Origin of the sequence: Brevibacillus dissolubilis, assembly GCF_006170445.1 — a bacterium.
GTDB lineage: Bacteria > Bacillota > Bacilli > Brevibacillales > Brevibacillaceae > Brevibacillus_B > Brevibacillus_B dissolubilis.
On record NZ_VCNA01000014.1, the window covers coordinates 1 to 57,359 of the forward strand.

Genomic DNA, 57,359 nt, shown 5'->3' on the forward strand with positions numbered 1-57,359 from the left:
ACGCCGCCAGCGTTCGTCCTGAGCCAGGATCAAACTCTCCAATAAAGTTGAAGTTGATCTAGGTCAAAAACTTGTTGCTTGGCTGAATTATCATTTGCTTTCGCTGTTCAGTTTTCAAAGAACATTCGTTCTCATCGCTTCAAGCGACTTTTACATACTATCATACCACCTTATTTAAATGCAAGTGGTATTTTTTGTTTTACTCACTTCAGCTTGTGTCCCGAAGCGACATTTAGAAATATAGCATAGTGGACTTAATAAAGTCAATATCAATTTTCGCTTTTTCTTTAAGAAATCATGTATCCTTTTTCACTGGTCAGTTCGCCCTTTAGTTCAATGTGGACCTCTTGAATGAGGGAGCGCTTCGCCATTTTGTCTAGAAGAAGAACTACATCAATAGAACTGTTGGCTATCTCAGAGTGGTTGAGCAATTCATTGAGAGTCCAGGGACGATGTTGGGACAACAAGATATCATAAAGATATTGAGTGCAGGGCTTCATCTTCGACATGATATGAAATTCCAGAGGCAACAGTAACAACTCCACCCGCTTCGCCAAAGGTTCAGGACTTGAGACAAGTTCTTCATACAATTTATAAGCAGAAGGCTCGAGTTGTTTGACCCGCTTCCAGATCGCCGGCTCCGGAGGCTCGTTGGCTTCAATGAGGACAAGCTGTGCCCAGGTATGCAAGGCTTTTTGGATAGAATGATACGCTTCCAGAGTAAGTTCCTGGTGCAGGTATGCTTTTGCGTCCATATAGCTTTTAAGCAGTTGGGAGTAGGTTTCGCATATTTTACGCTTTTGATGATGCTGTGAGAGACGAAGGAAGCGTTCCTTCATCTTTTTCATATAATCCTGTGGATCATGCATAATGTCTGCCTGGGTAAGCCAGGACACGACAGGAACGCTTGAACCTTGGACAACCCATTGCTCCAGCTGCCATTGGCTCAAACGGTACTCCACAATGTGCAGGCCCAAATAATAAAGTGCTCTTGTCTCCTGCTTGGGTTCGGGGCGGTTCATAATGATAATAGATAAAAGAGGAGCACCATGGAAAAACGGGCTGCACTTGTCTGGATTGTGAATCAAAAGGGCTGATAATACGTCGTTTTGGTTGACAATCTGTTGGTGATACTGGTGCAGACGCGGGTTCATAGGTACACCTCCTGCGACTTGAGATGAAAAACACACTTAGAAAATATGGATTCTACAAGCGTTAAAAGGTTTCCTGCTTTTACTAGCTGTTTGCGGAGTGTTTTGCTGAGAAGACACATCATTTTGGACGTGCTTATGCTATACTGAATCGGTAGGAGGAATGATGAAATGAAAAAGACCGAACACTTGAGCAAGATCAAACGCATGCGCACTTGGGCGAACTGGAACATGGTAATCGGTATCCTCCTGATGTACGCGGGATATGGCTTCTACAGCGGGTTCCTCGGTTCTTTGTTTGAAAAGTCCGTGTTGTTCATGACGATTATGCTGCTCATTGGTTTCGTTTTGATGATGGTCAGCACAGTGCTGTTCATGGTGTCGGGGATGGTCTCGACAACCTCTGCGCAAGTAGAATGTCCAAAATGTAAAAAGGTAACAAAAATGCTAGGGAAAGAGGACGCTTGTATGTTCTGCGGCCAACCCCTTCAGCTTGAAGAAGAATCCCGCCCGGATAGAGGCATTGAAAAAACCACCTGATGAGCTAATCAGGTGGTTTTTTCATGGTGATAATTACGTTTACCTGGCTTGAAGGCCTTGTTGGATGGTGTTCCAGATGTCTGGTGTCTCGAAGCCCCGGCGCCATGAGGCTACACCGGCGAGATTATATTTGCGGACAAGCTCGATCCGTTTGGCCATAGAGGTCTGGTCCTCGATCCAGATTTTATAGGTGGCTTTATCGGCAGGATCTGTGTAGCTGACGTAATACTGGCCTGATTTGGCATCGAGCGCAGGTTTGAGATTTCGTTCTTTGATCCATTTCTGGGCGCCACTCATGTAGAGGGCTTTGGATGTGACTTTGATGCTGCCATCCGGCTGTTTTACCTCTTTCCAGAGGCGGGTGTAAAACGGTACGCCGAGCAGCAGCTTGTTACGAGGTACTTCTTGGAGGATGTTTTGCAGGCTCTCCTCCACCCATGGGAGTGAGGCTACCGAACCCGCAACAGGGCTGGTTCCCCAGTGCTCGTCATAGGTCATGACTGCCATGTAGTCGACCACCTGTGCAAGTACTTTGCGGTCATAAAAGCGGGACCAGCGATCACTCGTCGATATCGGGGTCACATCCATGGATACCGTCAAATTCTGTTCATGCAGGTACGGTGTCAGCTCACGGACAAGCTGAACCAATCTGGCTTTATCCTCGATGTAGACATTTTCAAAATCGAGATTGATGCCATCCAATTCGTACATCGTCGCGTAGTGGATTACCTGTACGATAAATTTTTCACGCATATGAAAATCACTCAACAGAGCTTTAGTGAAATCCGGGTTAAAGCCATTGGAGACAAGGCCCCAGACTTGATAGCCGCGTTGGTGTGCCCATTTGACATAGGATGAGTCAGCTTTGTTGCCAAGTGTAGCTTTGTCATCAGTCAACTCAAACCATGTAGGGGATACAACATTGAGTCCTGGCATGGCGGGGATCTCCGCAAGCTTGGGATTGCGGCCTGTGACATGCTCCCAAGTCAGGTTGATCTTTTGCCCGAGCGGCTTCCATGGAACAGCGGCTGATTGTTTGGGTTCTTGTGCAGGCAAGTCGGTTTTGCGGATCTCAGACAGAGTCACGATGCTTTTGGGCATGAAGCCGATAATCCCGTCAGCTGTCTGGACGCGATACCAGCCCCCCTCCTCCCCGATGATATCGACGGGTGCATTCGGGTTAAGGTCTGCAACGATCGGATCTCTGCCAGACGGACCTTTGCGGACAGGCTGGGTGATCGGCTCCTGCTCATCCACAGATTCGATCTTCCCCTGCTGGATGGAGTAGCCTGCTTTCTCGATAACGGTCACACCGCTATTTTCGATATGCTTCAATTGGACGGCGTATAGCTTGGACAGTGGTTCGTATGGGACATAAGGGATTCCATCGATTTGCTGAACGGGAACGTGCAGGTCGATTGGCTTTTTATTTAAAAAGGCGACCAGCTTGTCGCTCTCCATCCGCAGCACTTTGTCCTTCGTAGTAACGATTACGGACTTGGTCGGTTCGTCCCAAAAGATAGCCGGATCGATTTGTTTCTGTACAAACGGCAGCGGCAACAGCACTTGTCCTTCTTGGATGGCAAATGCCTCTTCCTGTACCTGTCCCTGAAAGACAATCACGTTCTTCCGGCCGTCAAAAGGTGGAACATGGGCATTGGATTGCAGGTAAAGATACAGCCAGGCACCTGCACCAAAAATAACGGCAAACACAATCAAAAATACAAACAGCGCGAATTTTCGCTGTAATCTTGGTTTACGTTTCGGACGTGGAGTGATTTCCAATGGTGCGGTCATGATTTCCTCCTCCGTTGGGAATGGCAGTCATTTTCAGACTTCTTACGATGATAAAAGAAGACCAGGTATTCCACAACCTAAGACGCGAAATTCCCAGAAAGGTTACACCATTTCCAACAAAACCACACAAAAAAACCTACCTGAGACCAGATAGGCTGTCGATTAGTGTGATTTTGTCTGTTGGCAATCAGGGCAGACTCCGTATACTTCCATACGGTGTCCAGTGACTTGAAAACCGGCCATTTCTTTGGCAGCCATCTCGACTTCTCCCAAATACGGGAAATGGAAGTCGTGGATGGAACCGCACTCATTACAGATCGCGTGATAATGCTCCTCTTCCACATTGGCATCAAAACGGCTGGAGGCATCACCATAGGTCAACTCGCGGACAAGACCTGCATCTTTAAACACGCGTAGGTTATTATAAACCGTGGCCACGCTCATATTGGGAAACTTTCCTTCCAACGCTTTGTATATTTCGTCAGCCGTCGGATGGCTCATACTTTCCAGCAGATACGCTAAAATAGCATGACGTTGTGGAGTCATACGAACACCTTGCTCTTTGAGGATTTCGACTGCTTTTTCCACCTGTTGTGTCATCGTCATGCACCTCACATTCTAGTTTAAGTCTTAGTTTATAACGTACTCTTAATAAGAATTGTTATAAATAAGTGTACGTCCACGATAGGTAAACTGTCAATATCATTTATATACTATTTTACCCTTGTTTTACTTATTTGTTTTACTTGCTTTTGGTTTCGCTTTCTTTTGCAGTTTGAGGTTCTTTTTACGTTCAGGACAGGATTCCTGCAGCGGACATGCTTCACACTGTGGACTTTGCGCTTTGCAGTGGTAACGTCCGAAAAAGATCATCTGATGATGGGTCTTCGTCCAGTCTTTTTTCGGGACCTTGCGCATCAGGGTCTGCTCTACCTCTAGCGGTGTCATGTCAGGATCGCAGAAACCGAGGCGCTTGGAGACGCGCTCTACGTGTGTATCAACAGCCAGTGCCGGGACACCAAACCAGGTGGAGACGACCACATTGGCTGTTTTGCGTCCGACGCCTGGGAGTTTGACCAGCTCTTCATGCTTATCTGGGATCTCACCATTGTACTCATCGAGGAGAAGATGGCATAGCTCACGGATGTGCTTGGCTTTGTTTTTATACAGACCGATCTGCTTGATGTCTTCCTGCAGTTCTTCTAAGGTAACCGCCAGATAGTCCTCTGGCGTCTTGTACTTTTGGAAAAGCCGCTCGGTCACTTGGTTTACCTTTTTATCGGTGCATTGGGCAGACAACAGAACCGCGATCGTTAATTCAAAAGCATTGGAGTGGTTCAATTCACAATGGGCGTCTGGGAACATCTCTTCAAGTGTGGACAAAAAACGTTTCATGGATAGTTTGCTCATAGGTAACTCCTATTTATCAATCGGATTGTAGTACATTCATTATAGCGCATCCTGCACGGTACGGCAGACAGTGAAGTGGCAAATGGTTTTGTACCTATTGTACAATTAGAAAATGATACCAAATAGATCGGGAGGGATGATTTTTATGAAAGTATTCCTTACAGGTGTGACGGGGTTTGTAGGTCACGGGATGCTTCCCGAGCTGGTCAGCCGCGGGCATGAGGTCGTCTGTATCGTCCGCCCTGGCTCGGAACAGAAGATGAAGCCAGACCCCGCTTGGCAGGGACGCGTGCGGCTGGTACCGGGTGACTTGTTCGATCCCGCCTCATTGCTGGCTGTGATGAATGGTTGTGATGCAGTGGTGCATCTGGTCGGGATCATCCGGGAGCAGCCTGGTCGAGGCATTACCTTCAACCGCATCCATGTGGAAGGAACAAGGAATGTTATCGAGGCCGCCAAACAGGTCCATGTGAAAAAATTTGTTCTGATGAGCGCACTCGGCTCCCGTCCGAATGCCACCAGTCTATATCACCAGACCAAATACGAGGCAGAGCAGCTGCTGATCGCAAGCGGTCTCCCCCACACGATCTTCCGCCCTTCTGTGATCTATGGACCGGGTGATGAGTTCGTAAATATGTTAGCAGATTTGGTTCGTCTCCCGCTAACGCCAGTTATTGGTGATGGCCTGTACCGCTTACAGCCGGTTTCCCGCCAGATCGTGGCAGAGGTTTTTGCGGATGCGGTGCACCCTGATATGACGAATGGACAGGTGTTTGAGGTGGGTGGTCCGGTTGCCCTCACGTATAATGATATTCTCGCTGCCATCGGTCGTGTACTGGGAAAAGCGAAGGTAAGACGGTTTCATGTGCCAATCACGTTGATGAAGCCCGTAGTGGAGCTGATGCAGGGCTTTTCATTTTTCCCGATCACGAAGACACAGCTGATCATGCTGCAGGAGGGTAATGCCTGTGCCGATACAGAGAGCTTGTATCGTAGCTATCCTATCAAAAGGATTCCGTTTGAAGATGGGATTGCCGCTTATCTGAAATAATTTAACGATGATATTAATATAGGCCAACACCATGACAAGAGAAAAATGCCCGCGAAACGAACGGACAACAGTCGTTTGTAACGGGCATTTTTTTCTTTTTATACGATGAAAAATCACCTATTCATGCAAATTCGGTTCTGTCTCCCCTAGCTTCTGATTCGCATAACGTGCCGCGACAAACAGGAAATCAGACAGACGATTCAGGTACTTTACCACCACTTCATTGACCTGCTCCTGCTCTGCAACCTGTACCGTCAGTCTCTCCGCACGTCTGACAACCGTACGTGCGACATGAAGAGCTGCTGCGGCTGGATGACCACCTGGAAGAATGAAGTTGGTCAACTGTGGCAGTGCTTCATCCAACTGGTCAATCTTTTGTTCAAGATACTCTACATCAGCCTCTTGGATCGGCCACCCGACTTGTTTGTCTGGAGGTGTCGCCAGTTCAGCACCGATATGGAACAGCTTGGTCTGTACAATGTGGAACATTTCACGAAACTCGTTCCACTCATCTTCTTTTGGCAGAAACGAAAGGCCCAGTCCGATGTTGGAATTAGCTTCATCACATGTGCCATAAGCTTCGACACGCCCTGCGTATTTCGGTACACGCAAGCCATAGACCAGTGAGGTTTGGCCTTTGTCGCCAGATTTCGTGTAAATCTTCATCGTATCCTCTCCCATTCGCTCAACTTATTTCCCCGGAAATCGACAGCATTATATGGCTTCTGCCACGATAATCAGTTCCGTGCTTTTCATGTCAAATGGTGCTTTTTCAAACGAACCGTAGCGGTGCACGATTTTAAAGCCGTTGAGACGCAAAAGATGATGCAGTTCGGCTGGGAAAATGTAGCGCAAAGTGAAGCGGCCGATCAGCTTTTCGATGACATTGCCATCTGGGCTGATTCGCTCGTAAGTACGCGTCACTTCGGAAAGCTGTTGGAAATGATCATATCGAGTGTAATCCCACATCGCCACCTGCTCACCGGAATCAAGTGGATACATCCCACGAAGTGACATTTTTTCGCTCTCTTCATATAGATGCGTGATGCTTGGCACAAATACGTTCATGACAAATTTCCCGCCTGGAGCCAGATGCTCACGGACGCATCGGAGAGCCTTCATCTGCTCTTGGATATGGAGCAAATGTAAGAAAGAGCGGAACGGGATTGTGATCAGCGCGAACTTTTTGCCAAGGTTAAAATTACGCATGTCACCCTGCAAAAGCGTAAGCTGGTCTTCTCCCAATCCAAGTTCTTCTGCTTTTTGCTGCGCCCGTGCCAGCATATCGGTAGACAGGTCAATCCCTGTCACTTTTACTCCTGCCTGGGCAATCGGGAAAGTAACACGGCCTGTTCCACATGCGAGGTCAAGCACTTCGCCACCAGCTTCTTTGGCCAGTTCGACATAAAATGGAACGTCACCTGCCACCCCTCGATTTGTAATATCATAATAATCCGCCCAACGGTACATGCTGTTCATAGGAGCCTCCTACACCACCAGTTCAGGCGACAAGATATACGCCAAGACAAGTTTACCTGTATTTTCTAATGCTTCTTGGTGGGTGCGCTCATGGGAATGGGAAGCATCTACACCAGGACCAATCAGACCATGTACGACATCATAGCCGGCACGCAATGCAGCACTTGCGTCAGAGCCGTAGAACGGATAGATATCGACTTGATAATAGATGTCATTCGCTTCAGCGAGATTGACCAGATGCTTGCGCAGACCATAATGATATGGCCCGGTAGAGTCTTTGGCGCAGATCGACACGCAGTATTCATCCGTAGTCTGACCGGTACCGATCGCTCCCATGTCAACAGCGAGATACTCGACCGTCCCCTCTGGAATGCTGGAGTTGCCGCCATATCCGATCTCTTCGTTGTTGCTGATCAAAATATGTGTGGTGTATGGAAGCTGGGTATTGGTCTCCTTCAAGTGTTTCAGTGCACCGAACAGGATTGCAACACTGGCTTTGTCATCCAAATGGCGCGATTTGACAAAACCGCTGTCGGTTACAGTAACACGCGGGTCAAAGGAAACAAAATCACCTACAGAGATGCCCAATGCTTTGACATCATCCGCATTTTTTACTTTCGCGTCGATACGCACCTCCATGTTTTCTGCTGTACGCTCTTGCTTGGTTCCCTCGCTGCTGTATACGTGGACAGAGGCTTTGGTGGAGACGATGGTTCCTGTATAGGCTTGACCATTCATTGTTTCGATCCGGCAATATTCACCTTCTACAGCATGTCCGGTGAAACCACCGATAAAAGTAAGCTTCAGACGACCATTGCTTTTAATCTCTTTTACCATTGCACCGAGCGTATCTACGTGCGCGGTAAGCAGGCGCTGCTTCTCATCATTCGTTCCGCGTACGGTAGCAAGAACCGCCCCTTTATTGGTACGTACGAACGGCACATCCAAGCGAGTAAGCTCCTGCTCTACCCACTCCATTACTTTCGTGGTGTTACCGGATGGACTTGGTATATTGGCAAGTGTGGAAAACGTCTCAACGATATAATTCAATGACAAATTCATGTGAATACCTCCTCGTATGGTTTAGACCAGATTTTCTTTGATGAACTGGAGCACTTCCTGCACATGACCCTTCACTTTGACTTTTGGCCAAGCATGAGCAATCTTACCTTCTTGATCAATGATGAAGGTGGAACGCTCGATCCCCATGTATTCACGCCCGTACATCTTTTTGAGCACCCAGACTCCGTAGCTCTCGGCCACCGCATGGTCTACGTCTGCCAAAAGGGTAAACGGCAGTTCATACTTGGCTACAAACTTATCGTGTTTTTTCACGTCGTCTGGACTTACGCCAAGCACAACCGTATTTTGCTTCGCAAACTCTGGATGGTAATCGCGGAAATCACAAGCCTCTGTCGTGCAGCCCGGAGTCATGTCTTTCGGATAAAAATAGAGCACGACATTTTTACCGCGAAGCTCATGCAATGAAACCTTTTGTCCATTGCTTGCGTCCAATGTAAAGTCAGGAGCTAATTGTCCGACTGCTGTCATATGTATCCCCATCCTTTTTCTGCTGTCACTTATGGAGATATTGTAACAAAATATCCTAGGATAAATAAAGAAAACTGAGAATCTGACCTGTTTCCGTTGCACTTTTTGTTAATATAATTTAAAATGTAATAATTGGTAATCAATCGTTTGTTTTTACGAGCGTACAACTGGACGGTGAATCTTCCTTATGAAAGAATTTTTTGAAATTACTGACATGGAGGCGCTGAAATCCTTTGCAGTGCCGGAACGTGTCAAAATCCTCGAGCTGTTTGAGGATCTGGAGCCCCGCACAGCCAAACAAATCGCAACCGAGTTAGGTGAAAATGCTGCCCGCCTGCACTATCATGTAAAAGAATTGGTTCGTGTCGGTCTTCTGGAGCAAGTAGATACCCGTGTGAAGGGGTCTATCGTCGAAAAGTATTATCAGCCCGTAGCCAAAGTCATCAGCGCCAATCTCCGAGTCGTGATTGAAAATAATGCCCATCAATTAAGTGAAATCATGTTCTCTCCTCTGCATGCCACTGAAAAGGACCTGGTGCGCACACTAAACCGCCTGGTCGAATCAGATGTAGACGTGCGTCAGGATTATAATGATACCTTTTATTACAACATGGGCGAACTGAATCTGACCAAAGAAGAGCGCAATCAGCTGGTCGGAGAGTTAAATGCCCTGTACAGTAAGTACAAGGACTTGAAACCGACGGAAGGACGCCGGAAATTCAAGTACTTCACTCTCCTGTTCCCAACCGCACCGCCAGAAGCGACAGATGAGGACGATGAAGCATTTGAGGATATCGATTAAATAAGTCTCTGTATGTCAAAGGAGATGGATTGCGTATTACAGCCGTAGTTGGTCTTTTTCAACTGATCTTCATTCTGATTATGGTAGCTGCCTTGTACACCATGTACAGTCTGGTCAGCTATGTCAATTGGAAACGCAGGCACGACATCGAACAATCCACCAAACTGGACAAGCTGATTGCTCTGTTGGAAGAGCAGAAGCGTCCATAGCAAAAGGAGCAGCACCCATTGATCCGGGTACTGCTCCTTTTCTATTGCCTGCGATTGATCTATACGTGCACGCGAAGACGCGGTGCCATTTTCACAAAGACGGGGTACGCTACGAGCGAGGCAGCCACACCCTTGACGATATTAAACGGCAGGATCGCCACAATGATCAGGGACCACAGGCTCTCGAAGCCAAATGATTGGATCATCTGGTCAAGCGGCATGTTATACACCGTCGCATACGCAGGCATCAGGAAGTAATAGTTGGCTACTGACATGATCACCGTCATCAGCACGGTTCCCAAGACCAGACCTGTAAACAACCCTTTTCCACCTTTGATCCAACGGTGAATGGACACCGTTACAAAAACGAAGCTGGCACCTGCGATGAAGTTAGCCAGTTCACCGATCATCAGACCTTCGGCGCCTTTTAATAAAAAGTGCAAGGTGTTTTTGATAAATTCAATTAAAATGCCTGCTGCCGGACCAAACACAAGTCCGCCGATCAGTGACGGTACCGTACTGAAATCAAGCTTCAAAAAGTACGGAAAGAGCGGCAACTGAATTTCGAGATATTGGAGCAAAAATGCGACTGCCGCCAAAAGCGGGATTGTGACCAGTTTTCTGGTGCTGTTGATTTGTGTTGCCTGGAGTTGAGTTTGTTGCATGTTTACCATCCTCTCTTGTGTTGATTCCTTCTGTGAGGTATGGCAACAGCTTCGTGACACCGCTTGGCCCATGCTCCTGTTCGTCTGCTTGGTTCCATATACACATCCCTAAAAAGAAAAGCCCCCGAAGACATGATTCATCTTCAGGGGCACTTACCAGACGTGTCTACAGTCAAACCGTACAGGCAAACAGAGCCTGTTTTTTGAGTAAATCCAAAACAGTCCCCTGCTGCCTACGCAGATTGGCACAGGCAAACAAGCACGTGTACGAACGTACTGTCGTCATCCTTCTCCCATCCAGACTGTACTGTCGGCTCTGGATTCTCACCAGATCCTGCACTCTGCCCGCACATAATCCAATGCGGACGAGAGGCTCGTGGGCTGACACGCTCTGTATTGATGAATCATCAATGGCGTGATCACCACCGGTCGGGAATTTCACCCTGCCCCGAAGGAATGTATAAAGTTGTTATACCCAGCTATTATACGACTGATTATGATCCTGCGCCACTATATTTTTTCAAGCCCAGATTCCATACCACCAGACCGATCAGGAAGAACACAATTCCCATCACAGGGGTCAGCATGGTATAGGTGTACCACTCCGCTTTTCTCAGAAAAAACGCTGATGGATACAGACCGACGAACGCGAACGGAAGAATCCAGGTCAGGATAAAGCGGATGATGTTGTTGTAGACATCGACCGGGTATTGCCCATAGTTCTGGATGTTCCAGATCATCGGTGCAATCCCTGTACGGGAGTCGGAGAAAAAGCTGACGGCCGCAATCGCCGTGTAGACCCCTGCATAGATCATCACACTGCTGATGATCAGAAGCACAAACACAAACGGGTCATACCACGCAATCGACAGCTTCAGTTGAAATGCCGCATAGATCATGATGATAAAGCCAGTAATCGCACTAAAAATACGGTCAGGCGCGATCGATTCCAGACAGACCTGTGCCAGCGGGTTGACCGGACGGGTCAGGATGCGGTCCATCTCACCACGGATAATATAGCGCTCATTAAAATCCCAAAAGCCAAAAAAGACGGAGAACAACGCATACGGAATCATGAAATACCCGTAGATGAAGACGATTTCCCACAACGTCCATTCCTTCAGCTTATCGACATGCTGAAAGACGATCCCGATGAAGGCAAGCCTCATCAATTCAAATACCAGATTGGAGACGAGTTCACTGAAAAAGTTAGCTCGATAGCTCAGTTTGGTTTTGAAGTATTGGCTGAGATAGTCACTAAATAACCGGATTACCTGTCCCATACCGCTTACCCCCCTTGCACCACGAGATTATGCCGCGCTTTGCGCCACAACCACGTAATCGGCAGAAATAGGACAACAATCCAGACCAGTTGAATCAGGATGACCTGCAGGGCTTTATCTGCTTGGATTACCCCGGCAAAGATCATACTTGGATAGTAGTTGATCGCCTGAAACGGTAGATACCCAAGCACCGACTGTGCCCAGCCTGGGAAAAAGCTGATCGGGACAATGACACCGGCCAAGAGGTCAACGATCATGCGTTTGGCAAAGATCAGTCCTTCATTGCGCATAAAGAAAAACGTCAACACACCTGTCAGCAGGTTGATCTGCGTATTGATCACAAATCCGCACAGCAAGCTGATCAAGTATAGCCCCCACGCGCTGAATGTAGATGGGAACGGGAAGTCGATGAATAGCCGGATCAGGATGAGACCTGGAATCGCGAAAAACGCGAAGCGGAAAATCCCCTCGCCCAGCGCCTGTGCTGCTTTTACGCTGAGATAGTTATAGGGACGCAGCATCTCAACGGCTACCTTGCCCTCGCGTACCTCCATCCCGATCTCATTATCGATGTTGTTAAAATAAAAGGCCCGAGACATCCAGGCGATCGCCACATATGATGTCATCTGAGTGAGCGTCATACCCGCCAGTGTTGTGTTGTCCGCATAGATGGAGCCCCAGAGAAAATAATAAGCCCCGATATTAATCGCATAAATGATGATGCCGCTGTAATAGTTCACCCGGTAGGCCAGCATCGTAAGAAAGCGAATCCGGATCAGCTCCGCATACAGTTTAAGCATGACTCACGACCTCACTTGGCGTGGAATAGATGTTGCGGACGATCTCCTCTGTACTGGTCTCCTGAACCTTCACATCGCTCACTTCAAAAGCAGACATGATCGTGGACAATACATATGGCAGCATCTCATGCTTGAACTTCAGCTTCACCGTAATCTCATTGTCTTGTGTGATCTCACAGGGCAGATCCCCCAGCACCTGACGTACGTCATCTGTCGTCGTACGTTTTTTGAGATGGAACGTCACCTCTGTATCACTGCCCCAGCGTTCCTTCAGCTCAGCCAACAGTCCGTCAAAAATCAGCTGGCCTTTATCCATCACGATCACCCGCTTACACAATGCCTCAATATCGGATACATCGTGCGTCGTGAGCAAAACGGTTGTATGTTCGGTCTCGTTGAGATTGCGTAAGAATTCACGAATCTTTTGCTTAACCAGAACATCGAGTCCGACTGTCGGCTCATCGAGGAAGAGCAGCTTCGGCTTATGGATCAGCGAAGCTGCGATCTCACATCGCATCCGCTGTCCAAGACTTAGCTTGCGGACAGGCTGGTTGAGAAACGATTGCATATCGAGCTCCTCGATCAGACGATCCAGCCACTTGACTCCCTCTGTCTCGTCTACCTGATAGACACGCCGCAGAAGACGGAATGACTCCATCGGCGAGAGATCCCACCACAGCTGTGAGCGCTGGCCGAATACGACGCCAATCGAATTGACGTATTTCTCCCGCTCCTTGTACGGTACCAGCCCATTGATCCGGATCTCGCCCGCTGTTGGGTTGAGAATGCCGGTCAGCATCTTGATCGTGGTGGATTTGCCCGCCCCATTTTCCCCAATCAGCGCAAACATCTCGCCTTCCTCAACCGAAAACGTCAGGCCGTCTACCGCCTTCACCGTTTTGTAGTTACGATTGAACAGATCGCGAAATGCTCCCGACAGTCCGGACCGCGCTTGATGGATCTGGAATACCTTTTGTAAATCTTGAACCTGTATCATCATGGCACGTCCTTTTTCCTGTAGTTTTTCCATCTGTAAGTGTATATGAGCGAACTTGTTTGTGCAAAAGGGAAATGTGTTGGACTACCTGCCTGTTTTTATGTGGTATCATATGAGATGGAATTTTGGCAAAAGAAATGAGGTTTGAGTCATGAATCGTGAAACATCCAATCAATTGCACGAACAAGCGTTAGACGTGATCGTCGGAGGTGTCAACAGCCCTTCCCGTTCGTTTAAAGCAGTCGGAGGCGGCGCTCCTGTCGTGATGGAACGCGCAAAAGGCGCCTATTTCTGGGACGTCGACGGCAACCGCTATATTGACTATCTCGCTGCGTACGGTCCGATTATCACCGGGCACGCTCATCCGCATATCACCAAAGCCATCACCGAAGCTGCGGCAAACGGCACGCTCTACGGCACGCCGACACCATGGGAGATCACCTTTGCCCGCATGATCCGCGAAGCGATTCCTTCTATGGAGCGCATCCGCTTCAACAACTCCGGGACCGAGGCGGTGATGACCTGCATCCGTGTCGCACGTGCCTACACCAACCGTACCAAAATCATCAAATTCGCTGGTTGCTACCATGGTCACTCTGACCTCGTACTGGTGGCGGCAGGCTCCGGTCCATCTACACTGGGTATCCCAGACAGTGCAGGTATCCCACAAAGCATCGCCAACGAAGTCATCACCGTACCATTCAACGATGTGCAAGCTTACGCAGATGCCCTGCAAAAATGGGGGCATGAGATCGCAGGCGTACTCGTCGAGCCGATCGTCGGCAACTTCGGTATCGTGATGCCACAGCCTGGTTTCTTAGAAGAGGTCAACCGTCTGACACATGAAGCCGGTGCACTTGTGATCTATGACGAAGTAATCACCGCTTTCCGTTTCTGCTATGGCGGTGCGCAGAATCTGCTCGGCATCGAGCCTGACCTGACTGCACTGGGCAAAATCATCGGCGGCGGTCTGCCAATCGGCGCATACGGCGGCAAACGCGAAATCATGGAACAGGTCGCTCCACTCGGTCCAGCCTACCAAGCCGGTACCATGGCGGGGAACCCGGCCTCCATCCGTTCAGGTATCGCCTGCCTGGAGGTTCTGAAGCAACCAGGTGTCTATGATGAAATGGACCGTCTCGGAGCAATCCTTGAAAATGGAATCCGTGAAGCTGCTGCCAAGCACGGCATCACATATCAGCTCAACCGCGTAAAAGGTGCGCTCGCCCTCTACTTCACCGACGAGCCTGTGACCGACTATGACGGTGCCCAAAAAGCAGATGGAGAACAGTTCGCCCACTTCTTCCGTCTCATGCTTGATGAGGGGATCTGCCTCGCCCCATCCAAATATGAGGCATGGTTTATTACCACCGAGCACACCGAACAGGACATTCAGGAAACCATCGCAGCAGTTGAGCGTAGTTTTTCCAAAATGGGCGCCTGACATATTCCCCAATAACTGCTTGTGACTTCAAAATCATATGCGTGGCATACTACCGAGGAACCCGTGATGTATGACTCATGGGGAATTTGGCAGGCAGGAGGAATGAAAAATGTCGAAAGGTGAAAAATCGTTCCCACAAGCTCCCGAAAAAACCATTACCGATCCCAAAATGAGTGCAAAACCATTGGAAGTACTGGGGTTTCAAAATCCGCGCAAAACAGAGCATCATAAAACACAGAGACACGACCGTTAACAAAATTAACAAACCAAAATCAGCCAGTCTTCCCATGAGGAAAGCTGGCTTTTTTATGACTTATTTTGTCCTTTCTTGTCGATTGAAAATGCATATACAGAGCGATTTATCTTTGATAGAATAGTAAATATAAAATTACGTAAAAATTACTAACGAGTTACTAACACCTAACTTTGTAACTTTTTGTAGAATCGCGCAGTTCCAGCTGCACTATATGCTTTCCCTCTTTCTTTCTTCCTAAAACATACAAAAAAACAACACGAAAGTAACATCATTATTCTGCCGATAATATGTTATGATAATAGTTGAATTAAGCATTCAATGGGCTTTTCAACTAAGTCGAGTTTTTTTGTCGGGAATCGACATAACCCGTATCTCGGTTCCTTCAGGAAGTTGGTCGGAGCACTTATCAAATTTCATTATTCTATTTGGAGGAAGCCTATGAAAAGTATCGTGTCGAAAAGTATCATATTCCTTTCTTGTGCCACCTTGTTACTGTCAGCGGTGCTCATCATCACGAGTTACTACCGGGAACGTGATATTTATTTCCAACAATTAACGACCTCTGTACCGGAACTTGTACAGAATCAGCTTAATCAACAAAAGGAAGAAATCGAGAGCACAATCGAGAAGGTTGAGGCAAATCCAGAAGCATATAAAACCGATCAAGTCGTTATGGATATGCAAAACAATCTGGAAGTCATCCTCAACAACCCGTTCTTTGCCAACAGCTACCTCCTCGACCCAACTCCAGTTCAAAAAGACGGTAAAAACATCGTAATCGTTAAGCTCACCAACAAGGCACTCACAGAAGCCGGTGCAACACCTGGTTTTGAATATGAAGTATCGCCAGAATTCTTTGAAGGTTTTCAAACAGCAAGTGCCAATGGCGAACTCAATATCAGTGCAACCTATGTAGACGTATACGGTAAATGGATGTCTGTCTTTGCCCCAATTAAAAATTCATCCGGTGAAATCATCTGTATCCTCGGTTTTGACCTCGACGTAGCAAAGATCGAAGGCGACCTGAACAAACTCTTGGTTCAAAACATTTTGATCGGTCTTGTCATCAGCTTGATCCTTGTAGCAATCATGATCGTGATGATCAGAAGAATGCTTCGTCCAATCCAAACCCTGTCTAAACTCACACTTCAAGCTGCACAAGGTAACTTGGGCGTGGACATTGAGGTTAAGAGCTCAGACGAAATCGGTATCCTTAGCAAAAACTTCAACATCATGCTTCAACAGCTGAAACAACTGCTCGAACAGCTTCGCCTCACCGGTGGTCAAGTACAGACTTCTACCCAAACTCTGTCTGTAGACACCGATGAAACCACCAATGCAAGCCGTCAAATCACCACTGCGATCCACGAGATGGCAAGCGGTATCGAAAAACAGCTCGAAGGTACAGAAGAAAGCGCACGCGCCATGGAAGAAATGGCAATCGGAATCACCCGCATCGCTGAGACAGCTTCCGTCGTTGCTAACTCTTCCCACGAGTCCGTAAAAGAAGCGAACCAAGGTAATGAACTGATTCAAAAAGCTGTACATCAAATGTCTGCCATCAAGAAATCCGTCGGCGATTCCGCTGTCGTCATCCAACAGCTCGGTGACCGCTCCAAAGAAATCGGTCAAATCGTCGAGGTTATCACTAACATCGCTTCCCAAACCAACCTGCTTGCCCTCAACGCCGCGATTGAAGCAGCGCGTGCAGGTGAACATGGCCGCGGCTTCGCAGTCGTAGCAGACGAAGTACGCAAGCTGGCTGAGCAGTCTGAGAACTCCGCTCACCAAATCGCTAACCTGATCGAACTGATTCAAGACAATACCCAACAGGCTGTAGATGTGATGGGCAAAGGCCTCAATGAAGTACAGACCGGTACAACCGTTGTAAACGAGGTAGGCGAGGCATTTGGCCGTATCGTAAGAGCAGCACAAGATACTTCCTCTCAAATCGAAGAAGTACTCGCAATCTCCGAAGAAATGTCTGCTGGTACTGAGCAAGTCGCTGCATCCGTGGAGACCATGGCACAAATCGCTAAACAATCCTCCATCAGCGCACAAAACGTAGTATCCGCATCCAACAAGCAAGCTAACTCCATCCAGAACATCTCCGTACAGGTATCCTCCCTCGCGGAAATGTCAGAAGAACTCAACTCTCTCATTAAGAAGTTTACGCTTTAATGCACAAGCGCTGAGAATCGTATGATAGCCCCTGTGCTATCTAGCTCATACCCCAATCAAAAGCCGCTGTTAGTCTGTTAAGACCGACAGCGGCTTTTCTTATTGCCTAGTAGGCAGCATCGCTTCCCCCTCCCCACCCCGCCCTGCAGCACCCAACCCACCACTAAAAAGGAGACTCCCCCTTGATTAAGGGAAGTCTCCTTTTTGATGTTAATCATTCATTTATACGACCGCTTTAGAGAAGGATTGGTTCTCCTCATACAGCGACTGAACTTTCTCTTCCAGATAAGCGATAAAGAAGTCCACGTGTTCCTTTTGGGTGTAAGGTGAGACAGAGAAGAACTTACAGGAGTAGATTGGCAGCATGTCAGCTGAATCCGCGACGTTGACTTTACATACCTTTTTCGTATCGCCGAAGAACACTTCTTCACGGTGTGCACCGAGCAACTCGAAGATTTGGTTGTTCCAGACGTTGTTGCGTTCTACGTGAGCGCTGGTCGCTTTTCCGTTGAGCTCTGTGTCCCATTCTGCTTTGTTTGGATAGAAGCGGAAAGTGGAGACAGGACCCGGATTGAGGTTGTTGGTAATCGCTACATAAGGGAGGCGCTCCATGATCTTTTTACGGAAGGCCAGGTTGATTCGTACATAGTTGGCAAGCAGGCGCTGATAGCCTTCCATACCGAATGCTTCGAGGGAAGCGACGATCGCAATGGAGCTTGCTGCACGGGAGCACTCCAGTGTATAGCTGGTGTGGTAGCTTCCGTAACCACGGTTCCCCATGTATGGTGTATCAGACTCATCGAGGTCAACCAGGCTGAAGTCCTTACCGTTCTTGAGCAGGAACAGGCTGGTCGCATACGGACATTGACCTAGCTTATGGAAGTCAAAGCACACACTGTCTGCAAGAGAAATATGTTGTAAGCGTTCACGAATGGTGTGAAGCGCATTCAATACTTCAGGTTCAAATTCAAGCGGATTGGTTACAAAATCATAGTGGTTAAACATCGCGTAGAAACCGCCAAGAGCTGAGTCAGCATGCACGTGGATCGGTTTGAGATTGTATGTCTTGGAAATATATTGTGTGACCATTTTGACCAGTTTTACGTTATCAATACCAAAGGAGTCAGTCGTACCGGTAGTAGCCACGACGTAGACTGGAATACCACCTTTTTCGACTACCTCCCGCATCTTTTTGAGCAGGTCGTCTGTATCCATGGAATGGTCTTTTTTCGTTTTGACAACGACCAAATGGTTGCTTCCGATCCCTGTCGCTTCACAGGACTTCAGCAGGCTGTAGTGAGCACCTTCAGAGGCAAAACAGTAGAGGTTGTTTGGAATGCCTTCTTCCTTGGCCTTTGGGAACTGCTTGGCAATCGCAAGACGAAGACCGGTAAAAACAGCACCCTGTCCACCCCATGTAGTATAGCCCCAGCTGATTTCCGGATTGTAGCCGACAACTTTGGACATAGCAGCAATCGCACGCACTTCTGCTTCTGCCGCACCAGGTGAATAGATATCCCAGATACCATTGGCGTTGAGCAGGGAGGTCGTCAGGGAACCGAGAATGCCAGGGATACTGGCAAGTGGAATCACGTTCGTCAGATAGTTCTTAGTTTGGTAGGGATGGCTTTGTGCCAGATCAGAGAGGGTAGAAATCACAGCTTCCAGTCCCTTCCCCTGTTGCGGAATCGCTTCTGCATCAATGATATGTTTATAGAAGTTATGGTCTCGTTCTGATCCTGTGCCCAAAACCGAACGATTGACATCCTTCATATCATCGATGTTCGAAAGAAGCTTCGAGATTAATGATAGAATCTCTTCTCTCCGCTCAGGAGAACCATCCTGACTGGGAAATAGATTTTGAATCTCTTGGAAACTCATTTGAAATACCCCTCTCTTTGATTATATAAATTCGCCAATGGTGTGCAGGTCTATGAGAAAAATAAATTGTTTATCATGACTGTTTTTGCAAGCCGGAGATAGGTTGTTCACACGTAGTACTGTCGAACTAAGCAGAATGATTGCGGGCTTGATAGAAGTGTATGAATGTAGGAATTTAATGTTGCCGGAAAGAACCGAATTGATGAATTAGCTCAGTGATAAAAGGCACATACATTCAAAATTCGACAAAATTGTGTAAAACCCTTTTCCTCCCCTCCCAAAAAATACCTAAAAAACGAGAAAAGGTCACCTAGGACAATGTTCCTACGCAAGATTCGACAAATCGTTCTAAATTCTTACAAATTCCTGTTACTTTTGGTTATATAATTATCTACTTTCATTGTCAAGTAAAATTATTCCTGTAATATATATAATTATCAATAAGTTGTGTATAGATATAAATTTGTTAAAACTATTACCGCCACATGTTATTAATACCATTTTCAGCCCTAATTGAAACCACGTCATCTCATATTTTTCGACAAAAAAAATTTCTTGAATAAAAACGCTTACATTTGTATAATTACCCGTTGGTCCGATTGTTTTATCCAAATATTCATGTTATTCTAATGATACTTTATGTAAAGTGGAAAAGGGTTACCTTGTCCATTGTATTTTGCAAAGGAGGTGGAGGGTCAGTTTACGCTGGCCGGATCATGCTGAAGAGAGACCATAAAAAAGACATCATCGAAACATTCCAAGGGTATCAACAAATCGAACATGACAGCTGTGGAATTATTTGTGTTATTGAGAAATCGGGGAAACCTTCACGAAAGAATCTGAGTGAAACGATCCGCTCCCTTGTGCAAATGGAACACCGTTCTGGCTTTATTGACGGTGAAGGCGATGGATGTGGTATTTTGACTGATATTCCACGTTCTCTATGGACTGAATATTTCGAACAGTCTAATATCCCTACACAATTTGCTTATGACCCAAGACTGTCCGTAGCCCATATATTTGTTCCGCGTAAAGGACACGATGAGTTGGCAGTGAAAGCAACCATCCGTGAACTGGTGAAAAAGCATGGCTTGACCATTCTGCTGGAGCGTACTGATGAAGTCAATTCGGCAGTACTGGGCAAAAACGGTCGTCAGGATGAGCCGAGCTTTTGGCAGCTTGCTCTCTCCCCTGCAGATGACGCTTCTTTTGAAGCTGGCGCAAAATATGCGGCACAGCTTTTTGAGTTGCATGTTGAGATTGAAGAAACCTGCAACGTTCATGTTGCATCCTTAAGCCCACATACGGTGGCGTACAAGGTAATGGGTGCCGCTAATATATTGCCTCATTACTTTAATGATTTATCGCATAAAAATTTTAACGCATCAGTGACGATTGGTCATAACCGTTATTCTACAAATACACTCTCTAACTTTTTCCGTGTGCAGCCATTCTCTCTGCTTGGTCACAACGGTGAGATCAATACCATCAGCAAGCTCGAAGCTGAAGCTTCTATGCTGGACGTACCACTGGTTGACGGGGGCAGCGACTCTCAAAACCTCAACCGTACCATCGAGACCTTCATCCATCGTTATGGCTTGAGTCTGATGGAAGCTATGGAAGTGGTATTCCCGCCGATTCACAATGAAATTAAGCAGCTTTCTCCTGATATGCAGGACCTTTACACCCACTTGCGACAGACATGGGGGCATTTTGCCCAGGGTCCAGCCGGTATCGTTTCCCGTCATGGCAATGAGTGTGTATTCAGTGTCGATTCGCTTGGTCTGCGTCCTCTGTGGATGGTGGAGAGCGACACCAGCTACTACTTCTCTTCTGAGCAAGGCGTGATTCCTGTAACCGAGATGGCCGGTGAACCGAAGCCACTCGCACCAGGTGAAAAGGTAGGCGTTCTTCTGCATGCAGACAAAGATGTTGAGGTGATCTGGCATTACCAGCTGCAAGCGAAGGTTCTGGAGCGTTTCCGTGAGAAGATTGCCTTTGCCGATGCACGTAAACACCTGCACTTCGATTATCCGCAGAATCTCTCCATTGCCGAGCCTGACGTACCTTCCCCAACCTCTGGTGTGTACAGTGCGTTTGGCTGGGATCGTGAACAGATCCAGCTGATCGAGCAGATGGCATCCAATGGTGTCGAGCCGATCCGTTCTCTTGGCTATGACGGGCCACTTGCAACCCTGTCCAAAGAGCGACAAAACCTGGCTGATTTCATCAAAGAAAGCGTAGCGGTCGTAACCAACCCGGCGATTGACCGTGAGCGTGAGATGGAGCATTTCTCCACCCGTGTCGTGCTCGGTGCCCGTCCTGTGTTGAATGGTAAAGAAGAAGCTGCTGTGCGCCTAGAGCTTCCAACTCCGTTGCTGTTCGAAGGGCAATCCCTGCAAGAAGCGGCGAAGGAACTCGGTACTCTGTCTTTGGAACAGGTGATTTTGAGCTTTAACAATCATCCGAACAGCATCGTGATTCTGTCCACTCATTTTAACGAGGCTGAGGGGCTTGCCAACGGTCTGGAACGTCTCGCCCAAGAGGCAATTAAGGCTGTAGAGAATGGCGCCTCCCTGCTGCTTCTAGATGACTCTGAGACACACCGCGATGGAAAGCTGTGGATTGACCCGCTGCTGGCTGTCTCCAAGGTGGATCAGGTGCTGAAGGCTACGGTGACAGAAGGCAAAGGCAACCTGCGCCGTCAGACCAGCTTGATCCTGCGCTCCGGTGCGCTCCGTTCCCTGCATGATCTGGCTTTGGCTGTAGGCAGCGGTGCTGATGCGATCTCTGCTTATGTGATGTTTGCCACTGCTTTTGCCAAATACGGTACAAAAGGCGCGGTACATCTCTCCACAGCGCTGAGCAAGGGTCTTGAGAAAATCACCTCCACCATCGGGATTCATGAGCTGCGCGGCTATGGCCGTCTGTTCTCCTCTATCGGTCTGGGTAAAGATGTCGCTGATGTGCTTGGTGTCATCAACTTCTGCGGTTCCGATCAAGCTGGCTTCTCCTTTGCCAACCTTGAGGCAGACAGCAAAAAACGCAGCGCGGATTACTCCGATGAAAAAGCTCGCGAAGCGAAGACCTTCCACATCTTCCCACGTCTGTGGAAAGCAATTGGACAGATCGCTGCCGCTGAGATTCCATATGAGGATTATGCTGCAAAGCTTGAGGAAAACGAAAAGAAAGATCCAATCTCCATCCGTCATTTAGCCGATCTTGCTTTTGACAAGGCTGCCGGTGAAGTGGAGCCATCCCAAGTGGACATCGCTGTAGGTGATCACAGCCTGCCGTTCCTGATCTCCTCCATGTCATTTGGTTCTCAGAACGAAACAGCGTTCCGCGCTTATGCTGAAGCGGCTGATCAGCTGAACATGATCAGCTTCAACGGTGAGGGCGGCGAGATTAAAGATATGCTCGGCAAATATCCGCGTACCCGTGGTCAACAGATCGCATCCGGCCGCTTCGGGGTCAACGTCGAGCTGGCCAACTCCACCAACCTGCTGGAGCTTAAAATCGGGCAAGGGGCAAAACCGGGTGAAGGTGGTCACCTCCCAGGTTCCAAGGTAACAGCCAAAATCGCGGCAGCACGTAATGCGACCATCGGCTCTGACCTGATCTCCCCTTCTAACAACCATGATATTTATTCCATCGAAGATTTGGCCCAGGTTATTACCGAGATGAAAACAGCCAACAGCCAGGCAAAAGTCTGCGTCAAAGTACCGATCGTACCTAATATCGGAACGATTGCTGTCGGGATTGCCAAAGCAGGTGCGGACTTCATCACCCTCTCCGGCTTCGACGGCGGTACTGGTGCGGCTCGCGTGCATGCCCTGCAACACGTTGGTCTGCCTGCTGAGATCGGGGTCAAAGCAGCCCACAATGCCCTCTTGGAAGCAGGTCTGCGTGACAAAGTGGAACTCTGGGCAGATGGCGGCGTAAAATCCGCTCTCGATGTCGTCAAATTGATGCTCCTCGGTGCCAACCGGATCGGCTTCGCTACGCTCGCAATGATCGCAGTCGGTTGTACCACATGTCGTGGTTGTCACTTGGATACGTGTCACGTCGGGATTGCTACCCAGATCGACAATATGGAAGAAGCTCATGAAAAAGGACTTCGCCGCTTCGTACCGCGTGAATTCGATCTTGCGGTATCTGGTCTGAAAAACCTGTTCACTGCTTTTGGTGAAGAAGTCCGCCGTCTCACTGCCGCACTTGGCTTTACCCGTACACAAGAACTGGTGGGACGCTCTGATCTGCTGGTGCAGGCTCGTTGCCTCGAACAGATGGATCTGACTTCCCTGCTCGCGGTTCACCCGCTGCATACCGTTTCCGCTGTGGCTCCTGCCGCTGCCTCCCATGCAGATCAGGCAGCAGATACTCGTGTACTCGTCGCAGCAGCCGGTGGCACAGCTGTGGCTCAACCGGAAGATACCCGCTACTTCAGCGCTGACCGTCCGATCCAAGAAGACTTCTCCCGCATTCTGTCCGACGAACGTGTCCTGGGTAGCCGTTATGCTGGAGCACGCGTCAAAAACTATCTTGACGGCAGCTACACACAGCTCCCAGAAGTAACCCTTGCTTTTAACGAAGGCAGTGTGCCGGGTAACGGCCTTGCCGCTTACAACGCACAAGGGATCAATATCCGTGTGCAAGGCGGAGCACAAGACGGCGTAGGGAAAACCAGCTTCGGCGGTCGTCTTGCTGTACTCAAAACCAAGGGTACAAAAGGCGCCTTCCTCAACGGTTCTGTCGGGAAAAGCTTCTGCTATGGTGCCCAAAAAGGTCTGTTCATCGTCCAAGGCAATGCGGATTCCCGTGCCTGCATCCGTCTCTCTGGTGCTGACGTGGTATTCGGCGGTGAAATCAGCCAACCGATCCAGGATGAGCTGGGCGGAATCGGCTCTCGTGCCAACATCAAAGGCTTTGCCTTCGAATACATGACCAACGGCCGCGCAGTCGTCCTCGGTGACCCAGGTCCATGGATGTGCGCAGGCATGACCGGCGGCGTCGTCTACGTCCGCCTGCAGCCAGAGCTTGGCTTCGACAAAAAAGCTCTGGAGCGCCGTATCGCAAAAGGTGCAAAAGTCTCCCTGTACCAACCAGATCAGAAAGGCATCTCCGACATCAAAGAACTGCTCACCGCCTACAAAGAAGAACTGCTGGCTACCGAACAATACGAAACAGCCGGCCGCATTCAGGCGCTGATCGACGATCCTTCTGCTCACTTTATCCAAATCTCCCCAACCAAAGAGCAGGCAGATCCATCCGTATCTACAGAGTAATCGGATCGTACCGCTCGGGAGTTATATAGGTTAAAAAGGCACTGCGTAACGGGGTTTTATGACCATGCCCAGACGCAGTGCCTTTTTCTTTTTTGTCTTTCCCTATCTCCTTCCCCCTGTTAGCCTTATTAAAATTCTCACGGTTGGCAGAGGGAGTGGTATCTGTTTGTAAGGAGACCGGCCCCTCTAACGAGGGGGAAAGGCGACTGGAAAACAGATACCACTCCCTCTCACCACCAAATATTAATAAGGCTAACACCCCCACCCCCTCCATAAAATAAAACAAAACAGTTTCCCCATCGTATCCGAACAGGTCACACCTTTTAACAGAAACGGAGTGATCATCACATGTTTTTTACTCCATGGACGATTTTGATCCTATTGGCTGTCGGCTTGTCATTTTGGGCACAGATGCGTGTCAAAGGGACATTTTCCCGCTACTCGGATGTAGGCACGTCATCAGGGCTGACAGGGGCTGAGGCGGCTCGCCAACTGCTCGATGCGAACGGTCTGTCCCATATCCCTGTAGAGCACATACGAGGCACGTTGACCGACCACTATGACCCGCTTGCCAAAGCTGTACGCCTGTCTGACCCCGTCTATTTCGGCAACTCCATCGCTTCCCTCTCTGTTGCTTGTCATGAGGTGGGTCACGCTATCCAGCACAAGGTTTCCTATCCAATGCTGGTCGCCCGTCATTATCTGTTCCCGGTCGTGAATTTCTCTTCGGGGTTGGCCCCGTTCCTGATCTTAGGTGGTTTTTTCTTCAAGGCTACAGGTCTTTTCCTCTTGGGGATAATTGCCTTTAGCTTAGCTGTTCTGTTTCAGGTGATCACCCTTCCTGTCGAGTTCAACGCGAGCAATCGTGCCAGGGCGGCGATGGTGCAGATGGGCTTCATCCGCAATGATGAGGAAGAAGGAGCAGGCCGGGTGCTGAACGCCGCTGCCCTGACCTATGTTGCTGCCGCCTTGATCGCCGCGCTGCAGCTGTTTGAGTATATCTGGCTGTTTACCGGAGGCAATTCGGACGACTAAGCAGTATGGCGCCGACATAAACTCAACCGTTTCTTACAAGCTAAGCTACCTCCCCATTCTTAGCAAAAAAGGTACGCTCCCACAGCATGGGATCCGCGTACCTTTTTTTTGTATGGGTTACTATTCTGGATGATTAATCGCCAAATCCGAAGTCTCCGAAATCTCCTCCGTCATCTCCGCCCCCATCATCATCAGACCCGAGGACATCGTCCAAATCAAGGAAGTCATCTGCTTCATCGAGTATCTCAGACATCGCAGCCGTTCCGATCAAGCCGACGGCAAGTCCCCCGATAATATTCCCCAGCCCATGGCCGACGTGTCCGTGTCCCGAACCCGGACGGAACGCCTCCATCGAGAAATACGGAATGGTCTGCGGATTATGGCAGTAGCCCTCTACTTTCTCCTGGATGAAGTGGCCCACTTCCTCCTCTGTCCAATCCTCCAGCACTCTTTTCGTCAGGATGATCTCAGCCTTCCGCTCTACTTCCCTGCCGAAAAAGCCCCCTTGCTGTACATCCATCTCGATCAGCAGGTGCACAGCATCTGGTGCATCATAGAAGATAACCTCCAGCTCACGCAATGGCACAGAGATCGTCTTAGGTGGATAGAAAGCAAATTCTTGCCCATATTTGGTCATCGCTCCTGATCCCGGTTTAGGGATAAAGCCTACACGATCCAAGCTACGGAATACTTTTTCGATGTAGACGGGAGCATTCACGACAAACGGATCCAGGTCGGTCGGATCCAAGGCCTGTTCCACATCTAACACGGTGTGGAGGTAGTATTTCATATAAGGCGTGGAAATGGCCATATCGTTCGGCAGTCTGAAGGAGAATGGAACCTCTTCTACATAAGGAGCCGGCTTCACCGCAAATCCACTTTTTACCGGGATCGTTTCGACTACCCGATCAATTTTATTCCCTTTGAGCAATGCTCTTAGCTCTACCTGTACACTCAGCATCGAGATCGGTTGCTCCACACTGCCCCCCTCAATATGAATCACCCCGGTCAAAGTCTCCCCCAACCGTCCTGAATCCTCGTGAAGACGCAGGTCAACCGTAGCAGCACCAATCCCGATTTTCGCCATTAATTTTTTAAACACCGTAATCCCCTCTTTCCTCCAGAGCAGTCTATGCTCCTAGCTTATTCTGTGCCTTCTCTTCCATTCAACTGCCAAACTGTAAGTTCCATCCTGAAAGATAAGACAGATTCCCTATAGACACATATTATTCCGATTTTCAAACTCGGTTTATAAAACTAAAATCATAAAGAGATTGGCAATTGAAAGATGATTCTGCTCGGCTATACCGTTAATTGGCAATATCTCTTACTCTAATATCAGAAAGCAGTTACAACAAAATACGATTAAAGGTAGGGTTCAACATGAAACAGTACTCCAAGTTCCTCTTCTTCTCACTGCTCTCCCTAATGCTCGTCGCTTCCTCTTTACCTACAGCTGATGCCGCTAAGCTCAAGCCTCCGACGACATCAACGACCACCCCGACGGCGTATACCGCTACGACCAAATCCATTCTCGGCTATTATGTTGTGTATTATACTGGTGATAAAACGTCTTACAACTCTCTCTACAACTACAACAGCTATCTGAACGAAGTATCCACCATGACCTTTGACGTGACCACTACAGGAGCAATCGCAGGTACGGTACCAGCAGACGGTGTCTCCCTCGCTAACTCGAAAGGTGTCAAAGCATATGCCGCAGTCAGCAACCATGGCGCTGGTGGTGCATTTGACAAAGACCTGGCCCGTAAAGTCATCACAGATCCGGTTGTACGTCAAACCACTATCAACAATATCCTGAATCTTGTGAAAAATAATAACTACCGTGGCGTAAATATCGACTTTGAAGATATGTATGCAAGCGACCGTCCTTCTTACACCCAATTCATCTCCGAGCTGGCTACCACCATGCGCGCCAACGGTTTTAGCACCATCGTATCCGTTATGGCGAAAACCTCTGACTCCCCTACCAGCGCTTGGGTAGGAACCTTCGATTATGCCGCACTCGGACAAGCTGCTGACAAAATCCAAGTGATGACCTACGACGAAAACGGTCCATGGGGCGCACCGGGTCCTGTAGCCAGCAAGCCTTGGGTGGAAAAAGTGATCCAATACACCGTCTCCCAAATCCCATCCACCAAAGTCCTGATCGGTCTGCCAGCATACGGCTATGACTGGAACACCACAGCAGGAACAGGAAAAGCTGTCACCTGGAAAAGCATGCCGAACCTGATCAGCTCAACCGGCGCCACTCCACAATGGGATGCAACCGCTCAATCCCCTTACTTCACCTACAAAGCAACAGACGGCACAAGCCACACAGTCTGGTATGAGAACAGCGAAAGCATCAAGGTGAAGACCAAACTCGTGAATCAGTACAACCTCGGCGGCGTTTCCGTATGGCGCATGGGTCTTGAAGATCTGAGCTTCTGGCAAGCCGTTACAACTGGATTGAGCCAATAAGAAAACCGTTCATATGTAGACAGAACATTCAACCACTCTTCCCACATGCGGGATGGGTGGTTGTTTCTTTATCGGCAGAGTTTGAGCCAACCATTACAGGTTTGGAATCTGCCAGTCAATCTCCTCACTGCCGATCTTTTGCAAAAACTCATTTGTACGCGAAAATGGCCTGCTTCCAAAAAAGCCATTGTGTGCAGACAGCGGACTTGGGTGAGCTGACTCTATGATATGGTGATGTGGCGCTGTTATGATCTTTTTCTTATCCCGTGCGTTGCGGCCCCAAAGCAGGAAGACAATCGGCTTTTCCCGGTTGTTGAGATGCTCAATCACCTTGTCCGTAAAATGCTCCCAGCCCTTCCCCTTATGCGAGTTGGCCTGTCCCTGTCGCACGGTCAGCACCGTGTTAAGCAACAGAACCCCCTGCTTGGCCCAAGGAACGAGGTAGCCATTATTGGGAATAAAGCACCCAATATCTTCCCGCAATTCTTTAAACATGTTCTGCAGGGATGGCGGTGTGGCTACCCCTGGCTTCACGGAAAAGCTTAATCCGTGTGCCTGTCCCGGTCCATGGTAGGGGTCTTGACCGAGAATGACCACCTTCGTCTCCTCATATGCCGTGTGATGCAAGGCATTAAAAATATCGTATTTGTCCGGGTAAATCACATGAGAGTTGTACTCATCCACCAAAAACTGACGCAACCGCTGATAATACGGCTCTTGGAATTCTGCCTCCAACAGCGGTGCCCAGTCGTTTTTTAAAATGTTGCTCATCTCATCTGCACCTAGCCTTCACGTATTTCCAGAATCGATTTGCCGCCCAAAAAAGCATGACCCATGGTTAATTGTTCGATAGTATCAAACCCGTGGCGCTGATAGACCCGCTCCACCTGTTCGCTGATCGGGAACACCCAGAAATGCCGGTAGTTGCGCTCTCTGGCTACTTCCTGAATATGGCGGATGACATGACCGATCAGTCCCTTACCGCGATAGGCTTCCAGCGTGGCGACACTCTCCATCTGCGCCTGATCCCCATTGGCAAAAATACAGGCCGTCGAGACCGGTACCCCGTTGTATCTCAGCAGGAAATGTTCAAAATTCGGATCACGGAATTCCTGCTCAAATGCCTTTTCCCGAATGGATCCGCCCAGCTCCTTGATCTGAACCTCGATGTCCACCGCATCCTGATAATTGGCCTCTGTGACCGGCTCCACCACGATAGCAGGATCTGATGCGACAGCGGTTACCTTCCCATTCCACAATTGAACCGGATGAGCGAATTCCTCGTAGCCGAAGCCATGTGCCTGCAACCGTTCGATCAACTCTTGGCAGTTCGCTGGATCATACAGATAGAACCGGGGGATAATCCCTTTTTCCTGAAAAAAACCGACCACTTCATCAATCACCTGCTCAGGCTGCTCTGGCTGTACCAACACATGTGCATGATTCGCATCATAGTGTGTCGGGTTCTCAGGATGGCAGAAAAAGTATCCCCACGGTCTCTCGATTTTTGGTGAAAACGTCATTTTATAAGCGATAGATTGCTCTTCGAGAACGCTTTTTATGTTGTTCATTCTGTTCCTCCAGCTGTTTACGGCTTCATTGATTCTATTATAGAAAATGTTGTCAGGATTGTCTTCTCTCCCGCCCGAAAAGAAGAAAAGCGGCCGATCCCGTATGATTGGGCAGACCGCTTTTGTGTCGTGTAAATGATGGGTGGACCAGATTATTCTTTGCTTCCCGGCTTCTTATCCACTTTCCACGCATTGGCTTCTTTTTTCACAGGAATCAGGTCTACATCAAATTGGATGTCTGCTCCTTCGCCATAAGGAACCTTCAGCTCATAGAGTCTTTCGTTCCCCTTGTCTTCTGCAAGAGATGCCTGGGCATTTTCCCATTGCAGGATGCTGCCACCGTCGGCATTCGGCTGCACGAGACGCCCTTGATATTCCTTGATGTTGAGGTCCTTGATAATACGCTCGACCATCCGCTGGGTGTAGACTTCGCCGAGATAATCTTTCAGCTCTGGCATCGTGTCGAGGTTACTGCCCATGTAGCGGTAATCCTGCCCGTCGATCTTCACAAGCTCGATGCCGCCGCCTTCTCCGCCTGCTACGACGGACCAATATCGCCCACTCGCATCTGCTACGAGCTTGACGACCGATTTCTCGTCGAGGACAGCCTCTTCTTTCTGTGGCTTCGTTTGTTGCGCGGTATCTGTCGCCGGAGTCTGCTCGGCTGGTTTTTGCTGTGGTTGGGCTGCTGGTGTCTCTGACTGCTTAGCTGGTACTGTCGTCGTTGTCTGGTCTTGCTGCGGTCCGCATCCAGCCAGCAAGAATAACGTGCAAGCGAGAACACTCATTTTTTTCAATGGTTTCATTGGGAATCACTCCTTCGCTTGGTAAGACGATCTGCATTCGAAAACGTTACAGACTTCCCGCAAAAATTAAGCGGCTGCCCGAGATTCCCCTTCGCCCCTCCGGTGTCTGCTGATCGAGTACCAGACCCAACAGAAATTAAGCAGCAACAGGAAGCTCGTCACCAAGAACACCCCGCCAAACCCGAGTGACCCTGCCACAAACCCGCCCGTAATCGGCCCCAGCAAGCTGCCGAGACAGACAAAGCTGTTATTGTAGCCAAACACACGGCTGACCATATGGGACGGCGTTCTTCTGCGGATCAGTGCATTAACGGATGGAAGCAGGCCACCAAGACAGAGTCCCAGCAAGAACCTCAGTGCGATCAATTGCCAGAGCTGGGTGACAAAAGCGGTCGGGATCATAATCAGCGCAGCGGCCAAGAGCGAGAACAGCAGGACTTTTTCCGACCCAAACCGATCCCCCAGCTTACCCAGCTGCGGCGATGCCAACACATTGGCCACACCGGTGAAAGCACTCACCATCCCCGCGTAGAAAGCCACCTTTTCCCCATATCCCACGATGCTTTGCACGAATATGGACAAGATTGGATTGATACTGAACAAGGAAAATTGAATCATTACCGTCACGATAAACAAAGAAGGAAGACCTTTACTGCTAAATATCAGCTTGGCATCTTGCCTGATACTCGTCTGCTCTTTGGCAGGCGGAGGTGTAAAATTTTCCTTTACAGTAAAAGTAATGACCAGAGTGGACAGAAAAAGCAGGCACCCCGTCACTACGAACACCATCCGAAAACCTACCCAGTCCGCGAGAATCCCCCCAAACAGCGGCCCCATGATCGTCCCCGCGACCACAGCTGACTGCAAGGTCCCCTGCGCCCAGCCTGCCCGTTCTTTCGGTGCAGTAGAGGCAACCAGTGCATTACTCGCCGGCACAATCCCCGCGATCGTCCCGTTGAGCAGACGAAGTCCCAACAGCTGCCAGACACTGCCGGACAGCCCTGTCAAAGCGACGATCACCGCCATCAAAAAGCCAGAACGCAGAATCATGATCTTGCGTCCGTGCTTGTCAGCCAGATTGCCCCAGATCGGTGACATGATCCCTGCGGTCAGGAAGTTGGCACCGAAGATCACTCCGGCCCAAGCGGTTACAGCCTTAGGGTCGGTGACGCCCAGCTCGTTTTGGATGAAAAGAGGCAGGAACGGCATCACCATGCTCATTCCCACCATCACAAAAAACAAGGCCCCACATAGCACAAATAAGTTGCGTTTCCATTCTTCCATATTGTTTTCTCACTCCCATCGTCGTGAGGGGCGCTCTCTTACGCCTCCACGGCTTCTGGTGCTTGCGGAATGCCGAAGTCTTGCACGTTCCACAGCGTATGGTATACACCCTCTTTGGCGAGCAGCTGCTCGTGTGTGCCGATCTCAGCGATACGGCCTTCTTTCATCACCACAATTTTGTCTGCGTGAGTGATGGTGGAGAGACGGTGTGCCACGATGATGGTCGTACGCCCTTTCGCCAGATGGGCAAGCGACTCCTGAATCATGTGCTCCGACTCCAGGTCGAGTGCTGAGGTGGCCTCATCGAGGATCAGGATACCTGGATTTTTCAAAAAAACGCGGGCGATGGCAACACGCTGTTTTTGCCCGCCGGAGAGCTTGACCCCACGCTCTCCCAGTTCGGTATCATAGCCCTCGGGAAGCTCAGAGAGAAAGTCATGGGCATTGGCCGCTTTGGCCGCTGCGATCATCGCTTCTTCGGTGGCTTCTGGATCGCCCATCAGGATATTGGCTCTCGCAGATTCACTGAACAGGATATTATCCTGCAGCACCATCCCGATATGACTGCGCAGATTGCGTTGGCGGACATCACGGATATCAACGCCGTCAATGGTGATCCGCCCTTTGGTAACATCCCAGAAGCGCGGCAGCAGGCTGATCAGCGAAGATTTTCCGCCGCCTGACATCCCTACAAGCGCCACGGTTTCCCCCGGCTCAATCACCAGATTGATATCATGTAACACCAGATCCTCTTCTCCACGATAGCCAAACGAAACGTTCTCAAAACGAACCTCTCCGCGAACCCGCCCAATTGCCGGGTCTATCGGAAGATTGCCCCCATCAGGCTTATCCTTGATGTCGTATTCCTCGTCCATGAACTCAAACATCCGATCCATGGAGGCAACCGCCTGTGTCAGTGTCGTAGACGAGTTGACCACACGGCGAAGCGGCGTATATAACCGTTCCAAGTAAGCGTAAAAAGCAATCATCGTTCCTACCGTAAGTGTACCCATTATCACCTCATACCCTGCGTAGCCAATTACAAGCAACGGAGAGATATCGGTGATCGAGTTGACCACGCTGAAGGTCGTCGCATTCCACTTGGTCTGCTTCAACGCTGCGTTCCAAAAGTTTTTGTTCTGCTTGTCAAACTGCTCCTCCTCGTACTCCTCCAGTGCGAAGCTTTTCGTCACAGAGACCCCGTTGACACGCTCATGCAGATGGCCCTGCAGCTGTGCAAGTGCCTGGGAACGGTCCTTGGTGAGCTGGCGCAGTGTTTTGTAGAAATACTTGACTGAGAAGCCGTACAGCGGGAAGACCAGCAATGCCACAATCGTCAGCTTCACATCCATATAGAGCATGATCCCAATCGTTAAGGAGATCGTGATCAGGTCAAGCCAGATATTCATCAAGCCAGTCTCGATAAAGCTCTTGGTCTGCTCTACATCGTTAATCACCCGAGAGATGACTTCGCCGACCTTATGATTGTTATAATAGCGCATCGACAGCCGCTGGATATGGGCAAACAGCTGGTTACGGATATCATACAAAATCCGGCTGGACACCCACTGTGCATAGTACTGGCGGTAATACTCAACCGGCGCACGGACAACCGTGAAGATGACCAGGGCAGCCCCCATCAGCCAAAACAGCTGATTCAGCTTCTCCTCCTGTGACATCTGGCTGGGAAGTAAATCATCAATCACATATTTTATGATCAATGGCATTAAAAGCGGTATCCCGAATTTTAATATCCCGATAAAAATCGTCAGGATAATCTTTCCCCGATAAGGACCTACAAAAGATAAGTACCGCTTGATACTACTCATGTTCACCCCTCCTGTATAAATATACCATAGCCGGGCTCTAGACTTACGATTTTACACCTTTATGCGGGCTTTGTCTTGTTTTTGACTGTTTGCATAAGAAAAATCCCTTTCCCGACACTCGGGAAAGGGGATTACTCTTCGTCATTGCGCACCAGCAAATAGCGGTCATACCAGCGTTCGACGAATCCGTTCTGAAACGGACCGCGACGCGCTTGTACCCATTCGAGCACCTCATGAAGGGCCCGGTTGACACGCTCCTTGACAATCGGCGGGTAATTCATTTGCCGGCTATGTAAATCAAACTCCTCTTGATCGAGGACCGTGTAAGTCAGATCCGGATAGACCTTGACATCCAGATCGTAATCGATGTAACTAAGCAATTGACCCTTGAGAGAGAATGGAGAGCCAATGTTGCAATAATAATAAACGCCATCATCGCGGATCATGGCGATAATATTAAACCACTGTCCACGTCCAAACGTACAAATGGCGGGTTCACGGGTCCGCCATTCACGCCCGTCCGATTCCGTTACTTTTACCCGGTCATTACCGCCAATCACAACCGTATCACTGGTATGGATCAGGGTAGTCTTGTCCCATGAACGGTGTAAGGAATGGTCGTGCTTATAACTTTCAATTCGTAGTAGACTGCCTGGTACCTGCGACATGACTCTCCCCTTTCTTCTCTTCTGTCTCTTATATAATTGGCGAGTCTTGCCCCTTACGAAGAGAGTGTTTTGGAAAGCGTAATATATTTTTGAAGCTCGTATCCTAGAGAATTATAAAAAGGGATGACCTTGTGATTATCCTGATTGACCATGATCAAGATGCGGTGCACACCCCGTTGCTTGAAGCGGCGCTCGATGGCTGTGACCAATTCGCGGCCGATGCCTTTTCCTTGGGCGCTTGGACTGACGGCAAGCCGGTAAAAATAAGCACGGGACCCATCGATCGTACCGACGATCACGCCGACCACCTCACCATCCAATTCCGCGACCATGACCAAGTCGCTGTCCCAAGCGAGCTGTTTGGCCAGGGCGTCGAGGGATTCATTTTCTGTATTTTCCAGGTTGGTCTCCTGCCAGATTCGCATGATCGCACTGTAGTCGCCGAGTCGAAACGGACGGATTAACATGTAAGGTGCCTCCTTGAGTTGGCTTCTTTTCCTATTGTACACTACTTGCTGGCTGTTTGTCTCTTCCAGCTATACTTTCGTATTCGTATTATACAAGCAGGGAAAAACCGCCGTCTACAATGAGTGTCTGCCCACGGATCATCCAGGCTTTGTCGGAGAGCAGGAACATAACCGCATTCGCCATATCCTCTTCCTCTACCATACGGCCTGCCGGAGTACGGCTGGCTCCTTCTGTCAGCAGCTCATCACGGTTCGGGAAGTGCTTCAGCGCCTCGGTATCGACTACGCCGCCAGATACTGCGTTCACCACAATTTTATGCTTGGCAAGCTCAACAGCGAGGTAACGGGTGAGTGCTTCAAGCGCTGCTTTTGACACGCCGACCGCTGTATAGTTATCAAACACACGGATCGAACCCAGGCTGGATACGCTGACGATCTTGCCGCCCTCACCTGTCTTCATCATCAGCTTAGCTGCTTCTTGACCACAGAACAGAAGGGCTTTGGCGTTGATCTCCATCGTCCAGTCCCAGTGGCTTTCTTCCAGTTCCATCAGCGGACGGAGCACGCCGGATGCTGCATTATTTACAAGTATATCCAATCTGCCGAAAACTTCATCGATTTCTTGAAACATCGCTTTGATTTTAGTCACATCGCCCACATTGGCTTTGATCAAGTGCACACGGGCACCACGGGCTTCCAGTTCTGCTGCAGTTTCCTTCGCTGCGGTACGGTTGCGCAGATAGTTGAGCACGATGGTATAGCCTTGCTCCGCCAACTGCATGGCAATCGCCTTGCCGATCCCACGGGTTCCGCCTGTGACCAGTGCTACTTTACCTTGATTATTCATACTGACAACCTCCTTAGATAGTAAGACCAAACACCTGCTATTATCACTAGGTACTAATTTTGAGAACTCCACTATTATACAGACTTTCTCACTGCACCGCTACAGATTATAGTCACATTTCTGCCCATTTTTTGTATGAGCAGCCTTCGGTTCGGAAAGAATAACCCACGGGTCTTATTTGCTCGTTGTCATTCCCCGCTCTGCTGCCCTGCATTGGGTACTGCCGTTACCACACTACACACTCCAAGAAAGGTGGACATACCCTTGCCATACTCCGGACGAGATTTCCCTACGCTGACGATGACGGCCCTTGATCAATGGACGTCGGAAGAATTAGTGCACTATCATCATATGATGTCAGAGATGGCTGCTTATCTGAATGCAGAAGGCGTGTCTTATCATAATCGGGTGATCCAGGAGATCGAGTCTCGAAACGAATAGTTTTCAAAGCAAAAAAGGCTGTCCAAATGGCAGCCTACTGTAGTTTAAGCAACATATCTGTCAATTGAATCCGTTGAAGATGAACCGTCGCATACTTGGTGTCCATCTGCGTAAAGCCCAATCCTGTTTTTTCATAAAATCCGATCGAGCCAGGCAATGCCTCCAGACAAATAAAATTACAGCCGCTTATTTGTTGTAATTCATGACATACTTCCAAAACTTCAAGAATTAAATAAGTTCCGTACCCTTTTGCCCGATAACGGGTATCGATCCCTACATAATGCAAAAGGACCCCCGGATAGTAATCAGTCCCCTTCTCCAACTGTAGCCATCCGTGTTTCACTTTTTTCTTTTTGACGATTTGAACATGGTCATTAAAGAGCGTAAAAAAGCCAATTAAATTTTCATTTTCATCAAAATATAGCCGAGTGACTGCAAATTTGTTTTGATGCAGCCTTAAAGCATCATGTTTGAGAAAATGTTCGATGGATGGCTCATCCGAGCAAAGGAATCCGTTTATCTTTTCAACGTACTTGGAGTTAATCAAATCATATGCCAGCAAGTCAGCTTACTTCCGTTTCGCTTTGATATGATTTTTTCGCAATTGTTGAATCCTTTGATTCACTTCTGGGTTGTTAAGATAATCCTGAAAGGCTTGGTATGCCTCTTCATCTAGCTCTAAAATAAATGGTCGAATGCCTCCGCTCGCATGGCGCGGTCGATAATGTTGACTTAACTTAATCATCAAGCTGCGACTTTTTCTTATAGGTGGATTGGCTGACAATTTACGTTTAGGAATCAATTCCATCGGCCTCACTTTCCGTATATGAGCATAATCATTTATCCACGGATCAAAGTGTCTTTATGTACAGTTTATCCAATGACAAGCACCTTTTCAAAAAATTCACACGCCAAATCCCGACCGATTTATAAGGAATTATAAACCGCAAAAATAGGCGAATTCGGGCGAAAACTGGCGCTAATTCGCCTATTTCAAAAATGTAATCGCTTACCAATTTCTGAAAACACTTTTAATTTATTTTACTTAAGAATTGGCTTTACACGGAGAAATTTTTGCCATATGCTAAGTACATCAAGATCACCTACCAAATTTTGAAAGGAGGCTGTACACATGAAATTCGATCTTACCCTCACATGCACACACAACTTCATATGGCAGCATACCCTGCGAAAACGACAGGTGATTTCTTCTACCCATTTTTTCACCCAACAAAATCCTGTTGAACGTAGTGTAGCTGCTGTCTACGGTACGGATCAACTCTTACCTTGCAGATAAAGACCGTAGGAAATGAACCATACTTCCAACGGTCTTTTTCTATGATAAAATTCACACAATTCTGAAGGGAGATTTTCTATCATGGTATTTAACTTTTTGTTCTTCAAAGTAAAGATTGAGCGTCACCACTCCACGGAAGCTGAGCGTATGGCTCAATACGAGCAGGAATGTATCTTGAACGCCCGCGACGAAAAATTCGCCATGGAACCTGAGCAAGTCCGTATCGGGATGTAAGAGATTCATCTAATCGTTATGCCATATGGCTTTACCAACTATCCGAGGAGGGATGTATGATGAGCAACAAACAACGCCGTCAAATGATGAAAGCAGTGGGAGTCAAAGCGATAGATGGGACCTGACTGCAACACAACCGTTCCTAAGGAGGAAAACTAGTCATGCAAATTCCAATGATCTTTTTCACGATCATTATTGAACGCCGCCGTAAATCCGCATCCGAAAGCCTGGCGCAACATCAGCAGGAGCAAGTGCTGGCCGAGCTGGAGACGAAGCGTCATATGCAATATGCGGAGTATCCCGTGCATTGTACACGCATTTAAATACTTGAAAAGATAAAAAAACCTTGGATGGCCCGCTGCTTGTACTTGCGGCGTGCTCCAAGGTTTTCGTTATCTTATGGCCGGATCTACAACAAGGTCGCTTCCGCTTCCTTTTGCTTGAGTGCCTCCATGATCTTGGTCTGCACGTTGGGGAACGCGAACTCAGCCAACTGCTCCTGTGTGACGAAGCGGCCCCGGGTGGATGTGTCTTCCCCACCGAGATAATCGCACAGATAGACACTCACTTCCCAGTGCAGGTGGGAAAACGTATGCTGCACAAGTGTCAACTGATCCAGCACTTCCACTTCGATGCCGTGCTCCTGTTCCAGAGATTCCAGCAATACTGCTGTCTCATCCCCCTGCCCTTTCACTTCAAAAATCGGGAACTCCCAGAGATTAGCCAACAGACCCTGCTCTGGACGCTTACGGATGAGCAGTTCACTGCCTTTGCGGACGACGGCGGCAACCAGCTGGACAGGACGTGGCGGCTTGGCCTTGCCTTTTACCGGCAGCTCCTCCTGTACCCCTTCTTTGCGGGCGAGACAGTAGTCGAATACAGGACAAGTGAGGCATTGTGGATTCTTCGGCAGGCAGACAAGGGCTCCCAGCTCCATGATCGCTTGGTTGAAGTCTCCTGCACGACCGACTGGGATCGTCTGACGAACCAGATGCTCCAGCTTGATACGGGTGGCGGGCTTGGCGATATCATCCTCCATCAATAACAGACGGGAGAACACGCGCATCACGTTGCCGTCTACAGCAGGTTCCGGCTTGTTGTAGGCGATGGAGAGGATCGCTCCTGCTGTGTAGGGCCCCACCCCCTTCAGCTTGGCGATCTCTTCAGGGGTATCTGGTACGATGCCGCCGTATTGCTCCTTCACTTCGCGTGCGGCGGCTTGAAGGTTGCGTGCGCGGGAATAGTAGCCAAGCCCCTCCCAGGCTTTGAGCACCTCATCCTCGGGTGCGTCAGCGAGTGCCTGCACGGTCGGGAACTTATCCATGAAGTTGTGATAATACGGCTTCACCGTCTCTACTCTGGTCTGCTGAAGCATGATCTCCGACACCCAGATGCGGTATGGATCTTTGTTGATTCGCCACGGCAGGTCGCGTTTTTGTGAGTCATACCAGGCGACTAAGTCTTGGGCGAAGTCAAATGCTTGGAATTCATCGGGTAAGGTATAAGTAAGCGGTTGTTTTTTCTTTGCCATGATGCTTCCTTTCTAGACAGCTTCTATTCGGTTGTGTCTGTTGCTTCTATAGAGTCAGATGGGGCAGCAAACGCCCAGATGTGGATTTTGGCCTTGCCACCTGCGACAGCGCCTGCCAGCTCATCATCTTCTTGCCGCCATGCTTTGATCGCTTGGTACTGTTCATGGCTGTCCACCTGAAACATCTCGACGAACAGATTCGGCTGGTCCATCCCTTCGAGAAAGCGGTACTCTTTTCCGCCCCGCTCCGCGATTTTGCCTTCCATCGTCTGCATATAGGTCAAAAAGCGCTTGCGCATCTCCTCATTTATCTTATACTCAGAAAATACAGTAATCATCCAGATATCCCCTTTCCGTCAATAAGAGGCCAATCCCTATCATCTTGCCAAAAAACACAGGCTTGGACAAGTGGAATAATTTTTTGTTTCAAGGGGAAATCATGTAGGTAAACCACTATAATAGATACATATCCATGCGAAAGGGGAGAATTTGTCGTTGGATACGGCCACTCATTTTGCTATGGGATTCGGTTTGGCCGCTCTCGCTCATCTCGATCCCGTCGTCGCCAGTTCACCTGAGTTGGCCCAAGCGGTGATGCTCGGTACGGTTATCGGTCAGCAGGCTCCTGACTTGGACGGCTTTACCCGTCTGTTTGGCCACGCTGCTTATGTGCGCAATCATCGCGGGGTGTCTCACTCGGTTCCGGCTATTTTTCTTTGGACATTTGCCACATTTGGACTTATTCAATTCTTACAGCCGCAAGACCATTGGGGACACCTGATCTTCTGGATTCTGCTCGCCGTGTTCTTACATGTATTCGTCGATCTTTTCAATTCATACGGGACGAAGGGCTTATCCCCGTTCAACCGCAAATGGATTGCTTTTGACGTGATCTTTATCTTTGACGCCTTTATCTTCGGCATGCACATGCTGGGCTTCCTGTTATGGATGGCGGGTGCCGAACCAGGCTCTCTCTTCCTCATGATCTACCTCATCATCGCCGCCTACTACGTCAAGCGCTTCCGGGACCATCGCCGGGCCAAGGAGTTGATCCAATCCACGCTTCCGGTCAAAGGAGACTGTAAGCTCATCCCTACAGCCGCTTGGCACAATTGGACCTTTCTCATCCAATCGGACACCCACTGGCATGTCGGTGAGCTGATGAATGGCAATGACCCGCTGATCCTCGACACCTTTGTCCGCAAGCCGGAAAATGACCTCGTGAAGCTGTCCAAGACCGACAAAAAGGTGAACTCGTTCCTCTCCTTCACCAGCTACGCACATGTGGAGGTCAAAGAACAGCCATTCGGCTATGAGGTCAGATGGTTCGATCTTCGCTACCGGGCCAAGCGCGTCGAATCCCACTACATGTTCGTCGCCGTGGTCTATATCGACAAACAAATGCAAATTCGGGATTCCTACATCGGTTGGATTCACCGCGGGGAAGAACAGTTAGCCAAAAAACTCAACCCGGAAAAAGGATAATCATAAAAAAAGCGTACCGCTCAACGAAATGCTGAGCGGTACGCTTTTTTGCTTGACCGACTATTCTTGCGAGTCCGACTACCTCGGTATATTTTTGCATATGGGCAACATACTTTCATACGTGCCACATAGCTGACTTTGGTTAAAACTGTTTCTCTAGACCCACACGGAATCAATCTGTTACCATGGACAATGGCTATAAAGACGTCAAGGGGGCTTGAGAGTGGATCAGTACGCAGAACTTAAACAAGGAGAAAAAGGTGCATGGTTGAGCATAGCGGCATATATCTTCCTGTCGTTCGTCAAGCTCTCCGTCGGTTATCTGGCAGGCTCGGAGGCGCTTATCGCTGACGGTCTGAACAATACCACGGATATCATCGCCTCTATCGCCGTGTTGATCGGTTTGAAAATCGCTCGAAAACCACCTGATCAGGACCATCCGTACGGGCACTACCGCGCGCAGACGATCGCTGCTCTCATCGCTTCCTTCATTATGGTGACGGTTGGCTTGCAGGTGATCGGTGAGAGCATCTTCTCCTTTTTTGACACAGGTGATCATCAGATGCCAGATATGCTGGCTGCTTGGACGGCTCTTGCCTCAGCTGCTCTGATGTATGGTGTCTATCAGTACAACGTCAGACTGGCACGCCGGATCAACAATATGGCGATCATGGCCGCTGCTCAGGATAACCGTTCGGATATGCTGGTGAGCATCGGTGCCTTCATCGGGATTGTCGGCTCACAATTCGGCTACCCGCAGATCGACTCCATCACTGCATTCATCGTCGGTGTGATTATCTGTAAGACGGCATGGGAGATCTTCCGTGATGCTTCCCATTCGCTCACAGACGGCTTCGATGAAAATGAACTGAATATCATCAAAGAAACGATTCACTCTACCCCTGGTGTAGATGCGATTCATGACATCAAAGCACGACTGCATGGCAATACCGTACTGGTCGATGTGGTCATTCATGTGGACCCGAATCTCAGCGTGCTCGAAAGCCATCAAATCACAGAAGACATCGAGCAGCGGATGATTGTCGAGCACAAGATCACACATGTCCACGTGCACGTAGAGCCATTGAGCTCATCATCCTGCCAGCATAGTTAATTCGTAATTAATATAGAAAGCAAAAAAGTACCCGTCTCCCACGTCTTAGGAGTCGGGTACTTTTTTTACTTGTTGCCGGTCTGTGCTTACAGCATGCAGATTGCAGAATAAAAAACGGCATGCCTGAGTGAATCAAGCATGCCGTCCTATGTTCCGTGATGAATCTATTATTTCGCAGCAGCGAAACGTTTGTTTACTTCATCCCAGTTGATCAGGTTGTAGAAAGCACCGATGTAGTCTGGGCGTTTGTTTTGATACTTGAGGTAGTAGGAGTGCTCCCATACGTCGAGACCAAGGATAGGAGTTTTGCCTTCCATGATTGGGCTGTCTTGGTTAGGAGTAGAGGTAACAGCAAGTTTGCCGCCGTCTACGATGAGCCATGCCCAACCGGAACCAAAACGGGTAGTAGCTGCTTTGGTGAACTCAGCTTTGAAGTTGTCGTAGCTGCCGAAAGCTTCGTTGATCGCGTCAGCAACAGCACCTGTTGGGTTGCCGCCGCCATTCGGGCTGAGGATTTCCCAGAAGAGGCTGTGGTTCGCATGGCCGCCGCCGTTGTTGCGGACAACAGTGCGGATGCCTTCTGGAAGAGCATCGATGTTGGAGATGAGTGCTTCGATAGATTTGTCTTGGAGGTCAGCGTGACCTTCCAGAGCTGCATTTAAGTTGTTCACGTACGTCGCATGGTGACGGTCGTGGTGAATTTCCATGGTCATTGCGTCAAAATGTGGTTCAAGTGCATCGAATGCGTAAGGAAGTGCAGGAAGTTGATATGCCATAATAAAATTCCTCCTCTTATCTGTACCAATAATGGTTGGTTCATGCTTCCAATTCAGATTATATACGATTAAATCAACTAAAGCAACAAAAGAGTTATAAAAGTTTCATAAAGTGGTTAACCTCGTCAAAACTGCGCCACATCTATTATCATGCCATTACCAATTTCTTATACATCTTGAAAACATGCGATTTCATGCTAGACTTAGTTTATTAAAAGATTGTGAACTTATGATGAAATCAGGTGATTTTTGTTGGAACTAGATCTAACCACGGTGGCCATACTGGCTGTCATGGGCTTTATTGCAGCCTTTATTGACAGCTGTGTCGGAGGTGGCGGATTGATCTCACTGCCTGCCCTGCTCGGCTTGGGTCTTCCCCCCTATCTGGCACTTGGCACCAACAAGCTTGCAAGCACGATGGCATCGGCAACCAGTTCTTTCACCTTTATCAGTCTGGGCAAGTATGATAAAAAACTAATGCTGATGCTCTTCCCCGTCTCTCTCGTCGGTGCGTTCTGCGGAGCCAAAATCGTTCTCTTCATCCCGCAGGAGCTGCTCAAAACGCTGGTGATCATCATGATGGCGCTGATTTTTGTCTATACGCTGTTAAACAAGCGCTTCGGGCATGATACCAAGTTCAAGGGCTACACCAAATTCACACTGGGCTGGGGGATTCCGCTGACCTTTTTGATCGGCTTCTATGACGGCTTCTTCGGCCCGGGAACCGGCTCGTTTTTCGTCTTTGTTATGGTTCTTTTGTTTGGCTACGATTTCGTCATCAGCGCAGGCAACGGGCGTATCCTCAACTTCGCAAGTAACTTCGCCGCCCTCACCGTCTTCATCTTTGACGGCAAAGTCATGTTCCTCCCCGGCCTCGTCATGGGTGCCGCCATGCTCTTGGGTGCTGCACTGGGTACCCGAATGGCTGTAAAAACCGGTGTCAAATACGTCCGTCCCCTCTTCTTGCTCGTATCGGTTACACTGATGACCAAGATGGTATACGAACTGATTTTCACAAGCTAATTCCTTCATGCAACGCCAAAAGCCTTCCGCACGATCCAATGGACGCGGAAGGCTTTTTCGATTACTGCACGTTAACTTTTCTTAAGGTGAATTTTTCAAGCAAAATAATAATCAGTAGACTTGCTGCACGGATGAAGACAAGGTAACTCATTTTCCAATTGTTATAAAAAACCAATATGTTTAACTTCCAAAGGAACAGATCACTTGCCACCAATGTAAAGAGGGGAACCACATACCAAACTGGATGTAATTTTCTGCAAAGGAAGAAGAGAATGATAAAAGCCATGCAAACATGGTACAAAAAACCGGTAAATAATGTGCTGTCTCGGTATATGTTGTCCACCCAATTTACATGAAAAAACTGCTTTCCATACAACATAAGCACACTTGTCGGCGTTTGGATAATGATCCAGGCAACTGTCCAGAATACCATGTTCCTTGGGAGCTTATATTTTTTTTCATTTACGATCGCATAGCATTTCTTCATAACTACCATAAAGATAAATGTGATAATTCCGGTCATATATGTGTGCCACCAATGGTGAGAGTAGACGTCGACTTTAAGAAACACTTCCTCGATCAACATAAAAAAGACGGATATGAATCCAATCCAGAGGTATGAGAGTTGAAAACACATGACCGCAAGTGCTGCTGAAGCCCACAATGCCGAATTAGCAATTATATGTCCGATAATATTTTCGGCAAAGGGATCTGTATACAGACCAGGTTTGTAGGCATACGCATTCAGTACAAAGAGTACAATCGCTTCACCAACCCAAGACCAAGCGGTTGCGAATAAAAAATACGTAAATAGATCAGCTATGTTTCTCATTTTATATATCGTATATCCAGTAATTACTGCCCCGATCACAATTAACCCATAGTACCAGAATATATTGGGCAAGGACTCACCCCTCCTTGTAATTCGCTGTACCTCTCGTGAATGGGCATGGTTATACACGAATTGTACTGGTATTATTTCCTCATTGCTTATCATTTCTAATATCTACAGCGTTTATGCACCGACGTAGATCCCTCCTTTTCTTTGTAGCTGCAAAACAAAAAGCCATTCCCTGACAGGAACAGCCTCATGCATTAATAATTTACTCCCCCCCTATTCTGCGGAATATCACTTGGGCTAGGGGGACCCATGATCACTCTTTGATTGATTGGGCTGAGCACTTCCGCTAACTGTGATGCATTCACACCATAAATAGCTTGAAATACCACAGGAGGTGTCTTTCTCAAAACATCAGACCCATATATCGCCTGTGTGGCATTATTATCAAAAATAGCGAGTAAATGAGTTTGATCAGTTGCCGCAAATGCCCAATGCCACCATGCCTGTGGAATGTACACAGTTTGAGGTGGAGTAACACGGTAACTGAGCACCTGTTGGGTAAATGGGTTCAACATAGAAACGATCGCTTCTCCACTTACCGTATAGAGGAGTTCATTTGCGTTGGGGTGCCAATGGGCTTCAACACTATGTCCCCTACTCATATAAACATCAAATACACTTAAGTTTTGCATGACGGGCATTTGCTCAACCGTTTGCTGAAGAATAAAGTTTTGACTGTTTTTCCGGAAAAATGGAGCAGTTCGTAAGTCAAACGCCAAATTTAATGCAGAGGATCTTAATAGATCAGTCGTGTTATACATCGGGATACTCACGACTCCTTCAACCGATGGATTTGGGTCTGAGCCTAAAACACATAAAATAATATGCTTGCATCGAAGAATGTGTTTCCAGACGGAAGAACGCTCCATTACAACTATTTGTGATCTTATTCAACCGACCTTAGAACTTTGAACAAATACAACAAAAAAAACGCAACTATAGCTGCAAGCTGAAAAGCCTTCCGCACGACCAAAGGTCACGGAAGGCTTTTTCATCTTTTTCTTTTATTATCCCATAATCATCTGGATTATTGATTACGATAGCCGGGCAGGTGTGGGGAAGATGTGTTTGTAAGGAGACCGGCCCCACTTACGAGGGGGAAAGGCGACTGGAAAACACATCTTCCCCACACCTTACCCCTTAAGTCGTACAATAATCCCATCCACCAACAACCCTGCGCCTGCCAGATAAAACGGCATCGCAAACCGTGTCCCTTGGCTGATCGGGATCGCGTCCAAAAAGACAAAAATGACGCCAGCGATAAAACCAATCATGGTAAAGCGCAATCGAGTCGCACTCACTGCTTATCCCTCCGAAGCCTATTTTTTTGGCTTGGCCGGTTTTTTTACATTAGGCTTTACATTCGCCATATTGCGTTGCAGGTTACGCAGTTGCTTCTGGTTGAGGTTAATGCCCATAGAACGTGCCATGGTATGCAATTGTTTTTCGTCCATTTGCATATTGCCCATTTGTTGCTTTAGGTAGTATACGCCTCCATAAAAACCGCCGATCAGACCGACGATGAGCGTCACAATTGGAATGACCCAGTTGTACCACATCTGACATTACCATCCTTTATGTAAAAAATATCGTATCTAATACATTGTACCATATTAGCGCCAGCCCATTCATGTTGTTTTGTTCGATTTTCCGACTTTAGTTACGGCCCGTTCGATTGTACCTGCATATAATGATCCCGAGGTGATGAGAACATGGCTCCTTTGCTCATAATTGACCCTGGGCATGGCGGAATCGACCCCGGTGGGGGGAGTAATGAGCGTTTTGTTGAAAAAAACATGGTGCTCACCATCTCCACCTACCAATACCGCAGGTTTCAAGAGCTTGGTGTATCGGTTCAACTGACCCGCAACTCTGATGTCACACTCGAAAGTGAAGAACGCGCAGCCATCATCCGGGAAAGCGGCGCAACATATTGCATCTCCAATCATATCAACTCAGGTGGTGGACGCGGGGCAGAAGCCATCTACTCCATCTATGCCTCTGCCGCATTGCCCCGTGAGCTGGTAGAGGAACTCGCATCAGAAGGCATGCCGACCCGCCGTGTGTTCACCCGTACACTGCCCAACAACCCCAGACTCGACTACTACTTCATCCACCGGGAGACCGGCAGTGTCGAGTCGGTCATCCTGGAGTATGGCTTTGCTGACAATGCTCAAGACTCTGAGAAAATCCAAAACGACTGGCGCGATCTGGCTGAGGCCGTGGTACGCGGCTTCTGTCAATTCGTCGGTCATCCGTACCGCCCTCCACAAACGCAGGGTGGCGGTGGCAGCACAAGTCCTGGCTCTGGCGGCGGCGCTCCCGGTTCTGGCGACTCTGGATCTGACGGCAGTAATCCCGGCACGGGTAGCCCTGGATCAGGAACAGGCAATCCACCATCGATCCCCGAATGGAAGCAGGAAGCGATCGACTGGCTGTTCGAACAAGGTCTGTTGACCAACCGAGACTGGTACAATCGTGTGGACGAACCGCTTCCGCTCTGGGCCGAAGCGATTATCCTCCGCCGTCTGTATGAAAAGCTTCGCTCGTAGCTTTTATTATACGTATGGAGGTGTAACGTATGTATATCGAAATCGGTGCGATTATCGCAATCTCTCTTGCCGCCACGGCGACACTCTCTGATGCATTGAACATCCCGAAAAAGATGCGGTCATGGGCAGCGATGGGCTTGATCATCCTGCTCAATCTTGCCAACCACGCCTTTTTGCAAGCCGAACCCTTCGTCTGGCAAAATGCATTTACCGAAGGGCTGATGGCAGGTCTTGCCGCCGTCGGGATCTATTCTACCGGGAAAAATACCCGGCAACACTTCCTCTCCTCCCTCACATCACAAATCCTCGATGCCAACACCACGCCCCCTAATACGCCCACACAGGGCACTGCTTCTGAAACAACAGGAGCAGAACCTGCCCAAACAACTCAATCTACTTCACCAGAGACTGAAAATTACAAAAATAATCCAAAAGTCTAACCTGCTGTACTGCCTCTACCATCCGTAAAAAAAGAAAGGACGGCCCAATATGCCCACCGTGGCATCTGATTGAGTCGTTCCTTTCTTTTTTTAATAGACCTGTTCCTGTTGTGTCTGAGATTGCTGTTGCTCATTGGCTTGCTGAGCCCGGAAGCGGGTGAGCGGCGTATCTTCCAGACGTGAGTAGTTTTCCCGTGCCGGTACGCTGACGATCTCATCTTCGGGATAGCGGTAGGCAGTCAGCATGCCACCGAAGACACAGCCTTGGTCGACGTTGACCGCGTTGTTCTTCCGCTCGGGTTCTGGCCGTGGATCGTGTCCCCAGATAATCAGCGTATTCCCTTGCCGTGATTCCGTCCAGTCCCGGCGAAGCGGTCTGCCGTCTGCTCCGATCCCGTCGACGTCACCATAGCGGCAGAAGTTCTGTACAGCCGGACTGTCCTTGCCGATATAGCTGTCACGAATCCCTGCATGACAGGCGACCAGCTTGATTTCGCCCTTGCTCTTGACGATCTTGTGCGAAGGTGCCGTGAACAGCAGTCTGTGGCTTGCCGCACGCAATTTATTCGCCTTTTCCATTCCGTGTTCGCGCTCGTATGCTTGGAATTCCTGCTCCACCAATTCATCCCCGTGCGCCAGCGTGACCCTGCGTCCATCCAGCCAGCGTGCAATCTTCCAGCCATGATTGGAATCTACCATCTCCGCTAATCCAGCATCGATGTGGCGGATAAAAAAGTCCAGCATCGGAATCGACTTCGGACCACGGCTGGTGATGTCGCCCAAAGAGAGGATCATGCGGCCCCCCGGGTGCCGGTAGAGTTGATCCCCGGAGCCTTTGACATAGCCCAGCTGCCCGATCAGTTGGATAAATTCATCGTAACACCCATGCACATCGCCAATCACGTCGATGCCATGGTCGGCATGCATGATCGGAGAACGTCTCTGTGGCACATTTCTCAATCGTATCACCCCGTTTTAGTAAAATTACCTATTCTTACTAGCATAGCCGCAAAATAAAAAACTCATCCGTTGGCCGGACGAGCTTTGTTCCCATTTTTTACGGTTCTGGCACCTTACTGCAGATTATTGGTATGTACATAGATCGCCGCCTGTGTGCGATCTTCGACACCGAGCTTGGAGAGGATGTTGCTGACATGGGTTTTGACTGTTTTGATCCCGATGATCAGCTCGTCAGCGATCTCCTGGTTGGACTTGCCTTGCCCGATGAGGAGCAGCACCTCCAGCTCACGTGGAGTAAGCTGCTCATGCGGTGCCGCCTCCTGACCACTGCGAAAACGGGCCATGATCTTGCTCGCCACCCGCGATTCCAGCACAGGCTCTCCGGCAGCAGCACTGCGGATGGCACGGGCGATCTCGGAGGCACGGGAGGTTTTGAGCAGGTAGCTGAATGCCCCAGCTTCAATGACAGGGTATACTTTTTCATCGTCGATAAAACTTGTCAGCACGATCACTTTGACCGCCGGACACTCTTCCCGGATTCGGCGGGTGGCCTCGATACCGCCCATCCCTTCCATCACTAGATCCATCAGAACCACATCAGGCTGCAATTCCTTGGCCAGCTGGACACCCTCTTCACCACTGGAAGCCTCGCCCATCACTTCGATGTCATCTTCGGTGGAGAGATAAGCGGCAAGCCCCATCCGCACCATCTCGTGATCATCCACTAGCATCACACGAATCATACAGGTACTGTCCCTCCTTTGTTATGCGCCTCCATCACCAGTGGAACCCGCACTTCGATTTGTGTTCCTTTGCCGACGGCTGTATAGATTTCCATCGAGCCGCCAATCTCATTGACCCGCTCTTTCATCGAAACGAGGCCGTATGAGGTCATCTTATCGCTGTCCGGGTCAAATCCTACCCCGTCATCGGCTACCCGCAGTCGTACTTGTCCATCAAAAGAGAACAGCTTCACCGTCACCATATTGGCTTTGGCATGGCGCAGGGCATTGGAGAGGGCTTCCTGCAAGATACGGAACAGATGATCCTCGATCCCGTTCGGCACCCCGGTCAGATCCCCCAGCTCCCACGTAATCCCTGTCACCTGCTTGCGGGTCAACTCATCTAATAGCTCGGTGACCGCCTCTTTGAGCGATTTATTCTGCAATGTCGCCGGACGTAGATGCAGAAGCAGTGCCCTCATCTCCGACTGCGCGGCAGCTGCCATCTCTTCGACCAGCTCGATCTGCTGGGCGGCCCGCTCCGGGTTCTTTCCGATCAGCCGCTTGATCGCCGCCGTCGTCATCGCGATGGCAAACAGCTGCTGGGAGACAGCATCATGCAGCTCACGGGCCAGCCTCTGCCGCTCTTCAGTAACAGCCGCATGTCTGACCTGCTCGCCCAGCTCCGCATTGTGGGTGGACAGACGCTGCAGCGATGCCACCTGTTCTTCCCATCTGGCGGCAAATCCGTTGGTCTGTAACGCCAGCATCCCCAGCTCATCATCCCCGAGATCCGGCAAACGATAAGATAAGATCCCCCGCTGCAGATTGAGTCCAGCCTCCAAGAGGATATGTAATCGCTTTTTCAACAGATTGCCGACGATATATCCAACCACAATCCCGACGATTACCGCCACAGCCAGCGCGATCAGCAATAATAAGAAAAAGAACGTACCGTCCACCCTGACCAATGCAGGCACATGAAAATAAACCATCAGCGCCTGAAGCTGCACCGGATGCTGGTTCAGATACGCCCCAATGATATAAAACGCAAGAAAAACAGCCCCTGTGGCAAGTGCCGCAAGCAAGGCTCCCTGCCTGACAAACTGCCATTGGATACTAGCCAGCTTTTTTTGGTGAATCATGTGAGCACACCCCCTAGATGTACTTCACATCAATATCGCCAGCGATCAGCGAAATGATGATCTTTACTTTTTGGGTGGCCACGTCATAATGATCGGCTGACAGCATCACTCTACGGTTAATCCCACCCTGACGGTGACCCAGAATCTCCATGTCGCCAAAGTTCACTTCTCCTATAACAGAGACCGGCAGATCGATTGGCACGTAGATCGTCACATCGCCTATCCATCCATTGATGAAGAGGAATGTCTCTTCATCCGGTATCACCGCACGGGACAGATCGATCACGACATTGCCAATCCCGTGCCAGATCTGCATATGAGAAAGCTCAAACCGCCCTGATGTCAGATGAAAATCACCGATCAACGAGCTTCTTGACTCGACCTTCTGATGGATCGTCCCTGTCGGAAACGGGGTCTCCAGCTTCACCCGATACAGCAGATCGTCCAGGTCCCAGCCTTCAGCCATACCCGCTCCCCTCTGTGAAGCTTTCGTTTTGTCCGAAGCATTCTGTGGTGGAGTCTGTCCTTGATTGGCCGTCCACGCTTCGAATTCATCCATCCCCATATCTGATGAAACCGTCTTACCTTTATCCCCGAACAACGGCTTCGACTTTCTCCTGACCAGCCGAAGCCCGTAATACATCAGCACAAGCGGAAAAGCTATTCCCAGCGCATCATCAACCGAGATCCCAAGCCACAGATCCAGCACAAACAAGACTCCCAGTGAGATGAGGACGATTCCGCTCAACCGCTTTCTCTTCGCCCATTGTCTTGCACCGATATAAATCAAAATCAACGGCCACATATCAAAAAGACTAAATGAAATGAATCCAATATTATCGAGGAAGAGCCCAAAACCAATAAAAATAATGATGATCCCAAGGACCATCTTGCGTAAGCGGGTAGATATCACGGGAGTCTCCTCCTCTTTTGTGTCACATTCGCTGCTTTATTTTTTGATGCAGACATAGACAAACGCTGGGGGAACATTGAATGCAGTAAACTTGATTTGAACCTGACCAAACTTCTCCTCCAGATCTTCCTTCATCTGCAGAGAGTATTGGAACGTTACAAAAATACCGCCCGGTGACAGCGCTTCATAAATATTATCCAGAATGGCTTTGCGTAATTCCGGCGGAAACACGGCAAACGGCAAGCCTGATACAATCGCATCCGCCTTAGGAAAGTTCATCTCTTCCAGATAACTCGTCAAAAGAACTGCCTCGTCACGGATGATCAGATCAGGAAAACGCTTCGACAGCATCTCCTGAAACTGCGGATCACGCTCCACGACGAAGAAGTTGGTGTTCGGCTTTTTCTTTTGCAGAATCGCTTTAGTAAACACACCTGTCCCCGGTCCAAGCTCCACCACCGTTTTGACGGTATGCCACGGAACTTGTTTCAGCATGAGATTAGACAAAAAACGTGAGCTGGGCATGATGCTCCCGACACGATCCGGATGTGTTACAAACCGTCTTAAGAATACGAGTATATCCGACACAAAGATGACCTCCTAGGGGAAAAAGCAGCCCGCTTGATACGGACTGCCGAGCCTTTACGACTATTTATTCAACGAAACTTCACTTGTTGCCTGTACGGCTTCCGAATGTGGTGTTCTCCCAGTACCTAACTTGGTTTTAAGCTCTGCCAGTTCGCGTTCGATGTCATCCTTGTGTTCCAGAGCGCGAAGCTTGTGAGACAGAGAGCCGCATGTACGGTGCTGACCGGAGAGCTCGGCTTCCGCTTCCATCTGGGTCACTTTTTCTTCCATCCGGGAAAAACCGCGAATCGCACTGTCACAACCAATGCCGGTAATTGCTGTATTGATCTGCTTTTGCGTACGTGCTACCTGAGCCCGAGCCATCAGTGTATATTTTTTCGCACGCATCTTATAAAATTCATCCTTGAGCTCAGCCAGCTTCTCACGCATTTGTTGGGCAGCATCACGGGCGGTCGCATAAAGAGTTTCATATTCTTTAGCGCGGGTTTCGTACTGCTTCTTGTCCAGAAGTGCGCGGCGGGCCAGATCATCTTCGCCTTCCTGCAGAGCCAGCATCACTTGGCGGTCACGCTTCTCTGCCATAGCGTGTGCTTCTTCATATTGTTGACGGAATTTTTTCTCCTGCGCTACCTGACGGGCAACAGCCACTTCGACGCGGCCAATCTCTGCTTCCATATCACGCATGTACTGGTTCAGCATTACAACCGGGTCCTCTAAGGAATCCATTACATCATTCACCGAAGCTACTGTCAAGTCACGCAATCTTTTCAAGATACTCATCTACAATTCCTCCTTAATTTTACCATTAATTTACGAATTTAAAAAGTTAACTTATTGTTGCTTTGCGGTAGACTTTCTTTCAAAATGGTCCAACTCGTCTTCACGCAGGATCTTCTTGGCCCATTCGCGTTCCAGAATGCTTGGTGCCTCATGGGGGTCGCGGTTGCGGCTGCGCAGTAATTTAAATCCGAAGTAGATGACCACGATCGACAAGGCGCTGGTAAACAGCAGATCAAGCTTGCCGATCATCATCAGGAAGCCGAACAGGAATACCATGATTCCCCACCATCTGCCCCCTTTTCCCTCACCGGCCATGAGCTTCTTGGCTCCATAGACCATGATCAGGCCAGGGATCAGAAACCCGAAGATGTCGCCTCCGTCGATGCCCAGCATGTCTAAGAATAGAAGCGAGCCTGTGATCAGGAGAACGAATCCGAGTAGAATTTTGCCAGACCTCTCATTCACAACTTCATCCCTCCGTTTGCTCGTGTGGTTGGTGGTGTGTGGTTCGTTCATGTCTTTATTCTAGGGGAATCCGCATCTTGGCATAACGGGCGGGCGGTTGGTTTTCGTCTCCGTCTCGGGTCGGAGAGAGGGTACAACCTTGATTGGAGTCAGCTGCCTTATGCAAAAAGCCCTGATCTCTCGACAAAAAATACGCTGATAATTGTGACAAAAGTGTGAACTGTCGACAGAATAAGGAGGAAATTTATACTTCTTAACGAATTCTTACAACTATGCGTAGAAAATAATCGAAAAAAGCCGAGTTACATTACGTGTAAACGGGGGAACCACTTTTTTTGGGGTGAATAGCGGCATCTTTTGCTGCTTAGGGCAACCTTTCGACCGAACCCTTCAGCTAACCTCGTAGGCTTGGGAAAGGGGCAGCATCCTTGCGTAAATGGTTATGTTCTTTACTTGTCGCAGGTCTTCTTGTGACAGGAGCGCCATCCGCTTTTGCTGATACAGCGCTTCTGACAGATACCATCCAACCTCTTTACGGAGTGCCATACCGTTCTGCCGGCACTTCAACAAACGGATTTGACTGCTCCGGTTTTACGCAGTACGTCTACCAGAAGCTTGGTGTAGACCTGCCTCACTCCTCCGCTGCCCAATACAAGATGGGACAAGCTGTTGAAAAAGATCAATTGCAAGTAGGCGATCTCGTCTTTTTCAATACAGGCGGACGCGGCGTATCACACGTCGGCATCTACATCGGCAACAACACTTTCGCGCACTCTGAATCAGGCCGTGGTGTTGTCAAAACGAAGCTGAATGAGCCTTACTACTGGGGTAAGCGTTATGTGGGAGCCAAGCGCATCCCTGCACTCAGCCAAGTTCTTGCAGACAAAGAGACAGACAACAAAACAAACGTACAGTCCCCTTCCACATCTGCAAAGTAGTAGAAGAACCGTACATACTGTTACCCGATTTAACTTATTAAGCCAGAGGCATAATGTCTCTGGCTTTTTCTGAATCAATTTAGTACCTGCTCACAAGATAAGGTGACAGAAATGAAGGTCACAGGAAATCTTCTTCCAATCATAAATAAATTTTACATGCCAGTAAAACAACTTTCCGTGATATGATTAGGAGTAACGTAATCCTACATTGATCGACAAATATGGGAGGGTCATTCCTTTGAAGGAACATGTATTTGTAGTAGATGACAACCAAGAGATTATTGATCTCTTACAAGATATCCTAGAATCTGAAGACTTCGAAGTCTCTTATGCCAACAGTGGTGAACAGGCTCTGGAAATGCTTGGTAACGGTCTTACTCCTAACATCCTGTTGCTCGACATCATGATGCCGAATATGAGCGGGTATGAGCTGTGTGCCCAGATCCGCCGCGAGCATGACCTGCCAATCCTGTTCCTTAGCGCCAAAGGCAAGGCGGTCGACAAGGTTGTCGGCTTAGAGATCGGCGCTGACGACTATATCACCAAGCCGTTCGATGCAGAAGAGCTGCTCGCCCGCATCCGTGCCCATCTGCGCCGCTATGAGCGCATCCGCAAAGTCAACGTGCCTGTGGCTGCACCTGCCGTCGAGCCAGAAAAGGATTCGCAGCAAGGTGTACCGATTACGGTGCTCAAGTTCAAAGGTCTGGAAATTCACAAAGAAACGTATTCCGTCTATGTAAATGAACAAAAAATCGATTTGTCCACAAAAGAATTCCAGCTCCTCTCTTTCTTAGCGGAGAATCCGGGAATCGTGTTTACCCGCGAACAAATCTATGACCGCGTCTGGGGCTATGGATACGGCTCTCTGAACACGGTCACCGTGCATATCAAAAACCTGCGCGAAAAGCTGGAAGCCGACCGGACATTTATCAAAACCCAATGGGGAACGGGATACGTCTTCATCGGGGAGCGAATCTAACTCATGAAAATCGGGAACAAAATCTTTTTGGCGTTTCTGGCCGTCATCGTGGTTCATATCCTCGCCTATCAACTGGTCTTTCAGGACATGATCGTTGAGCAGATCAAAAACGACCGTCACGAACAGTTCATGCAGGAGAAGCGGGCTGCTGAGCGGGTCAGTTTTATTCAACTGATGCGGACCAACGTCTTTAAAGACCCGATGGAAATGCGTGAACTGACGGAAAGGCTGCCGGACGATCTGATGTACAAGGTCACGGTAGAGGATGCCAACGGCCACCCTATTTTTACGAAGGAATCCAATAGCTACAGCATCAAAGGCAAAGGAAAAAAGAAGATTGTCGCCGAGTACTACTTCCAGCGTCAGCCGCCTTATGAGGGACGGACGGTCATCCAGTTCTACACCGATGACCATGACATCCTCGCCTCCAAAGGGGTCTCGATGATCGTCTTCTTCATGTATGGAAGCATTATCATGATCGGGCTTGCGCTTTTGTTCATCCTGGTCCGCTGGATTCTCAATCCGGTCAATGAGCTGAGCCGGGTGATTCAGGATATCAAGTCTGGCAAGCGCTCGGTCACCTATCATTACAAGTCCAATGACGAATTCGGTCAGGTGTTTCACTACTTCTCCGACATGGTCAGCGAGCTGCGTACGTCAGAGGAGCGCCAGCAGGAATTGATCGCAGCGATTGCTCACGATTTCCGCACACCACTGACTACGATCAAGGGATACGCCTCCTACATCGGTACCGGGCGTGTCACCAATATCGAGCGCATCCAAAAGCAGATGAAAAAGATTGAAGAAAAAGCGGACGATCTGGAGCACCTGCTCAGCGAACTGCAGGATCATGTTCAACTCAGCAATCCGGACAGCCCGCTGAATAAGTCGCGTGTGCATGTCCATCCGTTCATCAGCGATATTGCCGAGGATTATGGACGCCGTACAGCTGATGCCAATCTGACTTTCACCTGCAAAATCCGTGTGACCAATGATCTCTATATGGAAGTGGACGAGCACAAGATGCGCCGTGTGCTGGAGAATCTCTTAAACAATGCGATCTATTACAACAAGCCGGAAGGGTCTATCCTGCTTACTTGTGACCAGCAGGACCAGAACCTCATCATCTCCGTGATCGATAAAGGCGAAGGGATCTCAGATGATGATTTGCCGAAAATTTTCACCAAGTTCTACCGGGCAGAAAAATCGCGCAACCGCAACAGCGGGGGTACCGGTCTTGGTCTGACGATCTGTCAAAGCATTGTAGGACGCCACGGTGGACAGATTCATGTGACCAGTCAACTGGGTGTAGGCAGCTCCTTTACTATCACGATTCCACTTCACGCTCTATCCTAGTGCCGCTTTTTGCTTTTTATTAATATTTATCTTGGGTTCATTGACGTTTAATAATTCTTTGCTATAGTAATACAGGTAAGCTACTTTCAAAATCAATCCCCAGTTTGGGTACCAGTTCTCCCGCATGATTACCGGGTAAGCTGGTACTTTTTTTATGCCAGGACGGGGAAAAAATAAAAGCTTGCCCGGAAGACGTGTATCTTCGGGCAAGCTTTTTTGGTTGGATTACAATTACATCGGAATATGTTGGGTTGGACTGCTTTTCGGTTGGATCAATGGGTACATCTTACGGATGCGGACGGCGATCAGCGATGCAATCGCTCCCTTGATCAGATCACCCGGCAGGAAGATCAGAGACTTGACTGCCACAGCCAATACTGGAACGCCGGTGATTGCTGCCTGATACGGAATCCCGATCAGATACATCACGAGCATACCGCCGACGATGTTAAAGCCAAGAACCTTCCAGAAATTCAACGAGTTCCAGCTCTTTTCTACCATATAACCTAACAGGAACGCCACGATCGGCCAGCTCAGGATGTAGCCCCCGCTCGCTCCGACCAATACACTGAAACCGCCGCGTCCCCCGCCAAGCAGTGGTGCCCCGACTGCTACGAGGATGACAAAGGCCAGAATCGACAAGCCGCCAAGTCTAGCACCCAACAGCAAGCCAGCCAGGATGATCCCCAGAGTCTGAAAGGTAATCGGCACTTCATTGATCGGCAATGTTACTTTGAAATACCCCAGTGCCGTCGTGATCGCAATCATCATGGCTGCAAGCGCGATATCTCTTGTTTTCATAAAAAAATCACCTAACCTTACGTATGATGGCAGTATCTTGCTCTCTATACGATAAAGTCAGGAGTGCATTTTTGTCAACTCGGTTTATTATAAGGGTTTACCTTTCTCCTTGACCGACAAAATTGGACTGTAGCCGCAGCAG

At 48.9% G+C, this 57,359-nt stretch carries 61 protein-coding genes and 2 riboswitches (1 of these 63 running past the window's edge); of the genes, 21 read left to right on the forward strand and 40 right to left on the reverse strand.

From position 1 onward, the window contains the following. Positions 1-287 precede the first annotated feature (287 nt). Complete coding sequence (locus FGI41_RS20940; protein WP_139492257.1) at positions 288-1,154, reverse strand: nucleotidyltransferase-like protein; 867 nt, start codon at positions 1,152-1,154, stop codon at positions 288-290. A gap of 168 nt (positions 1,155-1,322) precedes the next feature. Here FGI41_RS20940 and FGI41_RS20945 point away from each other — a divergent pair, with 168 nt between their 5' ends. Then, positions 1,323-1,691, forward strand: coding sequence for a DUF2614 family zinc ribbon-containing protein (locus tag FGI41_RS20945; RefSeq protein ID WP_139492258.1), 369 nt, complete (start codon positions 1,323-1,325; stop codon positions 1,689-1,691). Positions 1,692-1,730: 39 nt separating this feature from the next. Here the strand turns inward: FGI41_RS20945 and FGI41_RS20950 are convergent, their stop codons facing one another. The 3 genes from FGI41_RS20950 to nth all read right to left on the reverse strand — a co-directional run bounded on the left by FGI41_RS20950 (position 1,731) and on the right by nth (position 4,898). Beyond that, positions 1,731-3,488 carry a glycosyl hydrolase family 18 protein gene (locus tag FGI41_RS20950; protein ID WP_139492259.1) on the reverse strand — a complete coding sequence of 586 codons (1,758 nt, stop codon included), beginning with the start codon at positions 3,486-3,488 and terminating at the stop codon, positions 1,731-1,733. 162 nt (positions 3,489-3,650) lie between these two features. Continuing rightward, positions 3,651-4,088, reverse strand: coding sequence for a peroxide-responsive transcriptional repressor PerR (perR, locus tag FGI41_RS20955; RefSeq protein ID WP_139492389.1), 438 nt, complete (start codon positions 4,086-4,088; stop codon positions 3,651-3,653). A gap of 129 nt (positions 4,089-4,217) precedes the next feature. Further along, on the reverse strand, positions 4,218-4,898 hold the full coding sequence (gene nth, locus FGI41_RS20960; RefSeq protein WP_139492260.1) for an endonuclease III: 681 nt from the start codon (positions 4,896-4,898) through the stop codon (positions 4,218-4,220). Positions 4,899-5,043: 145 nt separating this feature from the next. Between nth and FGI41_RS20965 the strand changes: the two genes are divergently transcribed. Beyond that, positions 5,044-5,949: a complex I NDUFA9 subunit family protein gene (locus tag FGI41_RS20965; protein ID WP_139492261.1), complete on the forward strand. Its 906-nt coding sequence runs from the start codon at positions 5,044-5,046 to the stop codon at positions 5,947-5,949. Between the two features lie 117 nt (positions 5,950-6,066). Here FGI41_RS20965 and FGI41_RS20970 read toward each other — a convergent pair whose 3' ends face one another. From FGI41_RS20970 to bcp, 4 genes are read right to left on the reverse strand one after another with little or no spacing between them, the layout of a single operon-like run. Continuing rightward, on the reverse strand, positions 6,067-6,615 hold the full coding sequence (locus tag FGI41_RS20970; protein ID WP_139492262.1) for a cob(I)yrinic acid a,c-diamide adenosyltransferase: 549 nt from the start codon (positions 6,613-6,615) through the stop codon (positions 6,067-6,069). A gap of 48 nt (positions 6,616-6,663) precedes the next feature. Next, on the reverse strand, positions 6,664-7,428 hold the full coding sequence (locus FGI41_RS20975) for a class I SAM-dependent methyltransferase (protein WP_139492263.1): 765 nt from the start codon (positions 7,426-7,428) through the stop codon (positions 6,664-6,666). Positions 7,429-7,437: 9 nt separating this feature from the next. Further along, a complete protein-coding gene (locus tag FGI41_RS20980; protein ID WP_139492264.1) occupies positions 7,438-8,490 on the reverse strand; it encodes a M42 family metallopeptidase in 1,053 nt (350 codons plus the stop codon). Positions 8,491-8,511: 21 nt separating this feature from the next. Then, entirely contained in the window at positions 8,512-8,979 is a 468-nt protein-coding gene (bcp, locus tag FGI41_RS20985; RefSeq protein ID WP_139492265.1) for a thioredoxin-dependent thiol peroxidase, read from the reverse strand. Positions 8,980-9,166: 187 nt separating this feature from the next. Between bcp and FGI41_RS20990 the strand changes: the two genes are divergently transcribed. Both FGI41_RS20990 and FGI41_RS20995 read left to right on the forward strand, forming a co-directional pair. After that, complete coding sequence (locus tag FGI41_RS20990) at positions 9,167-9,781, forward strand: ArsR/SmtB family transcription factor (protein WP_139492266.1); 615 nt, start codon at positions 9,167-9,169, stop codon at positions 9,779-9,781. A gap of 29 nt (positions 9,782-9,810) precedes the next feature. Beyond that, a complete protein-coding gene (locus FGI41_RS20995) occupies positions 9,811-9,990 on the forward strand; it encodes a hypothetical protein (protein WP_139492267.1) in 180 nt (59 codons plus the stop codon). A gap of 59 nt (positions 9,991-10,049) precedes the next feature. Here the strand turns inward: FGI41_RS20995 and FGI41_RS21000 are convergent, their stop codons facing one another. From FGI41_RS21000 to FGI41_RS21015, 4 genes are all read right to left on the reverse strand, one after another. Next, on the reverse strand, positions 10,050-10,655 hold the full coding sequence (locus FGI41_RS21000) for an ECF transporter S component (RefSeq protein WP_139492268.1): 606 nt from the start codon (positions 10,653-10,655) through the stop codon (positions 10,050-10,052). Between the two features lie 281 nt (positions 10,656-10,936). Next, a riboswitch (FMN riboswitch) is annotated at positions 10,937-11,115 on the reverse strand. A gap of 34 nt (positions 11,116-11,149) precedes the next feature. Then, complete coding sequence (locus FGI41_RS21005; protein ID WP_139492269.1) at positions 11,150-11,938, reverse strand: ABC transporter permease; 789 nt, start codon at positions 11,936-11,938, stop codon at positions 11,150-11,152. A 5-nt stretch (positions 11,939-11,943) separates the two neighbouring features. Further along, entirely contained in the window at positions 11,944-12,738 is a 795-nt protein-coding gene (locus tag FGI41_RS21010) for an ABC transporter permease (RefSeq protein ID WP_139492270.1), read from the reverse strand. Then, complete coding sequence (locus FGI41_RS21015) at positions 12,731-13,735, reverse strand: ABC transporter ATP-binding protein (RefSeq protein ID WP_139492390.1); 1,005 nt, start codon at positions 13,733-13,735, stop codon at positions 12,731-12,733. The genes FGI41_RS21010 and FGI41_RS21015 overlap by 8 nt, the downstream gene beginning before the upstream one ends. 151 nt (positions 13,736-13,886) lie before the next feature. Here FGI41_RS21015 and FGI41_RS21020 point away from each other — a divergent pair, with 151 nt between their 5' ends. The 3 genes from FGI41_RS21020 (at position 13,887) to FGI41_RS21025 (ending at position 17,616) form a co-directional block, all read left to right on the forward strand. Then, entirely contained in the window at positions 13,887-15,179 is a 1,293-nt protein-coding gene (locus FGI41_RS21020; protein WP_139492271.1) for a glutamate-1-semialdehyde 2,1-aminomutase, read from the forward strand. Between the two features lie 109 nt (positions 15,180-15,288). Continuing rightward, on the forward strand, positions 15,289-15,432 hold the full coding sequence (locus tag FGI41_RS25115; RefSeq protein ID WP_176560374.1) for a hypothetical protein: 144 nt from the start codon (positions 15,289-15,291) through the stop codon (positions 15,430-15,432). Positions 15,433-15,873: 441 nt separating this feature from the next. Continuing rightward, positions 15,874-17,616 carry a methyl-accepting chemotaxis protein gene (locus FGI41_RS21025; RefSeq protein WP_176560375.1) on the forward strand — a complete coding sequence of 581 codons (1,743 nt, stop codon included), beginning with the start codon at positions 15,874-15,876 and terminating at the stop codon, positions 17,614-17,616. Between the two features lie 222 nt (positions 17,617-17,838). Here the strand turns inward: FGI41_RS21025 and FGI41_RS21030 are convergent, their stop codons facing one another. Continuing rightward, complete coding sequence (locus FGI41_RS21030) at positions 17,839-19,497, reverse strand: pyridoxal phosphate-dependent decarboxylase family protein (protein ID WP_139492273.1); 1,659 nt, start codon at positions 19,495-19,497, stop codon at positions 17,839-17,841. 716 nt (positions 19,498-20,213) lie between these two features. On the opposite strand from FGI41_RS21030, the gene FGI41_RS21035 reads away from it, so the two are divergent. Beyond that, the gene (locus FGI41_RS21035; protein WP_139492274.1) at positions 20,214-24,785 is read left to right on the forward strand and encodes a glutamate synthase-related protein; all 4,572 of its coding nucleotides are present in this window, start codon (positions 20,214-20,216) and stop codon (positions 24,783-24,785) included. A gap of 348 nt (positions 24,786-25,133) precedes the next feature. Further along, on the forward strand, positions 25,134-25,820 hold the full coding sequence (locus FGI41_RS21040; RefSeq protein ID WP_139492275.1) for a zinc metallopeptidase: 687 nt from the start codon (positions 25,134-25,136) through the stop codon (positions 25,818-25,820). 133 nt (positions 25,821-25,953) lie between these two features. Here the strand turns inward: FGI41_RS21040 and FGI41_RS21045 are convergent, their stop codons facing one another. Beyond that, entirely contained in the window at positions 25,954-26,922 is a 969-nt protein-coding gene (locus FGI41_RS21045) for a sporulation protein (protein ID WP_139492276.1), read from the reverse strand. Between the two features lie 281 nt (positions 26,923-27,203). Here FGI41_RS21045 and FGI41_RS21050 point away from each other — a divergent pair, with 281 nt between their 5' ends. After that, positions 27,204-28,304 (forward strand): glycosyl hydrolase family 18 protein, encoded by a 1,101-nt coding sequence (locus tag FGI41_RS21050; protein WP_255298574.1) that lies wholly within the window; start codon positions 27,204-27,206, stop codon positions 28,302-28,304. A gap of 93 nt (positions 28,305-28,397) precedes the next feature. Here FGI41_RS21050 and FGI41_RS21055 read toward each other — a convergent pair whose 3' ends face one another. The 8 genes from FGI41_RS21055 to fabL all read right to left on the reverse strand — a co-directional run bounded on the left by FGI41_RS21055 (position 28,398) and on the right by fabL (position 35,776). Further along, positions 28,398-29,075 (reverse strand): uracil-DNA glycosylase, encoded by a 678-nt coding sequence (locus FGI41_RS21055; RefSeq protein WP_139492277.1) that lies wholly within the window; start codon positions 29,073-29,075, stop codon positions 28,398-28,400. A gap of 11 nt (positions 29,076-29,086) precedes the next feature. After that, positions 29,087-29,875 carry a GNAT family N-acetyltransferase gene (locus tag FGI41_RS21060; RefSeq protein WP_139492278.1) on the reverse strand — a complete coding sequence of 263 codons (789 nt, stop codon included), beginning with the start codon at positions 29,873-29,875 and terminating at the stop codon, positions 29,087-29,089. A 152-nt stretch (positions 29,876-30,027) separates the two neighbouring features. Beyond that, positions 30,028-30,681 (reverse strand): DL-endopeptidase inhibitor IseA family protein, encoded by a 654-nt coding sequence (locus tag FGI41_RS21065; protein ID WP_139492279.1) that lies wholly within the window; start codon positions 30,679-30,681, stop codon positions 30,028-30,030. Positions 30,682-30,747: 66 nt separating this feature from the next. Continuing rightward, a complete protein-coding gene (locus FGI41_RS21070) occupies positions 30,748-31,965 on the reverse strand; it encodes an MFS transporter (RefSeq protein ID WP_139492280.1) in 1,218 nt (405 codons plus the stop codon). A gap of 38 nt (positions 31,966-32,003) precedes the next feature. Then, complete coding sequence (locus tag FGI41_RS21075; protein WP_139492281.1) at positions 32,004-33,794, reverse strand: ABC transporter ATP-binding protein; 1,791 nt, start codon at positions 33,792-33,794, stop codon at positions 32,004-32,006. 131 nt (positions 33,795-33,925) lie between these two features. After that, the gene (locus FGI41_RS21080) at positions 33,926-34,462 is read right to left on the reverse strand and encodes a DUF402 domain-containing protein (RefSeq protein WP_139492282.1); all 537 of its coding nucleotides are present in this window, start codon (positions 34,460-34,462) and stop codon (positions 33,926-33,928) included. Positions 34,463-34,515: 53 nt separating this feature from the next. Next, positions 34,516-34,929, reverse strand: a complete 414-nt coding sequence (locus tag FGI41_RS21085) for a GNAT family N-acetyltransferase (RefSeq protein ID WP_139492283.1) — start codon at positions 34,927-34,929, stop codon at positions 34,516-34,518. Between the two features lie 88 nt (positions 34,930-35,017). Continuing rightward, on the reverse strand, positions 35,018-35,776 hold the full coding sequence (fabL, locus tag FGI41_RS21090) for an enoyl-[acyl-carrier-protein] reductase FabL (RefSeq protein WP_139492284.1): 759 nt from the start codon (positions 35,774-35,776) through the stop codon (positions 35,018-35,020). 135 nt (positions 35,777-35,911) lie between these two features. Here fabL and yfhS point away from each other — a divergent pair, with 135 nt between their 5' ends. Further along, entirely contained in the window at positions 35,912-36,217 is a 306-nt protein-coding gene (gene yfhS / locus FGI41_RS25815) for a mother cell protein YfhS (protein WP_497497539.1), read from the forward strand. Positions 36,218-36,251: 34 nt separating this feature from the next. Here the strand turns inward: yfhS and FGI41_RS21095 are convergent, their stop codons facing one another. Then, entirely contained in the window at positions 36,252-36,779 is a 528-nt protein-coding gene (locus FGI41_RS21095; protein WP_139492285.1) for a GNAT family N-acetyltransferase, read from the reverse strand. A 6-nt stretch (positions 36,780-36,785) separates the two neighbouring features. Then, the gene (locus FGI41_RS21100) at positions 36,786-37,025 is read right to left on the reverse strand and encodes a hypothetical protein (protein WP_139492286.1); all 240 of its coding nucleotides are present in this window, start codon (positions 37,023-37,025) and stop codon (positions 36,786-36,788) included. A gap of 570 nt (positions 37,026-37,595) precedes the next feature. Between FGI41_RS21100 and FGI41_RS25120 the strand changes: the two genes are divergently transcribed. Further along, positions 37,596-37,748: a hypothetical protein gene (locus FGI41_RS25120; protein ID WP_176560376.1), complete on the forward strand. Its 153-nt coding sequence runs from the start codon at positions 37,596-37,598 to the stop codon at positions 37,746-37,748. A gap of 161 nt (positions 37,749-37,909) precedes the next feature. Beyond that, on the forward strand, positions 37,910-38,071 hold the full coding sequence (locus FGI41_RS21105) for a YrzI family small protein (RefSeq protein ID WP_139492287.1): 162 nt from the start codon (positions 37,910-37,912) through the stop codon (positions 38,069-38,071). An 86-nt stretch (positions 38,072-38,157) separates the two neighbouring features. Here FGI41_RS21105 and mutY read toward each other — a convergent pair whose 3' ends face one another. Both mutY and FGI41_RS21115 read right to left on the reverse strand, forming a co-directional pair. Beyond that, the gene (mutY, locus tag FGI41_RS21110) at positions 38,158-39,279 is read right to left on the reverse strand and encodes an A/G-specific adenine glycosylase (RefSeq protein WP_139492288.1); all 1,122 of its coding nucleotides are present in this window, start codon (positions 39,277-39,279) and stop codon (positions 38,158-38,160) included. Between the two features lie 23 nt (positions 39,280-39,302). Next, positions 39,303-39,617 (reverse strand): MFS transporter, encoded by a 315-nt coding sequence (locus FGI41_RS21115; protein ID WP_139492289.1) that lies wholly within the window; start codon positions 39,615-39,617, stop codon positions 39,303-39,305. 157 nt (positions 39,618-39,774) lie between these two features. Here FGI41_RS21115 and FGI41_RS21120 point away from each other — a divergent pair, with 157 nt between their 5' ends. Together FGI41_RS21120 and FGI41_RS21125 are read left to right on the forward strand one after the other, a co-directional pair. Further along, positions 39,775-40,764 (forward strand): metal-dependent hydrolase, encoded by a 990-nt coding sequence (locus tag FGI41_RS21120; RefSeq protein ID WP_139492290.1) that lies wholly within the window; start codon positions 39,775-39,777, stop codon positions 40,762-40,764. Between the two features lie 223 nt (positions 40,765-40,987). Then, complete coding sequence (locus FGI41_RS21125; RefSeq protein WP_139492291.1) at positions 40,988-41,878, forward strand: cation diffusion facilitator family transporter; 891 nt, start codon at positions 40,988-40,990, stop codon at positions 41,876-41,878. A gap of 167 nt (positions 41,879-42,045) precedes the next feature. On the opposite strand, the gene FGI41_RS21130 is transcribed toward FGI41_RS21125, so the two are convergent. After that, positions 42,046-42,654 carry a superoxide dismutase gene (locus tag FGI41_RS21130; RefSeq protein WP_139492292.1) on the reverse strand — a complete coding sequence of 203 codons (609 nt, stop codon included), beginning with the start codon at positions 42,652-42,654 and terminating at the stop codon, positions 42,046-42,048. A gap of 252 nt (positions 42,655-42,906) precedes the next feature. Here FGI41_RS21130 and FGI41_RS21135 point away from each other — a divergent pair, with 252 nt between their 5' ends. Then, a complete protein-coding gene (locus FGI41_RS21135) occupies positions 42,907-43,677 on the forward strand; it encodes a TSUP family transporter (protein WP_139492293.1) in 771 nt (256 codons plus the stop codon). A 61-nt stretch (positions 43,678-43,738) separates the two neighbouring features. Here the strand turns inward: FGI41_RS21135 and FGI41_RS21140 are convergent, their stop codons facing one another. The 4 genes from FGI41_RS21140 to FGI41_RS21150 all read right to left on the reverse strand — a co-directional run bounded on the left by FGI41_RS21140 (position 43,739) and on the right by FGI41_RS21150 (position 46,137). After that, positions 43,739-44,581, reverse strand: a complete 843-nt coding sequence (locus FGI41_RS21140; protein ID WP_176560377.1) for a hypothetical protein — start codon at positions 44,579-44,581, stop codon at positions 43,739-43,741. 191 nt (positions 44,582-44,772) lie between these two features. Then, a complete protein-coding gene (locus FGI41_RS21145; RefSeq protein WP_255298575.1) occupies positions 44,773-45,351 on the reverse strand; it encodes a cupin domain-containing protein in 579 nt (192 codons plus the stop codon). Positions 45,352-45,711: 360 nt separating this feature from the next. Further along, positions 45,712-45,879, reverse strand: a complete 168-nt coding sequence (locus FGI41_RS25125) for a hypothetical protein (protein ID WP_176560378.1) — start codon at positions 45,877-45,879, stop codon at positions 45,712-45,714. Positions 45,880-45,897: 18 nt separating this feature from the next. After that, positions 45,898-46,137, reverse strand: coding sequence for a YneF family protein (locus FGI41_RS21150; protein WP_139492294.1), 240 nt, complete (start codon positions 46,135-46,137; stop codon positions 45,898-45,900). A gap of 153 nt (positions 46,138-46,290) precedes the next feature. Between FGI41_RS21150 and FGI41_RS21155 the strand changes: the two genes are divergently transcribed. After that, the gene (locus FGI41_RS21155) at positions 46,291-47,130 is read left to right on the forward strand and encodes an N-acetylmuramoyl-L-alanine amidase family protein (protein ID WP_139492295.1); all 840 of its coding nucleotides are present in this window, start codon (positions 46,291-46,293) and stop codon (positions 47,128-47,130) included. Between the two features lie 29 nt (positions 47,131-47,159). After that, positions 47,160-47,570, forward strand: coding sequence for a hypothetical protein (locus tag FGI41_RS21160; RefSeq protein WP_139492296.1), 411 nt, complete (start codon positions 47,160-47,162; stop codon positions 47,568-47,570). Positions 47,571-47,660: 90 nt separating this feature from the next. Here FGI41_RS21160 and prpE read toward each other — a convergent pair whose 3' ends face one another. From prpE to FGI41_RS21195, 7 genes are all read right to left on the reverse strand, one after another. Continuing rightward, positions 47,661-48,530 carry a bis(5'-nucleosyl)-tetraphosphatase PrpE gene (prpE, locus tag FGI41_RS21165; protein ID WP_139492297.1) on the reverse strand — a complete coding sequence of 290 codons (870 nt, stop codon included), beginning with the start codon at positions 48,528-48,530 and terminating at the stop codon, positions 47,661-47,663. A gap of 113 nt (positions 48,531-48,643) precedes the next feature. Then, the gene (locus tag FGI41_RS21170; protein ID WP_139492298.1) at positions 48,644-49,273 is read right to left on the reverse strand and encodes a response regulator; all 630 of its coding nucleotides are present in this window, start codon (positions 49,271-49,273) and stop codon (positions 48,644-48,646) included. Continuing rightward, entirely contained in the window at positions 49,270-50,394 is a 1,125-nt protein-coding gene (locus FGI41_RS21175) for a sensor histidine kinase (protein ID WP_176560391.1), read from the reverse strand. Before FGI41_RS21175 ends, FGI41_RS21170 begins: the two co-directional genes overlap by 4 nt. Before the next feature lie 16 nt (positions 50,395-50,410). After that, positions 50,411-51,310, reverse strand: a complete 900-nt coding sequence (gene liaF / locus FGI41_RS21180; protein WP_255298576.1) for a cell wall-active antibiotics response protein LiaF — start codon at positions 51,308-51,310, stop codon at positions 50,411-50,413. A gap of 36 nt (positions 51,311-51,346) precedes the next feature. Further along, complete coding sequence (locus FGI41_RS21185) at positions 51,347-51,898, reverse strand: class I SAM-dependent methyltransferase (RefSeq protein WP_139492300.1); 552 nt, start codon at positions 51,896-51,898, stop codon at positions 51,347-51,349. Positions 51,899-51,958: 60 nt separating this feature from the next. Further along, positions 51,959-52,678, reverse strand: coding sequence for a PspA/IM30 family protein (locus FGI41_RS21190; RefSeq protein WP_139492301.1), 720 nt, complete (start codon positions 52,676-52,678; stop codon positions 51,959-51,961). A gap of 51 nt (positions 52,679-52,729) precedes the next feature. After that, on the reverse strand, positions 52,730-53,143 hold the full coding sequence (locus FGI41_RS21195) for a LiaF transmembrane domain-containing protein (protein WP_139492302.1): 414 nt from the start codon (positions 53,141-53,143) through the stop codon (positions 52,730-52,732). A gap of 285 nt (positions 53,144-53,428) precedes the next feature. Continuing rightward, positions 53,429-53,567, forward strand: a riboswitch (cyclic di-AMP (ydaO/yuaA leader). A 4-nt stretch (positions 53,568-53,571) separates the two neighbouring features. Between FGI41_RS21195 and FGI41_RS21200 the strand changes: the two genes are divergently transcribed. From FGI41_RS21200 to FGI41_RS21210, 3 genes are all read left to right on the forward strand, one after another. Then, positions 53,572-54,081 (forward strand): C40 family peptidase, encoded by a 510-nt coding sequence (locus FGI41_RS21200; RefSeq protein ID WP_139492303.1) that lies wholly within the window; start codon positions 53,572-53,574, stop codon positions 54,079-54,081. Positions 54,082-54,319: 238 nt separating this feature from the next. Next, positions 54,320-55,060, forward strand: coding sequence for a response regulator transcription factor (locus FGI41_RS21205; RefSeq protein WP_139492304.1), 741 nt, complete (start codon positions 54,320-54,322; stop codon positions 55,058-55,060). A gap of 3 nt (positions 55,061-55,063) precedes the next feature. Next, positions 55,064-56,416, forward strand: coding sequence for a sensor histidine kinase (locus FGI41_RS21210; RefSeq protein ID WP_139492305.1), 1,353 nt, complete (start codon positions 55,064-55,066; stop codon positions 56,414-56,416). 231 nt (positions 56,417-56,647) lie between these two features. Here FGI41_RS21210 and FGI41_RS21215 read toward each other — a convergent pair whose 3' ends face one another. Both FGI41_RS21215 and FGI41_RS21220 read right to left on the reverse strand, forming a co-directional pair. Further along, positions 56,648-57,217 (reverse strand): biotin transporter BioY, encoded by a 570-nt coding sequence (locus FGI41_RS21215; protein ID WP_139492306.1) that lies wholly within the window; start codon positions 57,215-57,217, stop codon positions 56,648-56,650. Positions 57,218-57,314: 97 nt separating this feature from the next. Further along, positions 57,315-57,359, reverse strand: the final stretch of a protein-coding gene (locus FGI41_RS21220) for a hypothetical protein (protein WP_139492307.1). 522 nt of this gene lie beyond the right edge of the window; the window shows 45 of its 567 coding nt (coding positions 523-567); its start codon lies off the right edge, out of view; its stop codon occupies positions 57,315-57,317.

Bases quoted from the DNA above. Each gene is read 5' to 3' on its own strand.
- FGI41_RS20940 (WP_139492257.1), bottom strand. From the start codon at position 1,154: ATGAACCCGCGTCTGCACCAGTATCACCAACAGATTGTCAACCAAAAC.
- FGI41_RS20945 (WP_139492258.1), top strand. From the start codon at position 1,323: ATGAAAAAGACCGAACACTTGAGCAAGATCAAACGCATGCGCACTTGG.
- FGI41_RS20950 (WP_139492259.1), bottom strand. From the start codon at position 3,488: ATGACCGCACCATTGGAAATCACTCCACGTCCGAAACGTAAACCAAGA.
- perR (WP_139492389.1), bottom strand. From the start codon at position 4,088: ATGACACAACAGGTGGAAAAAGCAGTCGAAATCCTCAAAGAGCAAGGT.
- nth (WP_139492260.1), bottom strand. From the start codon at position 4,898: ATGAGCAAACTATCCATGAAACGTTTTTTGTCCACACTTGAAGAGATG.
- FGI41_RS20965 (WP_139492261.1), top strand. From the start codon at position 5,044: ATGAAAGTATTCCTTACAGGTGTGACGGGGTTTGTAGGTCACGGGATG.
- FGI41_RS20970 (WP_139492262.1), bottom strand. From the start codon at position 6,615: ATGAAGATTTACACGAAATCTGGCGACAAAGGCCAAACCTCACTGGTC.
- FGI41_RS20975 (WP_139492263.1), bottom strand. From the start codon at position 7,428: ATGAACAGCATGTACCGTTGGGCGGATTATTATGATATTACAAATCGA.
- FGI41_RS20980 (WP_139492264.1), bottom strand. From the start codon at position 8,490: ATGAATTTGTCATTGAATTATATCGTTGAGACGTTTTCCACACTTGCC.
- bcp (WP_139492265.1), bottom strand. From the start codon at position 8,979: ATGACAGCAGTCGGACAATTAGCTCCTGACTTTACATTGGACGCAAGC.
- FGI41_RS20990 (WP_139492266.1), top strand. From the start codon at position 9,167: ATGAAAGAATTTTTTGAAATTACTGACATGGAGGCGCTGAAATCCTTT.
- FGI41_RS21000 (WP_139492268.1), bottom strand. From the start codon at position 10,655: ATGCAACAAACTCAACTCCAGGCAACACAAATCAACAGCACCAGAAAA.
- FGI41_RS21005 (WP_139492269.1), bottom strand. From the start codon at position 11,938: ATGGGACAGGTAATCCGGTTATTTAGTGACTATCTCAGCCAATACTTC.
- FGI41_RS21010 (WP_139492270.1), bottom strand. From the start codon at position 12,738: ATGCTTAAACTGTATGCGGAGCTGATCCGGATTCGCTTTCTTACGATG.
- FGI41_RS21015 (WP_139492390.1), bottom strand. From the start codon at position 13,735: ATGATACAGGTTCAAGATTTACAAAAGGTATTCCAGATCCATCAAGCG.
- FGI41_RS21020 (WP_139492271.1), top strand. From the start codon at position 13,887: ATGAATCGTGAAACATCCAATCAATTGCACGAACAAGCGTTAGACGTG.
- FGI41_RS25115 (WP_176560374.1), top strand. From the start codon at position 15,289: ATGTCGAAAGGTGAAAAATCGTTCCCACAAGCTCCCGAAAAAACCATT.
- FGI41_RS21025 (WP_176560375.1), top strand. From the start codon at position 15,874: ATGAAAAGTATCGTGTCGAAAAGTATCATATTCCTTTCTTGTGCCACC.
- FGI41_RS21030 (WP_139492273.1), bottom strand. From the start codon at position 19,497: ATGAGTTTCCAAGAGATTCAAAATCTATTTCCCAGTCAGGATGGTTCT.
- FGI41_RS21035 (WP_139492274.1), top strand. From the start codon at position 20,214: ATGCTGAAGAGAGACCATAAAAAAGACATCATCGAAACATTCCAAGGG.
- FGI41_RS21040 (WP_139492275.1), top strand. From the start codon at position 25,134: ATGTTTTTTACTCCATGGACGATTTTGATCCTATTGGCTGTCGGCTTG.
- FGI41_RS21050 (WP_255298574.1), top strand. From the start codon at position 27,204: ATGAAACAGTACTCCAAGTTCCTCTTCTTCTCACTGCTCTCCCTAATG.
- FGI41_RS21055 (WP_139492277.1), bottom strand. From the start codon at position 29,075: ATGAGCAACATTTTAAAAAACGACTGGGCACCGCTGTTGGAGGCAGAA.
- FGI41_RS21060 (WP_139492278.1), bottom strand. From the start codon at position 29,875: ATGAACAACATAAAAAGCGTTCTCGAAGAGCAATCTATCGCTTATAAA.
- FGI41_RS21065 (WP_139492279.1), bottom strand. From the start codon at position 30,681: ATGAAACCATTGAAAAAAATGAGTGTTCTCGCTTGCACGTTATTCTTG.
- FGI41_RS21070 (WP_139492280.1), bottom strand. From the start codon at position 31,965: ATGGAAGAATGGAAACGCAACTTATTTGTGCTATGTGGGGCCTTGTTT.
- FGI41_RS21075 (WP_139492281.1), bottom strand. From the start codon at position 33,794: ATGAGTAGTATCAAGCGGTACTTATCTTTTGTAGGTCCTTATCGGGGA.
- FGI41_RS21080 (WP_139492282.1), bottom strand. From the start codon at position 34,462: ATGTCGCAGGTACCAGGCAGTCTACTACGAATTGAAAGTTATAAGCAC.
- FGI41_RS21085 (WP_139492283.1), bottom strand. From the start codon at position 34,929: ATGTTAATCCGTCCGTTTCGACTCGGCGACTACAGTGCGATCATGCGA.
- fabL (WP_139492284.1), bottom strand. From the start codon at position 35,776: ATGAATAATCAAGGTAAAGTAGCACTGGTCACAGGCGGAACCCGTGGG.
- yfhS (WP_497497539.1), top strand. From the start codon at position 35,912: ATGAGCAGCCTTCGGTTCGGAAAGAATAACCCACGGGTCTTATTTGCT.
- FGI41_RS21100 (WP_139492286.1), bottom strand. From the start codon at position 37,025: ATGGAATTGATTCCTAAACGTAAATTGTCAGCCAATCCACCTATAAGA.
- FGI41_RS25120 (WP_176560376.1), top strand. From the start codon at position 37,596: ATGGTATTTAACTTTTTGTTCTTCAAAGTAAAGATTGAGCGTCACCAC.
- FGI41_RS21105 (WP_139492287.1), top strand. From the start codon at position 37,910: ATGCAAATTCCAATGATCTTTTTCACGATCATTATTGAACGCCGCCGT.
- mutY (WP_139492288.1), bottom strand. From the start codon at position 39,279: ATGGCAAAGAAAAAACAACCGCTTACTTATACCTTACCCGATGAATTC.
- FGI41_RS21115 (WP_139492289.1), bottom strand. From the start codon at position 39,617: ATGATTACTGTATTTTCTGAGTATAAGATAAATGAGGAGATGCGCAAG.
- FGI41_RS21130 (WP_139492292.1), bottom strand. From the start codon at position 42,654: ATGGCATATCAACTTCCTGCACTTCCTTACGCATTCGATGCACTTGAA.
- FGI41_RS21150 (WP_139492294.1), bottom strand. From the start codon at position 46,137: ATGTGGTACAACTGGGTCATTCCAATTGTGACGCTCATCGTCGGTCTG.
- FGI41_RS21155 (WP_139492295.1), top strand. From the start codon at position 46,291: ATGGCTCCTTTGCTCATAATTGACCCTGGGCATGGCGGAATCGACCCC.
- FGI41_RS21160 (WP_139492296.1), top strand. From the start codon at position 47,160: ATGTATATCGAAATCGGTGCGATTATCGCAATCTCTCTTGCCGCCACG.
- FGI41_RS21170 (WP_139492298.1), bottom strand. From the start codon at position 49,273: ATGATTCGTGTGATGCTAGTGGATGATCACGAGATGGTGCGGATGGGG.
- FGI41_RS21190 (WP_139492301.1), bottom strand. From the start codon at position 52,678: ATGAGTATCTTGAAAAGATTGCGTGACTTGACAGTAGCTTCGGTGAAT.
- FGI41_RS21210 (WP_139492305.1), top strand. From the start codon at position 55,064: ATGAAAATCGGGAACAAAATCTTTTTGGCGTTTCTGGCCGTCATCGTG.
- FGI41_RS21215 (WP_139492306.1), bottom strand. From the start codon at position 57,217: ATGAAAACAAGAGATATCGCGCTTGCAGCCATGATGATTGCGATCACG.